This is a genomic window from Bacillota bacterium (assembly GCA_013178415.1).
Taxonomy (GTDB): domain Bacteria; phylum Bacillota; class SHA-98; order Ch115; family Ch115; genus Ch115.
Genome location: JABLXA010000003.1, coordinates 1 through 57,671, shown reverse-complemented (window position 1 = coordinate 57,671; position 57,671 = coordinate 1). Strand labels below are relative to the sequence as shown.

Below are 57,671 nucleotides of genomic sequence, written 5' to 3'. Positions count from 1 at the left end.
ATCCCTTACGCCGGACGCAGCCTTGCTGCGAGGCTGCTCGGTGGTCCTCGGCCCTCAAGGTATAGGTCCTCGGATCACAGAGCGACCTGCTGCAAGGTCGCGTCCGATGGGACGATACCACCATCACCTAGCCATGCCGCGTCCGATGGGACGGTATCACCATCCCCGTTCTCCCCGTTAGACTATGGCGCAGCCCCAGTTGAGACCGTTGTTATTATCCCAGTTATCTGCCCCGTCCTTGAAGCAGAAATTCAGTTTTGTCTCGCCCTCGATGGGGATCTCTGCCGTCCACGTATCCTGGTCTACTTTCGTCATGGGAATTGTTTTTACGTTTGACCAGTTGTCGTACCCATATCCAACGTGAGCATAGACTGCATCGGCTCCGGATTTTGCCAGCAGCCCTTTATACATTATGACAGCCTTTTTCCCGGTGGAAGGTGGAAATGGATCAACCGCAACTCTACCATCAAGGAACAGGTCTCCTATCATCCTTCTTGCCATTCTGTCGCCTCCTCATAGAAATTACTTGACCTGCGTCAACATTTAGTATTAGATCTTTTTGATGTTTTCTATGCGCGAGAAGAAGCCATAGAGCGAGAGGCATCAGGCATAAGGCATAAGGCATAAGACGAGAAGAATTCGTGTACAGTAGTCAATGGTACCATAGTGTTGCCTAAGTTTGCCTTTTGCAGCTTCGTCCTGAGGCAGGAAAAGTGGAACGGAGCAAGAATTAGGCTTAAGATAAGGGGGAGATATGTATGTCTCAGGTTGATCCGTCAGATCTCAGGCGTGCCGCAAGGACCGCGCTTCGTCAATGCATGGGGCTGGAATCTAAAGAGACCTGTCTTATTGTAACAGATGCTCCGCTTCGCTCCATAGGTAAGATATTTTGGGCTGAAGCATCAGAGTTGGGGGCAGAAGCGATGATCCTGGAGATGGCGCCACGGCAGAGGAATGGCGAGGAACCGCCCAGGGTCGTCGCAGAGGCTATGAAATCGGCACGGGTTGTTTTGATTCCCACATCGAAATCTCTCTCCCATACCGAGGCTCGCAAGGAGGCATGTAAAGCGGGAGCGAGGATTGCGAGTCTGCCGGGAATAACAGAAGAATGTATGGCCAGGACGCTTGTGGCAGATTATGATGCTATCGCCGAGAGAAGCATCGACCTTGCCGAGGTGCTTAGTTCAGGCGTCAGGGTTCATCTAACCAGCGCTCGCGGGACAGATCTCGTAATGTCCATTGAGGGACGAATCGGCTATCCCGATACGGGCCAGTATCTCACCCCTGGAGATTTTGGAAATCTCCCGGCGGGTGAAGCGTATATAGCGCCTGTAGAGGGAACGGCCAGCGGAGTGCTTGTGGTGGATGGGGCAATGGCCGGCGTTGGCCTCTTGGCTGAACCTCTCGTATTGCATGTTGAAGATGGATATGTGTCAAGAATAGAGGGAGGAGAAGGCAAGGTCCTTCTCGAAAAAGTAATAAATGGGCTTGGACGAGATGCTTTGAATGTCGCTGAATTGGGCATAGGCACAAATGACCTCGCTGTGGTCACAGGGAAAGTCCTCGAGGATGAGAAAGCGATGGGGACTGTCCATGTGGCCATCGGGAACAACAGCGGCTTTGGCGGAAAGATCAAGGTGCAAAGCCACCTTGATGGTATTTTGCTTTCGCCCACTCTGGAGATCGATGGAAAGGTTGTCATTCAAGATGGTAGGTATTTGTTATAGATTTTCACCTCTTATCAGGGTAATATAAAAGGATGGCCTATAATGCCAGCAATAGCGGGATAACTTGGAGGTCTTAGCCATGATCAAGAGGCGTTCAGGCAAGAAGATGGCTCACAAGCCCATTGATGTCGATGATAAGGATTTCCTCGATATGATGATGACGGAAGCGAATGAAGAGGAAGAGGCCGATATATTGGGGGAGAAAAATAAGAACCTCCTATGGAAAGATAGAGAGCGAGAAGAAGAGGCCCCTGATGAGAAAGAATAAACTGGAGGGTCTTGCGGCCTATGGGGGGTGATCTTGGATGGGAGACTTTGTGCACCTTCACCTGCACACACAGTACTCTCTTCTTTGACTAGACGGCGCTTGTAAACTGGACAAGCTTATGGAGAAGGCTCTTGCCATGGGCTATGATGCAGTCGCTATGACTGATCATGGCGTTCTTTTTGGAGCAGTTGAGTTCTACAAGGTTGCGAAAAAGGCCGGCATAAAGCCTATCATAGGATGCGAGGTCTATGTCGCTCCCAGGTCGCGGCATGACCGCACGCCCAAAGTGGATGATGATCCTCACCATCTAGTTTTACTGGCTGAGAACGAGACCGGGTATCGTAATCTAGTGAGGCTTTCCTCCATTGCTTTCACGGAAGGTTTCTATTACAAGCCCCGCGTAGATCTTGAGGTCTTGCGCCAGTATAGCGAGGGACTCATCGCCACGTCGGCGTGCCTATCGGGGGAAATCCCCAAGCTTTTATTGGCAGGCCGCCAGGAGGAGGCATACAACAAGGCCAGAGAATACCGGGAGATCTTCGGGCCGGATGACTTTTTCCTGGAGGTACAGGATATCGGCATCGCTGATCAGGATGAGGTAAACAAAAAGATAGTGGCTATGTCTCGGGAACTAGGGATTCCTCTTGTAGCTACCAATGATGTCCATTACCTGGACATGGGGGATGCCTCGCTCCATGATGTGTTGCTGTGCATTCAAACAGGGAAATCAGTAGAGGACACCGGCAGATTGAAATTTCCTACCAACCAGTTCTATTTCAAGACTCCTCAAGAAATGAAAAGGTCATTTGCGGGGGAGCTCGATGAAGCGCTCAAGAACACCGTCGCAATAGCCGATCGGTGCAATTTCGATTTCACTTTTGGCCGTTCAAGGGTTCCCAGATATCCTGTGCCCGAGGGCCATACAGAAGAGAGTTACCTCCGGGAGCTCTGTTTTGACGGGGTTAAGAAACGCTATTCCAAGGTGACTCAGGAGATACAAGATAGGCTGAATTACGAATTAGATGTCATTCAGAAAATGGGGTATTGCGGGTACTTCCTCATAGTCTGGGATTTTATACACTTCGCCCGGCAGTCTGGCATTTACGTGGGGCCTGGCCGAGGCTCGGCCCCCGGGAGCCTTGTGGCATATTCTCTAGGGATCACAAGTTTGGATCCCCTCAAATACGGGCTCATCTTTGAGCGCTTTCTAAACCCCGAAAGGGTAAGCATGCCAGACATCGATGTGGACTTTTGCTATGAAAGACGCCAGGATGTCATTGATTATGTAACGAGAAAATATGGCGAAGATAGAGTGGCGCAGATCATAACCTTCGGGACCATGGCAGCGAGGGCGGCAGTCCGTGATGTAGGGAGGGCACTTGCTCTCCCATATGCTGAAGTCGACCGTATAGCCAAATTGGTGCCTGCGGAGTTGAACATCACGATAGATAAAGCCCTTGAGACCGCTCCTGACCTGAAGGTTCTATATGATTCCAATGAACGGGTGAGGACCCTCATAGATATGGCGAGGGGCGTGGAAGGAATGCCAAGGCATGCTTCCGTCCATGCCGCCGGAGTAGTCATTTCTGATATACCCTTGATGGAGCATGTACCGCTTTATAGGGGTTCTGATGGTGTCATAACAACCCAGTATCCTATGTCAGACCTGGAGAGCCTGGGCGTCCTCAAGATGGATTTCCTGGGTCTCAGGACTCTTACGATGATAGGGAATGCCGTGAAGATAGTAGAAGCTACTACTCATGAGAAACTTGACATGTCCAACCTGCCGCTCAACGATAGCAAGGTCTATGAGATGCTATGCAAAGGAGACTCAATGGGCGTATTTCAACTGGAGAGCAGCCTCTTCAGAAATCTGCTGAGGGAGGTAAAGCCGCAATCTTTTGAGGATCTCATAGCCATCTTGGCCCTAGGCAGGCCCGGCCCGATGAACTGCATTTCTGACTTTGTCAAGCAAAAACATGGGGAAATTGAGATAAAATATCCTCACCCCAAGGTTGAGCCCATCCTTAAGGAAACTTATGGCATCATGCTTTATCAAGAGCAAGTTATGATGGTGGCGAACTACCTTGCCGGTTTCTCCATGGGCGAGGCCGACCTTATGAGGCGGGCCATGGGCAAGAAAAAGCCTGAAGTCCTGGCCGGACTGCGTACAAGGTTTGTGGAAGGATCGGTAAAAGGAGGGGTGCCCGAAAAGACGGCGAATGAGATATTCGATCTCATGGAGTATTTCGCCGGGTATGGTTTCAATAAATCCCATAGCGCAGCCTATGCTTTGATATCCTATCAGACGGCTTATCTAAAGGCCCATTATCCAGTGGAATTCATGGCGGCTCTGCTCACAAGCGTATCAGGCAATACAGACAAGGTAGCCTTCTATATCGATGAATGCAGACGTAAAGGCATTGAGGTATTGCCCCCTGATGTGAATGAAAGCCTCACTGATTTTACTGTCGTCGGGGGTGGTATAAGATTCGGCCTTGCTGCGGTAAAGAATGTAGGGCGTTCAGCTGTCGAAGCCATCATAAAAGCTAGAAAAGAGCATAAAAGATTTACGAATCTGATGGATTTTTGCGAGAAAGTGGATACTTCAGTTGTGACCAAAAAGGTTACTGAGAGTCTGATTCGTTGTGGCGCGTTCGATTCTCTGGGGCATCGCAGGTCGCAGTTACTGGCTATTCTTGATACTGCATATGATATGGCGCAGTCCGGCAGGAGAAAGAAAAATGGCGGCCAGGCTTCTTTCTTCGACTTGTTCGAGGAAAAGTCGGAGTTCGCGTCGTATGACATACCCTTGCCCGATATAGACGAATTCCCAGAGAGGGAACGGCTGGCCATGGAAAAGGAACTCCTGGGCCTTTACATCACGGGGCACCCGCTTATGCCTGTAGCGGATCAGATAAGGGAACTGGCTACGGTAACATGCGCTACCTTGCCCCATCTCCCGGACGGAACCGATGTCACAATTGGGGGCATGGTCACCGCTATAAAGAAAATCACCACCAAGAACGGGCAGCAGATGGCTTTCGTTGAGGTTGAGGATCTCTATGGCTCAGTTGAGGTCATCGTATTCCCGAAAACCTATGAGAAATACTCATCTTTTCTTTCCGAGGACCGGGTAGTTATAATACAGGGTAAGACAGACAGCAAGGAAGAAGAGGGGGCCAAACTCATAGCCAATGAGATCATCCCCTTGACCAGAGAAGATGTGAATATTATGCTTGATTCGACAGAACTGAAACAAGAGCTCCTTTCCAGGGTTAGAAATGTGTTGGAGCAAAACAAGGGCGACAGACCTGTATTTGTGACGGTAAAGACCGCCGAAGGAAAGGCTATAATATCAACGCCGCCGGATCTGTGGGTTCGGGGAAGTGCCGATCTCCTCAATATGATACACGGTCTATTAGGCTCCAGGATGAGGACGGCAGGGTGATTCGCCTGGCGATCGCGAGAGGAGGCATGAGTTGCCGATGTGGACTGTTGTATATATTGCTCCAAGTCGCTCTGTTGCAGATTCTATGAAAGAATTCCTGGAGAAGCAGGGGTACCTTGCAACAATACGTCCGGTTGGGATTTCTCATGGATCAGCGTGCAACTTCGAGATCCTGGTTCCTGAATCGGAGGCAGAAGACGCCCAGGCAGCTCTCAGCGAGGAATTCGATAAGTAGTCGAATGATATGTTTGGAGGGGATCATATGTCCTCCATGCTAAAGGATCTTTTCCGCAGTAAACCGCGCTATGTGACTGTCAGGCCGGTCGCGTCGAAGCGTGAGATCCCGGATGGCCTTTGGGTAAAATGTGAGAAATGTGATCAGATGATATACACAAAAGAACTCTCCGGCACTTTCAAGGTATGTCCGAAATGCGGGTTCCATTTCAGGCTATCCTGCAGAGAACGGGTCGAGATGATCTTTGATCAAGGGACTTTTGTTGAATATGATAAGGATTTGATACCGGATGATCCGCTAGTTTTCCCCGACTATCAGGAGAAGATCAAGAAATCTGTCTCTGCGACCGGCCTCCCTGAGGCCATCATCACCGGGGAAGGGTTCATAGAAGGTTACCCCGTGGCTGCTGGCATAATGGACTTCGGTTTTATCGGGGCGAGCATGGGTTCTGTTGTGGGAGAGAAAGTGACCCGCACTTTTGAAAGGGCTATTTCTAGGCATCTGCCTGTAGTGATGATATGCACGTCAGGCGGGGCCAGGATGCAAGAGGGCATCCTATCTTTGATGCAAATGGCCAAGACGAGCGGCGCAGTGAGGAAACATAGCGAGGCCGGGCTCTTGTATATCTCAGTTCTCACCGATCCGACCACTGCCGGCGTATTCGCTAGTTTTGCCTCTCTTGGCGATATTGTCCTCGCTGAACCCGGGGCGCATATAGGGTTTGCCGGTCCGAGAGTCATCGAGGAGACCATAAAGCAAAAATTGCCGCCGGGATTTCAGACGGCCGAATTTGTTTTGGAGCACGGGATGATAGATAAAATAGTGGAGAGGAGCCAGCTGAAACCTACACTCGCTTACCTCCTTTCTCTCCATGCCAGGAGGGTGGTCGAAGCAAGATGACAGGAGCCCTTGACTTTGAGAAGCCCCTTGTGGAACTCGAGGGACGAATTCAGGAGCTGAAGTCTTTCAGTAAAGAGCGCCAGATCGACCTGTCAGGGGAAATCGCTACGCTGGAAAGAAAGGCAGAGGCCTTGCGCCAGGAGATCTATAATAATCTCTCCCCATGGCAAAGAGTGCAGCTTGCCCGTCATCCTGGTCGGCCTACCACTCTTGATTACATCTCCCGCATACTTGACGACTTCATCGAGCTTCATGGGGATAGATGCTTTCGAGATGATAAGTCCATCGTTGCCGGCATTGGCAGACTTGCCGGCCGTCCTATCACAGTCATTGGCACTCAGAAGGGGCGCGATACAAAGGAGAATCTGGCCAGGAACTTCGGCAGCCCGCACCCTGAGGGTTACCGGAAGGCCCTCCGGTTCATGAAACAGGCTGAGAAATTTGGCCGCCCCATTGTGTGTTTCATCGACGTGGTAGGCGCCTATCCCGGCATAGAGGCGGAAGAGAGAGGCCAGGGAGTGATCATTGCAGCCAACCTCTATGAGATGATGGGGCTCGAGGTGCCAATCATCGCTGTCGTCACCGGTGAAGGCGGAAGCGGCGGGGCCCTCGCTATAGGCGTTGCTGATAGATTGATAATGTTGCAAAACGCTTACTTTTCCGTAATCTCCCCGGAAGGATGCGCTGCTATCCTATGGAAAGATGCATCGCGCGCTAAAGATGCGGCAGAGGCCCTCAAACTTACAGCTGCTGACCTAAAGAATCTAGGCATCGCGGATGAGGTCCTGCCGGAGCCTCTTGGCGCGGCTCATAAAGACCCAGGCGCGATGGCAGGGTCGATAAAGGCCTGCCTGATCCGTCACCTGTCCGATCTTGTCTCGATCCCGCCAAAGCGGCTGGTAGAGAAGAGATACCAAAAATACAGGATGATTGGTGTCTACAGGGTGAGTCAGGAAAACCCTGGGCGCGAGAACGCGGCAGCAGCTGAGCATTTTTCGTGAGCATATTTACTGGATATACTTGGATATTCGGTGAAGTCACGCGATTGTGGTTGGAGGGAGGAAGTTTGAAGCGAATAGCTGTACTCACAAGTGGCGGCGACGCGCCGGGGATGAATGCTGCGATAAGGTCTGTGGTAAGGTCAGGATTATATTATGGCCTCAGCGTCGTAGGGATATCGAGAGGTTATGCCGGTCTCATCAACGGTGAGATGGCTGAGATGGATACGCGTTCCGTGGGAGATATCGTTCAGAGGGCGGGTACCATCCTTCGCTCGGCGAGATCTGAGGAATTCAAGACAGAGGAAGGCCGGAAAAAGGCAGTCGCCCAACTACAGAAACATGGAATTGAAGGACTGGTTGTCATAGGTGGCGATGGATCCTTCAGGGGAGCGAAATGCCTGGCGGATTTGGGAGTTCCGACCATGGGAATCCCTGCAAGTATCGATAATGATGTATCCTGTACAGATTATACCATAGGATTTGACACTGCTCTGAACTCTGCCCTTGATGCTATCACGAAGATAAGGGATACTGCAAGCTCCCATGGCCGGGTCAATATCATCGAGGTCATGGGCAGGACAACAGGCTTTCTAGCCCTTTCTGCCGGCCTCGCAGGGGGAGCCGAACATATCCTGATCCCTGAGGTCCCGTTCAATTTGGACGAAATCTGTCAGAAGATCGTGAAGGGCTATCAACGCGGCAAGACTCATAGTATCATAGTAGTCGCCGAGGGAGTCGGCGGATATCATGATCCTGACCTGGAATTCGGCCATAGCGCGGGGTTTAAGATAGGGAGAGCGATAAGGGACAAGATAGACCTCGAGACCCGGGTCACTGTGCTTGGTTACATACAGCGTGGCGGCAATCCCACGGCTCAGGACCGGATCCTCGCTTCCAGATTCGGCGAGCGAGCCGTAAAACTTCTCATGTCCGGCTCCGCAGGAAGAATGGTGGGAATCATCGGCGGCCAGCTTCAGGATTTTGATATCACCTACGCGATAAGTCAGAAGAAATCCATAAACCTGGACGATTACCGGTTGGCGCAGATGCTTACTTGACCTGAGATTTGGAAGGAAGAAAGTCGTATGAAACGGACAAAGATTATCTGCACCCTCGGCCCGGCGACTGATTCACCCGAGCTTTTGCGCAAGCTCATCCAGTCTGGCATGGATGTAGCGAGAATCAACATGTCCCATGGAACCCATGAGGAGCATATACGACGGATGGCCGCCGTCCGGGATATAGCCTCGCAGCTCGGCCGGCATGTGAGCCTGATGATTGACATCGCAGGGCCAAAGATCCGGACCGGGCCGGTGGAAGGCGGCAAGATAGAGCTGACGACTGGATCGTTTGTTTCCTTGACTACAAGGCCCCTCGAAGGCAATGCCGAGATCCTGAGCATCGGGTATCCAAAGCTCACCCAATCAGTCAGGCCGGGATCCAGGATATTATTGAGCGATGGGCTCATTGAGCTTCAGGTGGAAGAAGTGGATCTGGCTCGTGATCATATCTTATGTCAGGTAATCTCCGGCGGAATTCTTGGTTCAAGAAAAGGAGTAACCCTTCCCGGGGTCAGCATAGACCTTCCTGCTGTCACCGATAAGGATATCGAGGACCTGCGCATCGGGCTCTCCCAGGGAGCAGATTTCGTTGCCGCTTCCTTTATCCGCAAGGCTCGGGATGTTGCTGAAGTCAAGACAATGGTCAGGCAATGTGGTAGCAATGCTGATGTGATCGCGAAGATCGAATCCGGTGAAGGGGTCAATAATATCAGCGAAATCGTGGAAGCGGCAGACGGAGTGATGGTGGCTCGCGGGGATCTTGGGGTTGAAACGCCTCCTGAAAGGGTCCCTCTGGTGCAAAAGATGATCGTGACGGAGTGCAATCGAAAAGGCAAACCGGTTATCATCGCTACTGAAATGCTTGAGTCAATGATTCATAACCCGCGTCCGACAAGGGCGGAAGTCACCGATGTGGCAAATGCCATTCTCGATGGCACTGACGCCATCATGCTTTCAGGGGAGACCGCTGTGGGATGCTATCCGGTCCAGGCAGTGAAAATGATGTCAAAAATAGCTGAGGCTATCGAATCAAGTTCGAGATATGAGGAGATCTTCTTTGAAAGGCAGATGACCCCAACGCCGACGGTGGCCGACGCAATAAGTCATGCTGCCAGCCAGATAGCTCACGATCTACATATAAAGGCAATCCTGACATCCACTCAGTCAGGAGCTACCGCGAGGATGGCTTCCAAGTACCGTCCGAGGGTGCCTATCGTGGCCGTCACTCCGAATCCCGATGTTGCACGAAAGCTTTCGCTTGTGTGGGGAGTCTGCCCCATAGTATCGCGCTCTGCTAGAAATATCGATGATATGCTCGATATTGCCGTAGAATCAGGCCTTGCTACCGGGATCATCGGACGCGGCGACTTAGTGGCCATTACAGCCGGCGTGCGCACGGGAGTTCCCGGGACCACGAACCTGATCAAGATACATCAAGTCGAGTGAGGATAATGCCTGCGAGGATTCCAATCAGGGCGCCCATTCCTGCGTGAACCTGCGCCATGTTTATGGCGTCGGGGAGAAGATCGATAGCAGCCACGGCTGTCATAGCGCCTGCTGCTATGGCAAGGCTCACCCCAAGAAAGGCCGCGGATATATCCCCGGCGAGGACACCTGCCAGGGCCCCCAATCCTGTGGGACTGCTGGCCAGGAGAGTGACGAGGAGCGCTTTCCAGGGGCGGACTGTAGCCAGCCTGAGCGGACCCGCTATGGCGATACCTTCAGGGATATTATGGAGCGCCATCATCACAGCTACCCTGAGGCCCAGGTCCTGCTGGAGCGCATATCCCGCCCCGATGGCAAGCCCTTCGGTCAGATCATGAAGAGCTATTCCCAGGGCTACCATCAGGCCGGTCCGCAAGTATCCATTTCTGCCCGGGCGTTTGGAAGCATGCGATATGATGCGAATTGGCTTGCCGTGTTCGGAGAAAAATGCCTTTTCAAGCCTTGAGATGGCAATGACGCCAAGCCCGAAGGAACATGCACCTGCAATGCCACCCGACGTGTTGATGGAGGCCGGCAACAGGTCAAAGATAACCATTGACAGCATTATGCCACCCGCGAATGCGAGGAGTGATGCCAAGAGCTGCCTGCCAGGCCTCGGGTGTAGGAATGTTATGAGTCCGCCGAGTCCGGTGCCTATAAGGCCGGAGACTATTCCGAGAACAGCGGCGGCTACCATAGATTTTCAGCACTCCTTTCATTATTCGATACACTTTATGCAATTTCCATTTCTTCATTCAGCAGGAATCCGGCGATACTTGCCGAATAGAAGGCGGGAAGAGGCAAATGCTATTTCTGAGCAATTAGCCTAGCACTGGCCGCGGCGGTGCTTTTCCATAGGACCATCGTGGCTATATTTTAGCATAAGGAGGTTTTATAAGATGCCGCTAGTGACAAGCAAGGAGGTACTTAAAGCTGCTCAGGCCGGAGGTTATGCCGTTGGCGCATTCAACGCAAATAACCTCGAATATGTCCAAGCCATAATCGAGGCCGCCGAGGAGGAACAGGCTCCTGTTATCCTGCAGGCCAGCCAGGGCGCCATCAAATATGCAGGTCTTGAGCAGATCGTGGGGATGGTGAAGGTGGCCGCCGAAGCCGTATCCGTGCCTGTAGTCCTTCACCTGGATCATGGAACAGACTATGCGCAAAACGTGAGGTGCCTGAGGGCTGGTTTTACATCATTGATGTTCGATGGATCAGCCCTGCCATTTGAGGAAAACGTCAAGATAACCAGCAAGATCACGGAGATGGCCCATGCATGTGGGATTCCGGTGGAAGCTGAGCTCGGCAAGGTGCCTCAGGCGGGGGATGTGAGCTTTGAGGAGCTCAAGGCATTGATGACAGACCCAGAAGAAGCTAAGAAATTCGTGGAACTGACCGGCGTGGATTCGCTAGCAGTCTCTGTCGGGAGCATTCACAGGATGAAGATCCAGGAGGCCAGGCTGGATATCGACAGGATTAAGAAGATCAAGGAGCTCACAGGTATTCCTTTGGTCCTGCATGGCGCTTCAGGTGTGACTGATGAAGGTTATAGGCTAGGGATCCCTGCAGGTATCTGCAAGATCAATATCGCTACTGAATTGAACAAGGCATTTACCCGTGGCGTCAAAGAAGCAATGGAGAAAAATCCGAATGAAGTCGACCCCAGGAAGGCTTTGACCCGAGCCAAAGATCTCGTCAAAGAAGTCGTGAAGGCCAAGATGCGCCTCTTTGGATGCTCTGGAAAGGCCGGAGATACGATGGGTCGCGGAGCGGCCCCTATGGGTAAAGCAGAGAAGCTGACCGAGAAAGAGCTTTCAAGGGAGTGAATGAGAGAATGGCTACCATCAAGAGAATTGGAGTCTTGACAGGTGGAGGGGACTGCCCGGGTTTGAACCCCGCCATACGCGCAGTCGTATATCGTGCAGCTGATTATGGGTACGAGGTGTACGGTATTCGTGAAGGCTGGGCCGGGCTCATTAAGGCAGATGCAGGCCCCATTGGAGTGAATGATGTGCGGGATATAATCTCCGTGGGCGGCACAATGCTCGGTACATCCCGCACCAATCCGTACAAGAATGAAGCGGACAAGCAGAAGGCCATAGAGAATATCGGAAAACTTGGACTTGACGCAGTAGTCGCGATCGGCGGAGATGATACTCTGGGAGTCGCGAACAAGCTCAGCAAAGAGGGAGCCCCGTGCGTGGGAGTTCCCAAGACCATGGACAACGATGTATCAGGGACGGATTATTGCATCGGTTTCGATACGGCGGTGTCTGTAGCGGTGGATGCTCTGGAAAGGCTCAAGGACACGGCAAAATCTCACCAGCGGGTCATGGTCCTGGAGGTCATGGGACGAGAAGCTGGCTGGGTCGCGTTGATGACTGGCATGGCCGGAGGGGCAGATTGGATAATGCTGCCTGAATTTGAGACGGATCTCGACGAGATGTGCAACCATCTGGTTGAGATAAAGAACAAAGGCCGCCGATTCGGGACAGTAGTCGTCTCTGAGGCCATCAGGCTTTCTGAGGCAGCCGGAGCGGAGGCGGGGGCTGAAGTTGAGGTAGATGCATTTGGCCATACCAGGCTTGGACTCCGCGGCGTAGGGCCGGCTGTGGCAGATATAATTCAGAAGAAGACTGGCATCTCCACCAGATCAGCAGTCATCGGGCACATCCAGAGGGGCGGACCCCCGGTGCTCCGGGACAGATATCTTCCAACCAGGCTCGGTCTTGCTGCCGTAGATATGGTGAAGGCCGGGCAGTTTGGAATGATGCCCGCGGTGGTGGGAGATTCCATAAAGCCTGTGGCGCTTGAAGTCGCAGTTGGCAAGACAAAGACCGTACCGGCGGAGCTTTGGGAAGTGGCCAAATCCCTTTTCCGGTAGTCTGAGACTGCCTGGGCGGTTTCCTGATAGAGCAGGATCGTCCGGTTCAAAGAAATGGCTGCTATTATTGCATCTCTTCGTATCTAGTGCGACATACGCAGCCTGACGAGGCAAACAAGGGGTGTAGCAAGTTCTACGCCCCTTGTTTCTGTATGAAAATTGAGGTATTATTTACTGAGGCTGGATCTGGACATGAGTGTCACCGCCCTGATGGGGTTGTGCTGCAGGGGGCATGCCAGTGTCAGTAAATGCAGTAGTCGGGCCGGGGGTGATGTGAGTTTCCATGTGAAGCGCGGCCGGACTGTGGCATTTGTGGGCGCGACGGGAGCCGGCAAGACATCCATCAATGGGAGAGTGTGGATTTTGAACCATCCAGAGCAAGATCCTAGGCGGGAGGCTCTCCTCACATATTTATCCACTCCAGATAAGGAACCATGGTCTGCTCGGAGGATCCCAGTGGTCGACCAAGATCCTAGGGATCCGTATAATCGGGATCGAGACCGTGTGCTTCATAGTGTCGCTTTTCATAAACTCCAGTATAAAACTCAGGTATATCTCATCCATGAGGGCGATTTTTACCGCACCAGGCTCACTCACACCCTGGAGGTGGCTCAGATAAGCCGGACCATGGCGCGTTTGCTGGGATTGAGCGAGCCTTTAGCTGAGGCTATTGCCCTGGCTCATGATCTTGGACATTCGCCTTTTGGCCATGCAGGGGAAGAGGCGCTGGACCAATGTCTCCGGAGGTATGGGGATGAAAGGGGATGGGATTCCAACAGGCATTCGCTTCTTGTGGTTGACGAACTGGAGCTTGTCTATCCTGACGCCCCGGGACTCAATTTGACATATGCGACGCGCCAGGGCATTGCACGCCATGAGACCCCCTTTGACAGGCCCGCAAGGGATTTCGACGAGTGCCTGCAGCCTATCCCAGAGGCGCAAGTAGTGAATCTGGCAGATATTATAGCCTATGCCGGACATGATATTCAGGATGCCATTGAAGTCGGCCTCTTAAGCCCCGAGACTATAGCCGGAGAAGATAGCTTGAGTCTATGGCATGAGTGCTGGGAGATGGCTGTCCTAGAGTTTGACAGGAGTCATCGCGCCGAATCCCTATCCCGCGAGGACAAACGTCGCCTCCTCATCACCCGTGCCAGGCGTCACCTCATAGATAAGACCATAAAAGAAGCCGTAAGATATAGTACCGACCTTGCCAGATCTCATAACCTAAAGGTCCATGAAGATGTGATCAATTGGGGGATCCCGGTCATCTCGTTACCAGCGACATTGCAGGATGGCATTCTAAAGATGGTGAAGTATCTATTTGAAAATGTATATAGCAGCCCCTTGGTTGAACGACAGAATGAGAAGGAAAGGTGGATCATGACCAGCCTCTTTGATCGTCTCATGGAGAATCACCGGCTTTTGTCCGAGGGGGCTCAGCTCAGACTGAAAGGTCTTTCGAATCCAAAAGACATAGCACGTGAAGTTGCCATTTATCTTGCCTCATTGACTGATCGGGGGGCCCTCGATCTTTATGCGGAACTTTTCGATCCCAGGGATCGAATGCTAGGGCATCATTTTGCATAATTCATCAAATCCCGCAGCATTTCCTCCCAACGCTTGAAGGCTGGGCTCTCTGACATCGCAGGATTCGATGAGATCTGGCTATAAGATTCAGCGTATGATTTGGCCCCTCGGAGGGCCGGAAGGAGGGATTTGAATCCATGAAGAGCAGACCGCTTTATTCATTTCTGGCCATAGTGATGAGTATCATCACCATCGGTATTGCCGCGGTATTTGTCCTTTTTTTGCTGACTAATGCCAGAAATCAATTGGTGTTTGTGGGAATGGCGGAGGGTATTCACCAAGGGGCTGAGGGAAATGTGAAGCCTTTTGCGAAGGTGCTCCTCGGTTACGGTCTCATGTTTGTCTCTGCCATAGGACTGATCGCACTTAGCATCTATATTCCTGAATACTATATGAGGGGTATAAATGCTGGCTTGCTCACCTCACGCTTCTTTAAGACGCTATCATATGAGGCCCTATTCTTTCCGGCGGCGGTGGCAACGGTTCACATCATCATCCCGCGGGCGCCCATCCTACCTATTGAATGGCTCATGGCATTAGGCGGCATAGGATGCAGCATCCTGCTCCGCTGGCTGAGCGTCCGCCTTACGCCGCGTCAGATGGGATGAGGAAGAGGTATCGCGTCAATTCAGCATCCGCAGGGATCGTAATATAGCGTTAGCTCTGATCCGGTCACAAACCAGATTTTATCTTCCATGTGCAAACTGGGCCGGATTGGATTCCATAATAGATACATGAGCAATGATGCGGCTGAAAGAGTATCGATCTTAAGACAGCTACTATGTAACGGGACGTGGGAGCGTCCCAGCGATAAAATGGCGGTCTATACCGAGATAAAAGCGGGCGATAAGTGGGGTATCCGCGTCACGCTACTCGGCCATTCTGCTATTGTCGAGGCAATAGACGGTCCGCCTTGCCACCGATCTTTCCTGCCTCGCGTACGCTCAATTCATCGGCATCTTGCAGATCATCTGCCAGGCCGAGTTGTTCAGCCGTTTCCCATTTGAGCCGGTCGAGGGCCCGCTCTTCACGAAGCTGATCGTTGTCTTTCTTGCGTCCAATAGTTTCTACACCCCGCATCATGGATTTCCCATCTGATATTATCCCCAATGAGCAATTTTCTATCTCTCAGGAACTTAATTATGCTCATATGCGTTATGTACTCTTGGTAGGAGCTTTTCCAGTTTAGGGGAGGGTACCCTGTTCAGGGGAAGGTGCCCTGACTTCCCGAAATCGGTGTATATCATCCCATAATCGCGCATCGCATGGCCTTTGCGGGATGATATAACTCTTACACATGGCCTTTGCCCCTCCAATACTGAAAGGTGGTGATCAGCCGGTGCATAGATCCAGTCGCCTGGCGATTACATTCGTCATAACTGCAATATCATTGATGCCGTGGGCGGGCACACGATCCGCCATTGCCAGCCAAAATGAGGATATTGAGCTGCATAGATCTACAGGTGATACGCTTTCGCTGAAGGAAGCCATAGACCTTGCCCTCGCCGCCAGCCCGGCCGTCGCTAATGCTAAGGACGCCCTAGATATCGCCCGCTCGAACCTGGCATTGGTATCACGAGATGTTCTTATCAATCCCACGGTCAAAGTTGGTGCCAGGGCAGACGCATTTTGGAGCAATGGCACGGATTCAAGGACGGACTCGAGGGAGATCACGATGACTATTCAGGATTCGCTCCCAACGGGCAAGTACTTGACCGGCCCATCCGAGGCGGAAAAGCTTGCAATGCTTCGGATAAGAGATGCGGAAAGGAATCTCGCTCTTTCAAAGGAAGAAGTGATCTACAAGACCATGTCCACATACATCGGGTTTCTCAAGGCTCAGAAATCCTTGGCCCTAGCACAGAAATCGCTTGATCTTTCGGAGATTCTCTTCCAAGATGCAAGGACAAAACTGAATCTAGGGATTGCCTCTACTTCGGATTTGCTCAAGGCGCAGCAGACTCTAGACGAGGCCAGGGATAATGTAACTAAAGCCCGAGCTTCTCTGGAACTAGCATCTCTGCAGTTTAACCAGCTGACCGGGCTCCCGCTGGATGCTTCCGTGTCCCTTTCAGAGGAGTTTGATTACAGTCCATCATCATATGATATTGGCCAGCTCCTTGAAAGTGCTCTTGAGAATCACCTTGAGATGCAGAAGGCGAAGGATAATCTTATGGAGGCTACCATAAACCTAGATGAGATCCTTAAGTCCCGGAAACCCACCATAACGGTTTCAGGTGGCTATGCGGGAAAGGAATTATCTTTTGATCTCTCAACCAGCAATCCAACATGGGATTTGAACTGGCAGATAAGCGGCCAATACAACATGGGCCAGTATAATGCGGGCTTATCTGGGGAGCAAAAGGGAGACGATGGCTGGCATGCAGGGATCAGCCTTTCGTGGACCCCATTTGACGGTGGTGTAAGCCTGGAAAAGGAAAAAGAGGCTCGAATACAGGTGGCGCAGGCAACAAGACAGGTCCGCGACCAGGAATCGCAGATAGTCCTCTCAATACACCAAGCCTACAATGACTTTATAGCGGCCCAAGGCGCTGTGCAAAATGCTGAGAGCGCAGTGAAGCTCGCCCAAGAGAGTCTCAGGATCATTCAATTGCGTCGTGATAAAGGATATGCCACAGATCGTGATGTAAGCCAGGCGGAGCTTGCTCTTCAGCAGGCCATCACCAACCGCGATTTTGCGGTATATGACTATATGTTGGCGGAAGCCAGGTTAAAGAGAGCAGCAGGCAAGTCACTCGGCGAATAGAAAGGATGAGTCTCATGGCATCCATCCCCCGCAGAAGGGTGGTAATGGTCGTTTCCTTGATAGCGTTGGTGGGCATAGTCTCCGGAATCTTCGGATGGCAGAGAGTCCGTGGCGCCCGTGACAATCAGGCGTTGCAGGCCAGATTTCAGGAGGTCAACCCTCATATAGGTGAAATAACCGAGTCAATTTCCGCCCTTGGCAATCTCGAACCATACCTCCGGGTCGAAGTCAAGCCCGAAGTTGATGGAAAGGTGGAGAGAATATTTGTAAAACAAGGGGAACTGGTAAAGAAGGGTCAGCGAATAGTGAAGATCGATCCTGGGGACCTCCCTGTCATACTCAAGCAGGCAGAGGCCGGAGTCCTTTCTGCCCGGGCCAAGCTCAATAAGCTCCTTGCGGGCCCCGATGCATCCGATGTCGCGCAAATGGAGACTTCCTATGAGCAGGCTCGCATATCCCTCGATGATGCCAAGAAACAGCTGGCCCGCGATGAGGCGCTATTTCATAATGGCGCTATCTCAGAGCAGCAATTCCAGGATAGCCGGTCTAGGGTGAAACTGGCCGAACAACAGTTCATCGCTGCGAAGGAAAAACTTGATTCTGCGCGCAGCGGGCCGAAGAAAGAAGATGTCGAGGTGGCGAGAGCAGAATTAGCTCAGGCCGAAGCAAATCTCGCTTCCATAAAAAGACAGATGGATTCTCTGACAGTCGTTGCTCCCATAGACGGGACTATAACGGATGTAGCGGTGCAAGAGGGCGATGTTGTCAAACAGGGCGCCACCCTGGTGACACTCGCGGATCTCACCAAAATGAAGGCTGTGATTCCGGTGAACGAGATCGATATGCCCAAGATAGTCCCTGGACAGCAGGTGGCGATAACCCTTGATGCTCTGCCCGGACAGAGATTCCATGGAAAGGTCAGCTCAGTCGGATATGAAGGACAAATCAGAGATAATATAGTCACCTATGAAGTGACTGCTGACATTCCTAACCCTGATGGAAAACTCAGAGGAGGGATGACAGCCGATGTCACAGTTATCCTGCAATCTAAGAAGGATGTCCTGGTCCTTCCCGTTGACGCTCTCCAGGAAAGGTATGGCCGGACTATTGTCCTGGTGGCCGGTCAAGATGGGCCAGTTCCCAGGAATGTCAAGGTGGGTCTGAGGAATGATTCATTTGTCGAAATAGTGGATGGGCTTTCTGAAGAAGATCGCGTCTTGATCAGGGAGACAGCTCAACAAATGACACCTTCAGGATATTCAGATACCAGAGCCCCATTCAGATCATTTTCCGGCACCAGGGTGCCATCCGGAAATCAATTTAGGATAAATATGGGAGTGCCACGCCATTGAGTATAAGGTGGTGGGATATAAGTTGGAGGAAAAGGTAAAGCAGATTCCTGTCATCGAGGTCAAGAATCTGATCAAGAAATACAAGATGGATGGAGTCGAGGTCAACGCGCTGCGGGGTGTATCGTTTTCCATACATCAAGGCGAGTTTGTCGCCATAATGGGGCCATCTGGATCCGGCAAATCAACATTGATGAACATCCTGGGGTGTCTTGATGTGCCGACCAGCGGCAGCTACCAGCTTGATGGGCAGGAGGTTTCGTGCCTCAATGAAAACCAGTTAGCAGTCATAAGGACCCATAAGATAGGGTTTGTCTTTCAAACATTCAACTTGTTGCCCAGGCTGACGGCTCTGCAGAATGTTGAGCTACCTCTTGTTTATTCAGGGGTGCCCCGCGCCAGGCGCAGGATGATTGCCACTACGGCCCTTAAGAGGGTGGGTCTGGAAGGGAGGATGCACCACCGGCCAAACCAGCTTTCTGGAGGGCAAGCTCAGAGGGTGGCTATTGCCAGGGCCCTGGTCAATGAACCGTCAATAATTCTTGCTGACGAGCCTACGGGCAACCTTGATACAAGCTCGGGGGAGGAGATCATGCAGATATTTCAAGACCTCAACCGGCAGGGAAAAACCATCATATTGGTCACCCATGAGCGAGACATAGCCCTCCATGCGCGAAGAATACTTCACTTTAGAGATGGTCTTCTATTATCGAACGAATACGTAGAATCACCCCTTGATGCGGCCAGGTATTTGCTCGAACATAAGAAAAATGAAAATACCGGACAAGGCGTCATAGATTCTGAAGCGGCGTCGAGGGGTGCAGGCAAGGAGATGGCAGTGCTGTGAACCTTGCGGAAAGTTTCATGACCGCCATATCAAGCTTAAATAGCAATAAACTCCGATCCTTTCTTACGATGCTTGGAGTGATCATCGGCGTGGCGTCAGTCGTAGCCATGGTATCAGTCGGGGAAGGCGCCCGCACTCAGGTGACATCACAAATCGGTAACCTTGGATCGAACCTTGTGACCGTCACGCCGGGCCGTATGAGGGCCCTCCCAGGTATGGCTTTTGGCGCCCGCGGCGGTTTCAATATCCTGACTTATTCGCATTTTCTGGAGCTGAAGCAGGAGACGCTGTTCGGCGCCACAGCCATTCTGGCGGAATCTTCAACTAGAAAAGTCATAAGGTACGGCAAAAACAGCACTACAACTATGGTGATCGGGACGACCCCCGAATACTGCGATGCCCATAATTTCCATGTTCAGCTCGGCCGATTCTTTTCTCAATATGACCTGGATCAGGTGACAAGCGTTGCTGTCCTGGGGAGCACAGCTGCCGAGGATCTCTTTGGGGCGGTTGGGGCGGCACTCAACAATATCATCCGCATAGGAAACGTGAATTTCAGGGTCATTGGAGTGATGGAAAGCAAGACTATGGGAGGTAGGGACCTCGGAGATCAGGTCTTTGTGCCAATCACAACCGCCCAGACGCGGCTTATTGGAAACCGCTACTTGCAGAGTATCACTGTTCAGGCTTCATCGAACAGGAACACCAATATCGTGTACGATCAGCTCTATAGATTTTTCCTTCGTAAGTTGAAAGACCCAGAGAAATTTACGATCACAAATCAACAGGATATTCTCAATACCATTGAGAGTGTAACCGGCACATTCACTTTGCTCTTGGGAGCCATAACTGGCATTTCGCTGCTTGTCGGCGGCATAGGCATAATGAACATAATGCTTGTTTCCGTGGCCGAACGAACACGGGAGATAGGCCTCCGAAAAGCCGTCGGAGCCAGACCCAGGGATATTCTCATCCAGTTTATGATCGAATCCTCGACGCTGAGCGGGGTAGGGGGGATTGTCGGGATTCTTGCCGGGGCGGGACTAGCCAGGCTGATCGCGCGGTTCTCTAGTTGGACGACGACAGTATCTCTATCCTCTATAGCCATAGCATTGGGCGTTTCTATAGGGGTAGGGCTATTCTTCGGCATCTACCCAGCTCGGCGCGCAAGTCATCTTAGCCCAATAACAGCATTGCGTTATGAATAACTAGTGACCTATAACCGGAGGTGTTAAGATAATGTCAAAATCATGGTTTCGCGTGCCACGTAACTTCAAGTTGATCTATGCTCTTTTTCTAGTATCAATAAGCCTTAGCATATTCATGACCCCTTGTCTCGCCCAAGACAAGCCGCAAAATCCTAGACAACAGGAGAAGACTTTAACCTTGCAGGATGCCGTGAATCTCGCTCTCCAACAGGCTGGCAGCATGAAGTCCGCCTCCCTTGAACTCAAAGACGCAGAGATATCTTACAAGCAATCCATGGCCGACCAGCTCCTGAAGCCTTCAGTCCTCACTTCTTTGTCGATAGAGAATGCATGGCTTGTCGCTCAAAGAAATTTTGAAATCGCGAAAGCAGATATAGCCATGCAGGTGGAACAGTCATATTATGACGTGCTAAAGGCCGAACGGGCGCTGACCCTTGCCCAAGAGAATCTGGATCGGGCAAAAGACCAGCTCAAGACTGCGCAGAGCAAGCTCAAGTTGGGCATGGTGGCTCAGATCGATGTGATCTCGGCAGAGACCGAGGTTGCCAGCGCAGAGGCTGATCTAAGTAAGGCTCAAGCGAATCTTGCGCTTGCCAAAATGAAATTCAACAATGGCTTAGGACTTGCACTTGATATTCCGATAAAGCTCACAAGTCAATTTTCATACAAACCTATGCCAATAGCTCTAGATAAGGCCATCCAATATGGACTCTCTCATAGACTTGAGATCAAGAGGGCCGAAGATGCGATAACTCAAAGGCAGAAGGAAATTGAGGTATACAATAACGATTTCACTCCGCCTCTTGTCCTCGAGAAGTCCAGAATCGGTCTGGAATCTGCGCAGGTGGATCTAGAGAATGTGAAGGCGAATATTATCCTCGAGATTAGACAAAACTTCGAAAGTCTCAAGGATGCTGAAAGGCAGGTTCCACTGCAAGAGAAGTCCCTGGAGAAAGCTAGGGAGAGCCTTCGTATTGCCAAGGCGCGCTATGATGCTGGCGTTATAACAGCGATGGATCTTGCAGACGCCCAGAGAGGGGTCTACCAGGCAGAAACAGCCTATCTCCAGGCGATGTTTGATTACAACGTAGCCGTAGCGAAATTTTACAAATCCCTTGGCATGTCCCTGGAGGAAAGAGCAGAAGCAGCCAATCTCCTGGGCGCTTGATCCGAAAGAAGGGCATGACACAGGATTGGAGAGCGGCGTTCCTGGAGGTTCTGGAGATCATTTGCGATTATAGCGTCCCGCATGATGATTTAGCCAAAGAACTCGAGCAAACGGGCAGCTGCCGGTTGTTCGCCGGCAGCCTAGATGGAGTAGGTACATGAGATTCAGGATTGTTGCCGTACCGTCGGCCTCAGCATATCAAGGGCGCCCAGGACAACATGGGCAAGCCCGAAACCCAGCACTCCGGCTCCGAATTCGCTGGGTCTCATAGCTTGACCGATAGCTGAAACAACGGCCCCAAGGCCGATGGTAATCCAACTTGTGGTTTTAGCATTCATATGGTACACCCCTCTACTATAGTGTCCACGAATCGGCGTGATGATGAGAGGAAACAAAACGTTATGATTGCTTATCAAAAGAAAATATGGAGATTTTTGAAAGATTTCAAAAATCCAGGTGAGGTCCTGACCGCCCGTCAGCTCGCCGGGCTGACAGGTATAAGCGAGCGCGAGGTGCGGGCCACCATCGCGAAACTAAGGCGCCAAGGTTATCCGATCGCATCGCATCCGCCATATGGTTTCTTCATACCCAGGAGTGCCAATGACGCCGGGGAGTGCCAGGCTTACCTGAGTTCCCGGCTGAAGGACATCAGTGTTACAGAAAGCGTGCTGGGTCAGGCCTTCGGAAGGCGCACGCTGATATCCGGGAAACAGATGGCACTCTCTCTGTTTCCTGAACCGGGGGTTCAAAATATGCTGATTGAGGCCAGGAACCTGTCGCGTCCGGAGGTTGCTGCAGTGTTACAGCATATCAAGGGCTGAGCAAGTGTTATCACCCATGAGCAATGGTAAATGTGAAGATTTCGAGATGGCCTGGAAAGAGGAATCGATGCTGGATTTTCAACTACCGCAGGCACGTCACCTTCAATCGGAAATGCCGCATATATCAATGTCATTTTACGCCGGTATCGACAATGGGCACGCCAAAGACCGGCAGGGGCAGGGCGATTGCCATATCACCAGCACTAGCGAGGCTCCTGGCACGCCATAAGGCTGAACAGAATCAGCAGCGCCTCAAGCTAGGTGTAGTGTACCGTAACCTTGGATTCGTGTTTGCTAAGGAGACGGGGGAACCCCTCCAGATGAACAACTTTGGGCAGAGGGAGTTCGCCCAGCTAATAGAGGCTTCTGGAGTCAAGAAGATCCGCTTCCATAACCTGCGTCATACATGCGCCACGCTCTTACTTGCCCGCGGGATGCACCCGAAAATCGTACAGGAAAGATTGGGCCATTCCAACATCAGCATGACGCTTGATCGGTATTCGCATGTGACGCCTACCATGCAAAGAGAAGCCGCCCAAGTCATGGGCGACATCCTCAATATACACTGATTAGCAAATGATTAGCAGGTGCCCTCTTGGAATCCTTCAAACCCGCACCAAATAAGCCTTTGTACATATTTGGTGCCGAAGGGGGGAATCGAACCCCCATGGAGGGTCACTCCGCGCGATTTTGAGTCGCGTGCGTCTGCCAGTTCCGCCACTTCGGCACATTCTTATTCTGTCGGACACTCATATTTTAACTGAAACTTCGTTTTCTGTAAACCCCCCGAATTGCCCCGATCGTACAACGCCGGTCTGATCTAGTTCAGGTAATAACGATGGGAGGTGCTCGTTGTGGCCATTTTGAGTGCTTTCGTTTCAGTGGCGATGCATGAGGCTCGGTATAGGTTTCCGGAAGATGGGAGTATCTATGGCGAGATCCCATCCTGTGCCGGGGTATGGGCCAATGAAGGCTCTCTCGAAAAGAAGTCGCCAAGACGTACTTGCTGAATAGAGGCGAGGTTAAGGAAATCAAGCCGCTGGCCTTCCGTCACCCCAAAGACGACTGCATTTCTCACAAAGATCGCGAATATGATTACGGTTACAGCTATAACTGCCCGATCCCTCTTTCCGATGTAGGAAGTAGATTCTCCAGATGGGTAAGGCCGGGCGTCACGAAGGATAATATGATAAGTAGGATGATGATTATCACAAGCGATGGGAGGAGAATCTCCGATAATCTCGCCATAGGTTCAACGCCTTGAAGGGCGAGATATGACAAAAGAGATTATCCATTTGTATGGCGTTGAAGCCAATGTTGTGCAATAATAAATTAACAAGCTCGAATCCAAATCATGCGTCGTATTGCGATGCGTCCGGCGGTCGGGGGCGAGTATGGTTATCGGGCTTTGGGCTTGATTACTCCATGTAATGAGATCCCAATTCTTGAACTATGGGAGGGAGACAAGGTGGAAAGAAGAATTTTCGGCAGGACGGGTGAGAGTGTTTCCATTATTGGCTTTGGCGGCATAGTAGTCATGAATCTCGAGCAGAATGAGGCGAACAATATTGTAGCTGAGGCCATTGATCGTGGCATCAACTACTTTGATGTTGCTCCATCCTATGGAGATGCTGAGGACCGGCTAGGGCCCGCGATAGAGCATAAGAGGGATCAGATATTCCTTGCCTGCAAGACGGGCGAGAGAACGAAGAAGGGGGCGGAAGCCCAGCTTCATGAATCTCTGCGGAAACTCAAGACAGACCATTTTGATCTTTATCAGCTTCACGGAATGACCACCGAACAGGATTTTGAAACCGCCATGGGCCCGGGCGGTGCGATTGAGGCGTTCATCGAGGCGCGAGAGAAAGGCCTGGTGAGATTCCTGGGGTTTTCAGCGCATTCAGCTGAGATCGCGCTGAAACTGATTGATGCGTTCGACTTTGATTCAGTTCTCTTTCCAATAAATTGGGTGAACTATTTCAACGCCAACTTCGGGCCTCAGGTATTGGAACGCGCTCAGGCCAAGAATATGGGGCGGCCCGCCATCAAAGCTTTAGCGAAAACGCTCATACCTGAGGGACACCCGCGTGTTCGCGAAAAATGCTGGTATGAGCCCGTTACTGATCCGGCTCTTGCGGCGTTAGCTTTGCGGTTTACCCTATCCCAGCCTGTGACCCTGGCTATTCCCCCCGGAGATATGGGCCTATTCAGGCTTGCCCTTGATGTAGGGGAGAAATTCAAACCACTTAGTGAGGTGGAAGTTGAATTTCTGAGGGAAAAGGCGAAGGGACTCAAGCCGATTTTCCGGCTATCGGCATAGGATGGCATATGGGTCAAATTGCCGGCGTTACATAGCATATGGCTCCGATTACCGGGCATGGCATATAGCTCCGGTTACCGGCATAGAATGGCGCGTGAGTCTGGCTATTAGAGTAGGGATGACGTGGGGCGCTAGTTTTCGGGGTAGCCCTCCATGCCGCCGGGGCGGTACCAACGAAAAATGAAAATGGCGCTCAGCTATTTTCGAAGTAGCCCTCTATGCCGCTGCAGCGATACCATCAGAAGGATGAAAATTCCTGGGCTGCCATCCCGGTATTTTCGGGTTAGAAGGGCGCGCCCGGCTATCGGTAGGTAATGTATGCCTCCGGTGCGGGGTCTATTAGGAGAGAGATGTTCAGGTGGATCGAGATCTAGCTTTTGCCGGTCTGACAGCGCTATATTCGGAAAACAAGAGGGGTTTCTATGAGGAGCTCATTAAGGTCGCAAGAGCCCTCATAGATGGGGAAACAAGCTGGCTAGCCAATATGGCCAATCTATCGGCACTTCTTTATGCAGTTCTTCCCAGGATAAACTGGACCGGGTTTTACCTTGCGGTTAGCACTGAGGATCAAGGTAAATATGGTAGGATTAAATCGGACGAATGCAGGGGGATAGAGCTGGTATTGGGACCGTTTCAGGGTAGGCCTGCCTGCACTAGAATTCCACTGGGGAAAGGAGTCTGCGGAGCTGCGGCTAGAGATCGGAAGGTCTATATCGTCCCCGATGTTCACAAATTCCCGGGGCACATCGCATGCGATCCACGGTCCCGTTCTGAAATTGTGATTCCTATCATCTCAGAAGGGAAGCTAGTAGGAGTTCTGGATATAGACAGCCCATATCAAGATAGGTTCGATGAGACAGATGGCGAAGGGTTGAGTCGGTTTACGGCCATTATCCAATATCCTTTGCTGGGCGTTTTCTCGCCGTCACCAGACAGCTCAACATAATATCGAGACTGCGGGCTCTGATCAAGCTTCAAGTATGCCAAATAATATCGCCGCCTGTCGCCGATGCCGGTTTGGCTGGGGAATTATATTGGAAGGGGGGTTTAGAATTGCCCCCCCTTTTTGAATATTCGTTAGAGCTGATTTACAGATCTGATCTACGCAGTATCAATGCAGGATATATAAGGATCTACGGATTTTGCTATTGCGCATTCCCTGTGGCATAGGCTCCGCAGGGTCCGAGGCCCATTCCTGTGCCCCTCATTCCGCCGCCCATCATGCCGCGACCGACTCCTCTGCCACCCCTGCCGCGGAATCCAGGCCCATACTGCTGGGCGTTAGCCTGCGCCTCGTCCAGCTTCTTCTGCTGCTCAGGCGTCAGGACGTTTCTCACTGCCGCTGCCTGTGATTGCGCTTCCTCAGCCAGCTTTACTTTTAGCGAGGTGACCTCTGCAGTCTTGTTAGCGATCGCTTGCTGATCTAGAGGCTGTTTTGCCCACAACTGGCGAAGCTCGAGCATCTTCCGCTGAAGCTCAAACCTGAGAGCCTGGGTCCTGTTGATGAAATCCTGGCGGAGCTGGAGGAGCTTTTGCTGTTGCTCGTCAGAAAGCCCCAGATACGAAGCCATCCTGCAGATTCCGGCGCTAATTCCGGCTCCGAGCTGGCCGCCGATTCCGGCGCCAAAGCCGCCTCGCCCGCCATAACCCGGCCCTCCCGCCGCTGCTGCGATGCCGACTGTTCCGGCAATAAGTACCAGAGCTAGCCCAATACCTATGAGTCTCTTCATTGATACCTGACTCCTTTCTTGAAATGCTTTGCGCGTTCACTTGGCCACACCAATCAGCCATAGTGTGTCTCGCGCCAATTTCATTGTATCAGGAGATTATGAAGAAAGCTTGAAGAAAAGAAGAAAGAAGGATGAATCTTACAGGGAGTTTAAAGGAAAGATGTAAGATGAAGCCTTTATCTATGCGCCTTGCAGGCGGGCGGCCCGGGACCGCTTGATTAGCGTCAGATGAGGCATTCTGCATCGGATTAGCGAGCATTGGCGTACCCTTGGGGTCTCCGGCGGATTTGAGAGGTCCCCGGTGCCTTCCATGAGTTTTGATATCGTGGATGTCCAACGGAAAACTGCCCTGGGAATAGACGGCTACCATTTTCATCCCTCGTTGGCGCCGCCCCGGCGTCATGGACGACTAGCCAAAAGACAGCGGCGCCCGCCTTGGGGGGTTTCACCTTTCCGATGGCGCTACCGCGGTGGTACGGGGGTCTATCCAAAAGTATGGGCTGGCGAAAATCCCATCACTTTCTGGACAGACATGGCTAATTCCTCGCCACCTCAAATCGGGGGTGACGTGTTTTTAGGCAGGTCCTGTGTGAAGATGGCGAGAATTCCGGCAATCTCCTCTCAGAAATGGCGAAATGGTCGTCAGGTCAAGTCGATTTTGGGAGATCCTGGGTCTGCGTTATCTACAGGTGGCTGAAATTTCGTCAGGTTTCGTTGAGAAGTGGCGGCAATGCCGCCAGTCTTCGTTCCCGGATGGCGAAATCTTCGCCACCTCATGTCCAAATTGGAAAATTCAAGGATATAATTATCCAGTATAATACACTTTATGGTATATATTGGGTCAAGGTGACGATATTTCGATCAGGCTGAAGGCAAAGCTGGCGATATTCTGGCCAGGCTGAAGGCAAAGCTGGCGATATTCTGGCCAGGATGAGGGCAGGGCCGGCGATGGTTTCGCCATTCGCCAGTCTGCGTTCAGCGGTGACGCCATATTCGTCACCTATCTTAATGTCTCAAAACTAGCTCTTTCGATCTCGCCTTTGCTCTGTCTCTCAATAAATCAGACCGGCGTCGTCGGCGCTGTGGATATGTGGTCAACGCGAAGTGTTGTCCAATCAGCTGGGGACCCTGTGGATAACCCCAAGGCATTATCCATAAGTCCACAGCTGCGCCATATCCATAGCCTTCCTTATTCCCTCAAATTCAAGGCCTCCTATGACAGCCTTGTCTCACCAGGTCACTGGCATGGCGCGAGCAAATACGTTACCAATAAATTCATCTTCAAGGTAACAAAGAGCTTATACACCCTTCTCCTCATGCGTGCTTGTCAGAATCTTTCTGGTGCGATACTATCAAATTAGATGTTGGCATAGGCTGTGCCAATTTAGGTATAGAGATCGATGCGTGCATAGCAGCGGCGGTGAGCATTCAATTCCTCCTGTAAATGGGGTGCGGTCAGAATAGTGAATACGATCGATGTAGGAACCCCGCGAGAGGCGGGAATTCCGCAGATTTTGCTGGTTGATGATGATGAAAATGTGCTGGAGCTCCTCAGACTCTATCTGGAAAAGGAGGGGCTTTCCACCACGAGTGCTAAGAATGGCCAAGAGGCTATTCAGAAAGCGCGAGATCAGGTTCCGGTGCTTGTCATACTCGATGTGATGTTGCCGGATCTTGATGGGTGGCAGGTATTGAAGCGTCTCAGGGAAGATGAACCTGGGCTTCCGATAATCATGCTCACGGCAAAGTCCGAGGATCATGACAAGATCCTGGGGCTCGAATTGGGCGCTGATGATTATGTGGCCAAGCCTTTCAACCCAATTGAACTTGTCGCGAGGGTCAAGGCTGTTTTGAGGCGAGCGCGCCAGTCTGACTGGCCTTCCGCGCAGACCCGCCCCGATGATAAGGTCATCAATTACCCATCCCTTTCTGTGAGTCTTTCTGAATACGAAGTGAGGGTTGAAGGCGAGGTAGTTCCTTTCACCAGAAAAGAGATCGAGTTGTTATGGGTTCTTGCCGGCAATCCTGGGAAAGCTTTTACCAGAGAACAGCTGATCCAGCATGTGTGGGGCCAAGATTTTTATGGGGATGACCGCACCGTGGATGTTCATATAAAGAGGATCAGGGAAAAGCTGGCGCCGAAACCGGGTGAGCAGCGCCCCTGGCGGATAAAGACTGTCTGGGGTGTGGGATATAAGTTTGAGTTGTTGGAGTAGACCTGGCGAGGAGGCGCATATCGGATGGCCATTGGTCCGCGGGGGCGAGCCGATTATCCGGGGGTCCCCTGCGATACTACCCTGAACATGCGCGCCGCGGTTTTCATTACTCTGATGGTGCCGCAGCAGCAGCATGGGCGTCGACCCAGAAGATAGCGGTGGCCACTTCGGGGAATTTTCATCCCCATGATGGTGCTGCCATGGCGGCATGAGGGACCACCCCGAGAGCGAGCAAATCACCCGGGGGCCTTCTGTCACATATGAGGTGAGCTAATTGCCTAAGAGTTTTTTCGCAAGGCTTCTTATCACATATATCGTAGTCATCGTCGTTGCATTGAGTATTCCCGCTATAACCCTTTCTCGCCTTATTCAAGGCTATTTCATCACTTCTAAGGAACGTGAGCTCGTAACTAAGGGACAGGAGATTGCCAATATCGCAAGCGATTTCCTTGAGGGCAGGGAAAGTGAAGCCACCACACTGCGGATACTGGATGCCCTTGATACCTTTGTGAATGCGCGGGCCTGGATTGTGGATAGGACCGGATTAGTTGTGGCCACATCTCGCCCTGGCAGGGGGAGATTTCGCGGGATGAGGCTGAGTTCCGATGAGGTGGAACGCATCTTGGCCGGCGAGACTGTCGTGCGGCGCGCTCAGCTGCCGCTCCCCGAGGAGGGCCGCATGGGCCCGTATGGTCGTGGCCCCGGCCCCAGTCCTGGACCACATCGCATGGGGCCTCCTGTTCCCGGCCCGGGCCGCATGGGCCCACCAGACGGGGTGGCGCCGTCCCCGTCCCCGCCAATCACGCGTCAAGTGATTTCAGTGGGCATTCCAATCAAACGCGATGGTGAAGTGGTGGGCGCCCTGATCCTTCATTCACCGGTTACCGGCATAATCGCCACCTCGAACCAACTCATGCGATTTATTGCCTATGCGGGCCTGCTGGCTCTAATCGTCGCCCTGGGGTTGGGCTATTCCATCTCCCGCCATGTCTCCCGGCCTATTCGCCAGATGAGTAAAATCGCGGTGCGAATGGCTCGAGGCGATTTCGCGAGCCGGGAGGAATTACCCTATATAGGAAATCCATCAAATCCTGTGGGCGACGAAATTCGCGAGCTCGCCCATTCATTCAATCACATGGCGGAGGAACTCGGCCGCATCGAAGAAAATCGTCGTGAATTCATCGCAAATGTCTCACATGAATTAAGGGCGCCGCTCACTGCCATACGCGGCTTTGCTCAGGCGCTCACCGATGGTACGGTTCAAAGCGACGAACAGCGGCAGAAATATCTTAGACTCATTCGGGATGAATCGATCCGTACAGACCGGCTCCTCGAGGATTTGCTTGACCTATCGCGTATCGAGGCGGGAAAGGCAAAGATGGAATTCAGCCCGCTCAATATTAAAGAAGTGGTTGAAAGTGTTCTGGAAAAGCTGGCGCTCAAGGTCTCTGAATCTGGCATCTCCATGGTCGATGATGTGCCCCCGGATCTGCCTCCCGTGATGGCTGACGGCGACAGGATAGAGCAGGTTCTGTCTAACTTGATCAATAACGCGATTCACGCTACTCCACGGGGTGGAAGCATAACATTGTCAGCAAGAATTGCTGAGGGGAGTGAATCAGCGCGCGGATTCGTCCGCGTGAGCGTAACGGACACTGGTCGGGGAATTCCACGCGAGGACCTTCCATATATCTGGGACAGGTTTTACAAGGTGAATAAAGCCAGGAGCCGCGAAGAGGGAGTCGGGACTGGTATTGGCCTTTCTATCGTGAAAAGGATCATCGAATCTCATGGAGGTGAGGTTGGCGCCTCAAGCGAAGCAGGGCATGGGACGGAATTTTGGTTTACGTTGAGAATGGCATAGGCAGTCCTGGGGGTATGCTATAATGATCAGGAGGTGATAGCTGCTTGCTTGAGGTCCATGTGCATCCATATGATTTGATAAAGATCCGCCTGGATGTCACATTGTTAGCGCGCGATATGCTGCATGTGGACAAGGATGTCAAGGAGATCCTTCCACATAAGCGGGATGTGGAATTTCTTACTTTGGGCGGTCTAACCCATAACATATCCATTACCGCTGAATTCCACCGCAGGCATAGTGTTATCTTCGCGCCCGGCCTATGGGAGTTCTTTGTCGAGATTATGGGGGACAACCTCAAAGATGAAAATCCATATCTATATATTGGAAAAACAAATAATGTTAAGAGAGTCTATATGTTCGTTACTGCCGCTGAGATCGCTGATATTGAAGGAATAGATATTAGTCTTGTTGACGCGTTTCTGATAAAGCAGCAAATAGCGGCGGGACGCATGAGCATTGCAAAGTTACTTGAGAGCAGGGCAAGGAAAGGGGTCCGAGGGAATATCGCTAGTGACAAAGGTCTTTCCGGACCCAGGGCTACTGGCGCTGGCAAAAGCTCTGACCCCAACAAAAGAATTGACTATAGTAAGCAGCGCGCTGAAGTCGATGCCACTGGCGGGTCTCACCAGCGGAAGGGTATTGCCGGTGAGTCCGATGACCGGAAAGCTGCCGGTGGTGGTGAATCCGGCCGCGAGAAGGCTATCAGTGTCGAATCTGATCGCCAGAAGGTCATCGATTTCGAAAAAATGGCCCGAGATATTATCAAGGCCCAGCTTTTCTCCGTGCCGGGGGATATCATAATCCCTGTGGACCAGGAGTCTATAGAAGGGATGCTCAAGAGGCTCCAGGCGGGGCAATTCGACAGCCGCGAAAGCGCGGAAGTCCACAGAAAGGCCCTTGTTCTTTCTACGAGTCCGGGTTTTGACAGGCTGATATCGCTCGATGTTGTTCGAAATATCCTGCCATTCACATATCAGGTCGGCGCAGTGAAAGAAGTGCTCCGGAGAATGCGCGGTCGCGCTATCCTCGCTGATGAGGTGGGACTTGGCAAGACAATTGAAGCCGGCCTCGTGATGATGGAATATATTCTCAGGGGACTCGCCAAGCGAGTATTGATTTTATGCCCGCCGCCACTCATGTCTCAGTGGATGGATGAAATGCGGTCCAAATTCAACATAGATTTTGTCACATCCGATGATCCATCTTTTCTTGCGCGCAAGAATCCCTGGCTCGAGGTGGACAGGATCATCGCGTCTATCGACACTGCGAAGCGCGAACCACATAGCAGACTGGTTCAATCTGCACCATTCGATCTTGTGATCGTCGATGAGGCGCACCGGTGCCGCAACAAGAATACCCTCAACTGGAAGCTCGTAAATGGACTCAAAAAGAAATACATTCTCCTTCTCACCGCGACTCCAGTGCAGAATGATCTTCATGAACTTTTCAACCTCATAACCCTTCTCCGCCCAGGCCAGCTTGAGACGGCATCTGATTTCTCCCGGAGGTTCATCACCAGGGGGGACAAGCTCAAGCCGAGGAATGTCTCAGAATTGCGTGGGCTAATGAAGGAGGTTATGGTGCGGAACCGCCGCGAAACATGCGGCATTCAGCTTCCCAGGAGAAGGGCGGAAACCGTGCGAGTCGCGCTCAGTCCACAAGAGGCGGAATTCTATTCAAAGGTGAGTGAATTCGTCAGGGCACAATATGGCGCAGGGCTTGATGGGCGGGCTAATGGGAAAGCGGTTAACAGGTTCACCTTGAAAACACTCCAGAAAGAAGCTGGCTCTAGCGCCTTCGCCGCGGTGCCGACCCTCCGCAAGATGCTTGATTCGGGGAATTTCAACGGCGCCAGGAAAGATCTAAGGTTTCTTATCGATATAGGGGAGGCTATTGAAGACTCGGCGAAGGCCCAGGCTCTCCTGAAACTCCTTCAGAATACCGGAGAAAAGGTCCTGGTCTTTACTGGCTATACTGCTACACTGGAATTCCTCGCTCAATTTCTGAAAAAGTCGGGGATACAGTTTGCAACTTTTTCAGGGGAAATGCCGCGCCTAGATAAGGAACGAGCTGTCGAGGCCTTCAGAGGGGATAAGCAGGTGCTTCTTTCAACTGAGTCAGGCGGGGAAGGGCGGAACCTTCAATTCTGTCATGTCATGGCGAATTTCGACCTCCCATGGAACCCCATGAAGATAGAGCAGCGGATTGGCCGAATTCATAGAATCGGCCAGGAGAATGATGTCTTTGTTTTCAACCTGTCAGCCGCCGAGACCCTTGAGGCGCATATACTCGACATTCTTGATGCGAAGATCAACATGTTCGAGCTGGTGATAGGCGAACTGGACATGATCCTGGGCAATGTGGAGGAAGAAGAGGACTTTGAGGATACTATCATGGACCTCTGGGCGGGCGCCAAGACTGAGGAAGAACTTCGACAGGGATTCGATTCCCTTGGGGAGAAATTGGCTCAGGCTAAGGCCCGGTATGAACAGACGAAGGAATATGATGACAAGATATTTGGTTCTGAATTGAGTTCAGCGGAGCAGGAGTCGAAAGCGGAAGGGAAGGCCGTGAGCGGATAGCCGCGTTTGATTCGGGAGGGGAAAGCGCGAATGGGCCAGTCTGATTCGGGATAGGAAGGCGCAAATAGACTTGTCTGGTTTGGGAGCGGAATGTCCGAATGAATCTGTGTTTGATGCGGGAGAGGAAAACGCGAATGAACCAGTCTGACTCGAGAAAGTAAAGTGCGAATGGATCTGTCTTATTTGGGAGAGGGGATCGTAAATGGTGAGGTCCAACCTAGCGCGATCGACAGGACAAGCGGATGCCAAGACCGCCGAGAAACCGCGCGCTGAGGATAGAAGCGGAAATAGGGACAGAGGTGGAAAGAGGAATACGGAGCAGGTTGAGCATCGAGGGCGCGCGGGGAATAACGGTCGCGCGGGGAATAACGGTCGCGCGGGGAATAGAAATAATGGTCAGGCGGGAGATAGCGATCATGTGGGAAACAACAATCATGCGGAAAACAACGATCGCAGGGCGGATTCCTGTGTTGCGGAGGGCAGGCAATTTGCGACTGGTGGAGTGGAGAGTGGACGACCGCAGGACCAAGAGCGCCGTGGCGACCTCCAGAGATTTATTCTTGACCTTGTGACAATCACGGGAGGGATCGTCGAGGTCCCGAGCTATGCCCTCGTTAATGTGGCCCTGCCCGGGGATATTGCAGCCAGGTTTTCTCTTCCGGAATTCGCGACCCTCGCCTTCGACTATGATGTGGCGAAAGAGACTCCTGGGGCCGAGTTTGTGACCTTCGGCAGCCCTGCGCTTGACAAGTTCATTTCGCTCGGGAGCGAAGTCGGGCGTGTGATAAGGGAGTCTGCCATGGTTTCAGCTATCAGGGTTCCCCAAAACCTCATGGGCAGGATCGAGAGTAAGGTCGGTTTCAATCGCTGCAGACGGCCCACGCTCAAGACAACCACCATCCAGGCGTATGAAAGGGTGGTGTTCCGATTCATAGTGTCATATATCTCGGACGAGAAATTCAGCGATTCTATAGCTATTGCCATTGATGCCAGCACCCTTGCGGATGACACTGATCTCCTCGATGAATCCAGGACGGTGTTCTGGAGCGATGACCTGGACATGCTGTCTGGAAGCGCGGGGTCACGTCCTATGGCTCAAGTAGCGCACAAAGGCGGTGACGGTGGTGAGGCGCCTTATGTCCGAGACGCATCCGGGCGCGCGAGAAATCCTGTTTCTTCCGATGGCGCGACTAGCACGGCCGACAGGGCCAATGGAGCAGATAGTGCCAATAGGGCAGGCAGTGCTAATAGGGCACCTTACCCGGGAATCCCTTTGGCAGAGAGGCGCCCCTATAAAGAGGTTCTTGACGCCGCGCTGGCCCGCCTCCAGGAGATGTCCAGGGCCAGGCTGGCCACATATCAGGTAGAGGTAAGCGGCTTTTGCCAGAGAGAACTTGTGAAGGTGCTGGGATTCTATGAAAAGACTCTGGAGGATCTTAAGGCCAGGGCAGAGACGGCCGGCGATCCTGAGAAAAAGTCGCGGATAGAGGCCAAGATACAGGCAACCCAATTGGATCGACAACGGCGAATATCGGATGTCATCGGAAAGTATAAGATGACGGCTGAGGCGCGTCTTGATAGCGTGACAATCCAGGTGATGCCGAAGGTCAAGGCCATTCTCGAAGTGCAGCATAAAGATTCGGTCTATACACAGGAAGTCTTCTACAACCTGGCCACGAATTCAGTCGAACCCCTCACCTGCCCCAAATGCGGCAGGAGGTTCTTCTCCGCATATCCGACGAAAGACGGCTCTTTTGTGTGCAGGGCGGAGGAGGCGGAGTAGAGCGGATCATATGACTCATACATTGCAGAGCAAATCATACATTAGGGTAAATAATGCAATAGTGCGGATGATGCGTGATGCGGATGATGCGGAGTAGAGTGAACCAAATTAGCACGGATGGTTCTCCGGCTATCTTGAGCGCTTCCTTCGCTCCGCGATACCTAACTAGTCCTTTCATGTTATAGATGATCAAGCTCGAATCTAGAAATATGAGCTAACAGTGTGCGGTGCGCCTGGCAACCGCGTGGTGACATAGCTGGGTTATCTTTCAGTTCTGATTCGGCAATCTATATGCACAACCGCAGGATCAGTCTGATTCTCACCCTCGACGGCATTCGGTAAATTCGGTTTTGTGATCACTCCCCTAAAGTCCTTCCCCGACATACCGATAAACATAGTGGACGTAAGATTTCGAGAGATTTAGCGCTGCGATGGTTGGATGATTCCATCCCTCGCTCGCAGCAGCCAGACAACGTTCAATGTGTCTAACGCAGGGAGGTGAAAAGGCATCCGGTAAGCTAAGAGAGTCTTGACCTAAAGGTCAGCCCCTGAAAAATGAAGAATTACCAAGGACTGCGCATCCGGGTCCCGCAGTCCTTCGGCCAATACCGGAACCCAGGACCCGCTGCCAAGTAAACGTTATATGATCTCAGAATTGTGGAAATACAGGATTTCCAGAGAGCACAGGATCGTAGAGGCCCCTAAGCTTTCAGAGGAAATGCGATCCTGGAAGAGCGCACGATCGCGGAAGCAGTGCGGGATCCCAGAGCGAAAAAGATTACGCCGGGCGAAGAAACGCCGAATTCAGAATTGCACGGCCCGGCGACAAAAAGTATAGGGAGGTAGGTCAAAATGGCACAAAGCGATCTTACAAGAATCGCTAGTAACATAGCAGGACTCAACGCCTTGAACGCCCTGAAAGACATCAACACCAAACTCGGCATCCACCAGCTCCGACTGTCGACTGGTAAGAGGATCAACCAGGCGTCGGATGATCCGGCGGGGTTGACAATCGGGATTAAGTTCAATGCGAGGACGAGAGGACTAGGGGTAGCACTTGATAATATTGGGGACGCGAAGAATCTCTTGGCCGTGGCGGAAGGTGGACTATCGAAGATCAACGATATTCTTCTCGCTGTCCGTGATAAGGTAGCACAAGCGGCTAATGACACTTTGGGAGCGAGTGAGAGAGAGGCAATAGCCGCGCAAATAAAGTCACTGCTCGAAGAGGTAGATACCATAGCTAGGGAGACGCAGTGGAATAAGCAAGATCTTCTACTTGGCAAATTGACCAAGACAAATCCTATGAAATTCCAGACTGGCCCCGAAGTAGATCAAAAGACAGAGTTCGTTCTGGCAAATGACCACACAACTGTGGGCCTGAATGCCCTCAGCAGTTACGCTACCGAAACGGGCGACGGGAATGACATCTTGACATCTGTTTTAGCAACGGCCCCTGGAACGGGCATGGACGAACTGGCATATGGGGATTATACACTAGATGTTAAGTATGACAGCAGCGGGAATATCACTGGGACCGTTTCGCTCAAGAAAGACACAACAGAACTAGCTAGTATATCGGCAGCGAGTATCAGCGGCGGCTTATGGGATACGGGGCTTGGCGTGCAATTGAACCTTGTTACCACGGGTGTAACAGCGGACCTGAATGCAACGGCAAGTATCAATTATTCGTCCCACGTTAGTTCATATGATAAGGCACAAATATACCTCGGGGAAATCGATAATGCCATAGCTATTGTATCCCAGAGTATGACAGAAATCGGTGCCCTCGTCTCACGGCTTACCTCAAAAGAAGAGAATCTGACAATCGCAAAGGCCAATACAGAAGCAGCATACAGCCGTATCATGAATGCTGATATGGCATCTGAACAGCTCGAGGCGATGAAGCTGTCCATACTGCAGCAAACTGCTACGGCAATGCTGGCGCAGGCTAATGTGGCTCCTCAGGCAGTTCTCAGTCTGTTCCGGTAAGTTATATTCAGCTCAGCTAAATAGGAAACAGGGGAGGCGTAGAGATTCCTGCCTCCCTCAAATTATCTAGGTTCACCGCGGATTATTACGAAATTGAATCAGGACATTCATGATTTTGGCGACAGGAATTAGCTATACCGTAGAAAACTAAGCAATGTAAGAATAATATGCATAGACCAGAGTAAATGTTCATACATCGGCATTCAAGAGGATTGACCTGTTTTTATGTAGCCAGCCTTACACAAATCCGCGATGAACCATTGTCTATGGGGAAAGGCCTCTTCGCATTTTGCCAACTAACCTCAATAAAGCATCTACTATCATCTGATTTGTGGGCTCCAGTCTCAGGGCATCTCGGTAAACTCTGAAGGCATCGGTGAGGAGTCCGGCTTCCTCAAGTAAGACCGCAAGGGTGTGAAACTCATTTGCACGGGTAAGCTTACCAGCTCTGTATGCCTTAAGGTATGCGTCAAGTCTGCCCAGGTCGTCCTGGTGTCTATTGGTACTGTCATCTTCTTGTAGATACGATTTGCCTCCACCATACGCGGCGTCAAGGCTCCAGGAGGCTGACCTAGCAGTGTGGTCAATGAATTCGTCCACCCATGATTTTAATGATCTGGATAGTATGTCATCATGAAGAGAGGCTAGATGATTCCTCACATGCACCAGCGGACCCAGTAATTCAGCGGGACTGGGGCAGAGGCTGGCTGCCCTCTCAAATGATTGATGCGCATGTTCGAAATCGCCTAAGGCCGTTTGGCACACTCCTAGACCGAGCCAGGCCTTCCACGCGGCAGTTGCTGGATCGTGTGTTAGACCCCAAAATTGGCTGTTCCCATGGTTTATCGCTTTGATATAGAGGTCTTTCGCCGTATTCCATTCGGTCTTCATCCTGGCGATTTCCGCAAGGGAGTAGAGTACATCTGTATTAGTAGGACTTATGTCAAGTGCTTCACGAAGATAGTGCTCTGCTAGATCCCGACCTCCAAATGAGTAGACGATTCTACTAAGAACGCATAGGCTGGAAACGGCTATTGCCTTTGACATTCCGTCATCTGGGCGTTCCTTACACAACCTATAGGCTTCTGAGAGCTCATCGATAGCTAGGTTTACCTTGCCGATGGCATGGTATGTTCCTCCAAGAGAATAATGGTAATATGGGTCTGACGGGTTATTGCGGACACATTGCTCGAGGATTGCCAAGTTACGAGCATGTTTTCTTCGGCCTGCCAGAATTTCCCTTTGATATCCTATATGGAAGATCACAAAGTCAAGGATGCTACGGACGGGCAGGGGTTCGTTTGAAAGGGAGATAATTCTCTCATGTACCGAACCGACAAATCTGATGTCTGGGTCTGAAGGGAATAGTCTATTCATAAAGTGATCGAAGAGGGACTGGTCATCCTCAATGCTTTTCCGATTTGAAATCCTTGCGCAATAGATGGCACGTATTCCTGTATCAATTAAACGATGAATTACGGTATACATGCCGGGGGCAAGTACCTCATCCGCATCCATCACCAATATCCAATCCCCCGTCGCCTTCTCCAGCGACGCGTTGCGCGCTTCGGCGAAGTCGTTTTTCCACTCATGGAAATAGACTTTGGCTCCGTAGCTTTTGGCGATCTCGACGGTGCGGTCGGTGGAGCCTGTGTCCACGATGATCATTTCGTCTACGACGTCCTTGACGCTGTCGAGGCAGCGGGCGAGGAAGCGCTCCTCGTTCTTGACGATCATACAAAGACTGAGGGTGGGACGGCGCCGAGGCCGGCCGCCACTTGCACCCGCCCCTCCAGCAGGGAAAACTCCGAGAGCTGCTGCTGAGGGATAAGCTAGTTGGACGTCGGTTGTCGAAGCGCGGAAGAGCCCTTCAAGCTGGTCAATAACCCGCTCCCAGGTATACACCTTTGCGAACTCTCGACCTTTTGACCCGATTTCTCTCCGGAGCTCCTCATCATCGATCAGGGTTTCGATAGCTCTGACTATTGCTTCCGCATCATTCAATGGTGCCATCAAGTAAGGAGCCGGTACGGCATGTCCTTCCGGTGCGTTATCCTTAAACGGAGGGACGTCAACGCGGATTCCCTCGACGCTATCTGTGTGAGAAGTGAGCTTTTCCTCGCCTGCACATAGGATAATAGGAAGACCATATGCCATGGCTGTCACCGCAGCCTGAGAGGAAATGCCCTCCAGAGAACCTGTAAGGAGAATATCACATTCAGAAAAGACGTTGGCGAGCTGGCTGCTGTCTGGGTTCTCCACCCATTTTGTCACGTGGAAAGAAAAGTCCAGCCGCCGGGATGGGGAAATCCGGACGACTTCCACTTTATCCTGCCGCCGCTCGATGACGAGCCTCAGTGCGGCATAGATACTTTCAGTCCACTCGTCTTTATCGGAACCTACCACCAGGAGTCTGGTGGGACGGTCTTTCACAGTTTGGATCTTATCGGCTTCCTGAATGCCGGGGTCCGGAACCATGGCGAGAGGTCCGCCCGTCCGACCTTCGGCACCGGGCTCCACATTAGAGTCCACCCCATAAGGGACCACTTCAGCCCTCCGGTTATATCTTGTCTTTAGAACGTCGCGCACGTGGTCGCTGGAGGCAATGAGCTTTAGGGGAAGCCTGAATGAGGCTTCAAGGTTCTTTGATGACTGGTCGGCGCTTTCTGCCGCGCTTCCTGTCATGCTTCCCGCCCCGCCTCCGGCCCCTGGGTTCCCATTTGGTTCAAAGCCAGGTGAAGGCAGTACAAAATAGAAAGGCACGGCCCCGTGGACCCGCGCCGCATCGAATGCGGTCCTCCATGATGTCGCCACGACTATATCAGAATCAGGCGTCCTTTCATAGAGTTCTTCTCTCGCCGGCACCCGAATGATCTCTGCCAAGAGCCCATCCAGCTTGTCCACACGTGCAATTGCATAGACCTTGTGACCTCGCGCCATAAGCCGGTTCATGTGTTCGCATACCAACCGAAGTGCGTCAGGGCCGAGGTTTGGATCCAGGAAATATGAAATCCTGAGCTGAGCCTGCACATGCTGACGTCGAGACTCGTTCTGGCCTTCCTTATCTTCCTCCAGGCCCTCGTGGCCCGATAGCCTTTTCCTCACCCGTTCTATGGCATGGTCGATCCAGAGCCGTCGCCTACCCGTAGAGCAAATGGCAGATTTGGCTTCTTCATAAAGATTCAGCGCACCTTCATGATCTCCGATCCTTTCCCGGACGAATCCTATTGCAGCCAGGATGTCGGGACGGGCGGGAACTGATCCTCCGGAGGATACATTGCCTAAGGAAGTATCGCTCAAAAGCTCCTCGCCTGGCGGTGTAGCGTCGTTCCCGGAGACCACGAGCGCCCGAGCTTTTTCCGCTGCATTGCGGGCTTCGGCAATTTCCCCCTGTTGTAGATATACAAGCGCCAGGTCGGCATAAAACGCGCCACAGTCAGGATGCTCAGCGATCAGCTTGCGCAAAATCTCCCTTGCCCGGCCCAACCTGCCGTCGAGATAACATGTCTTATATTCAATTTCCGGTATCACTTTCATCCCCCCTTGGGCAATTTATAGCAATATTTATGCCTACAGGCGTTTATGGACAGCAGGCCCCACAGCGCCTGGAGAAGATGGGAGCACACGCGGGGAATACATGGCAAAGCCATGGCCAGTTATATGTGCTGTATTATGGGGTTTCACACGTGCGATGGCCAGGGCGATCTATACGCTGTGGGCAGGAGAGACCTGTGCGCTGTGGCCAGGAGAGACCTATACGCCCTGCGCCCAGAAGCCCGCTCCAAAGCAGGCTGTGTTCATAGCGATAGCCTTGGGGGCATATGCATGCTGCGCTCAGGGGGAACTATGCCCGAAACGGGGGTCGTGGGAAAATATTTCATAGCATGGTGTGTGGTGCAATACACTATTAACTATTAACACTGTCGGCGGGAGATAGTGCTAGCTATTAGCATTATCTTCTGCGGACGATGCTAGCCTTTAACACTACCCCGGCAGATGATGCGAGCTGCTAACACTGTCCTTGGCAGACGATGCTAGCCATTAGCATTGTTCCCGGCGGACAGTGTTAGCCACTAACATCGTCCCCGCCGGATAGTGCTAGCCAGTAATATTGTTCCTGACGAACAGTGCTAGCCATTAGCATTGTCCCCGCCGGACGATGCTAACCACTAACATTATCTCCGCTGGACGATGCTGGCTACTAACATTGTTCCCGGCGGATAGTGCTGGCCACTAACACTATTTCCGCCAAATAACGTCTGTTACGGCTCCAGCTAGAGGTGTTGGCGCCATTGTTTAGCCGGATCTCTGATTACCGCGTCCGGCCATGGCTTCCACGTTCGCCCACGGCTTCCAATTACACCCAAAATGTGATACAATAGTAGTGTAGTTGCGGTTATGCGATTCCAGTTCCAGTTAGATACTTAGATGCGGTCAAAGCCCGGGAGGGGGGAGTTAGACCATTGTGGATACCCAAGTGTGTTCTGGATGGACTGTGTAGTGCGGCGGACCTCGGCTTTGAGGAGCGGGCGCTCTATATTCTCATCCAACACCTGAAACCAACCAGCATGAAGGAACTCATCGCAAAGTCCTCGCTTGGCCGCTACAGGGCCATGCGGGCCTGTGAGGGGCTTGCATCTGCAGGGTGGCTCAAACTGGTTAAGCAAGGCAAGAGTCTGCGACCGGTAGCCCTGATCCCTGCGGACTATCAGGAAAAGATGGCCGCCGACCTAAACTCCAGGTTTGCTATGGCCCGATATAAGGGCGAATTCCTGATGAAGTGTATCGTGCTATTCTGGGTATGCTGCGATGTTTGGGTGGAAAACGCCCGTCCGGGCTTTTTAGCCAACCCGCTGACCAGTAAACCCCTGGAATATGACCTCTACCTGCCAGACGAGGCTGTCGCCTTTGAATACAATGGAGACCAGCATTACACCATAACTGTGGTCTACAGGAGCGAAACCGGCGTCAAGCAGGCACAGTCACATGATCTGATGAAACTCGCCCTAAGCCACAACAATGGGATCACGCTTGTGACCGTGACCCGCGGCGACCTGAGCTTGGAGGGAATCAGGCGACACCTTCCGGCACACCTGCGGCTCAACGACGTCGACCTCGGCGGGCCATATGCAAAAACCCTTGACCAGTTGTGTGTTATGTATAGGAAGAAGGCGGAGAGACAGGTGAAGGCGGAGCCGGGCTAAGAGCAGATCGCTGTCGGCTTCAGATTAGGCATCTTCAATCTTAAGATGACTACGCATTGATTCTTTTTTTGGTTTTGTCCGGGGAAGATCCTTCGGGATGTTTCGCGCGGCTTCACCAATAATTTCGAGATTCCGGATTACGGCGTCTACGGTCCGCTCGTCTTCGAAGAATGCATCATAAACCATACCCTGAGTATAGTGTTCGATCTTGCTTATAGCGCCAGGGATATCTTCGACAAAGATTTTGGCGGACTTTTGCTTCATTGGTAGACGACCTCCTGCAGGATGCGATCCTTCATTTGGGGTTTAAGGGCCCCTCCGGTTACTAAGTCTACTTTAAGCCCCAAGAGTGATTCCAAAAAATCCTTGAGGTCAATAAATTCCCACCCGATGGGCGCGCTGAATTCCACAAGAATATCCACGTCACTGCCTTCGGTTTGCTCCCCCCGGATACAGGAGCCGAAAAGGCCGATCTCTTTTACTTTAAATCGCCCGGCCAAAAAGGGTTTATACTTCTTTGACCTTGCTTCAATTTCTTCTCTTCCAGGCACTTTTGATACCCCCTGAAAATCCGGTCATTTTAGCATTGTTTTCATTATACATAATTAAGAGCCCATGGATCGTCTCTGCTATGACACTATAAGCCTAAACGCACCTAATGTCCCGAATCCTGACGGCTGGGGATGAGCTCTTCTGGTGTTTGTACAATGATACCGCTGTACTTTTGGAAATCTCTGGTATTATAGGTGCAGATGACGGAGATGCCACAAGCTCTCATCTGGGCAACCAGATAGGCATTGAAAATGTCACTGCCCTTTACCTTTCCTTCTGTTACTGCATCTTTGAGGTACTCCAGGGACTTGAGTCCTGCATCCAGCACCGGGAAGATGACCTTCAAGAGCTTCACCTGCTCCCATGCTTCCTTCGCTCCAAGAGGCCTTGCAACGCGGCGTCCATCTGTGATTATGGCGAAAAACTCCAGGAGAATCTGAGGCAATAATGCGCCATCGAGCCGCCTTGTTTGGACGGCCTTTACTAGAGCCCTGCTCATTTCATGCTGCGGAGCATCGGTGTTGATGGCATGGACCAGGACATTTGTGTCCACGAGAATCAAGGCTTTAACCTTCCCTCATAGAGATCTGCGCGGCTGACTTTGCTTATCTTTCCCAGACTGTATTCTCCGAGCATGGTTGGAGCTACGGCAGGCAAATAACGTTCAAGCGCTTCAAGGACTATTTCGTTCTTGGGACGTTTGGTCGTTTCCGCGATCCGGTCCAGGGCAGCTAATACGCTGCTTTTCTCTTTAGGAATGTAGATATTGAGTTGCATAAAATCACCCCTGACAAACAGGATAGCATAATCAATAGAGATATTCAATAGGCATGCGGTTCAGTCTTTTCGCCTTACCCGTGATGTGCGTCGTTGGTCCCGCCTCATTCGTTCCCCGGCTCAATCGTTCCTCCTGGGATCATTTCCCATCGCGTGCCAACCTATTTGAGGGGGCGCCGGCGCCCTATTTGTTGCAGACTACTCACCCATTTATATTATGAATATGGCGGACATATTAACCAAGAGTCGAGGGCATGGGGGCAACATGGACTATCGACTCAACTTGACCCGTTCCCGTCACCGGCAACATCTTTGAAAGCCAAGGCCAGGGCCTGACTGCTGACCTTACGGTAATATCGTTCCATGATACCCATGAAATCTTTACCTTTCAAACCGGGATCTGCATTCCAAAACCATGGTTCCCCAAGGCGCTTGATAATTGCCATGCGCACGGGGGGAGGGACCATTGAGATCTCTATTGCATCGAGCCTCTTGGGGTCTCCGGTCCAGAAGCTCTCTGCTGAATCCTGAAGAGTCTTGGCAGGGCAGACTCCAAAAGCCTGTGTCCCGACCTGCACCTCGCCTTGTGCCTCGGCCTGCGTCTCGCTCTGCACCCCGGCTTGCCTTCCACTTTGCGCCGCGGTACGCGTGTCCGCCTGTGCTCCCGCCTTGCCGACTCCCTCCCTCTTCATTTTTCAGAGACCTCCGCAGCGCGTCTCTGCCGCAGGGCCTCCGTGAGCTCCTCGCGGCTCCGGCCGCGAAGGCGGAAGAGCAAGAATGGGTCTCCGTCGAATCTCTCGCCCAGCAAATAATACACCGCAGCCACATGCTTGCAGGGGTTAGCCCAATCAGGACATGAGCAGCTCGTGGTGATGTCGCTCGAGGATTTGGGGAAAAGGCTTACCCGTGAGCTGGCAAAAGCCTCCTCGATGTTCTCCGGCATTTCCCCGGCCAGCAGGCGCGCAGCGAAGATCGCCTTACCTGCCATGGCTGAGATCACGCGGTCCCACTCTTTGTCCGACAATGGTTGCATTTTTATTGTGACCCGGTAGGGTCTCGGTCGCGAACCTTGCACCTCAGCCTTGACCATGCCCGGCTGGATATCGATATCGAGGACGTTCCCGCCGCGGGCGTAAGAACGTTCCCTCTGCAGCCGGTTTGCCCACCCAAAGGATTCCAGCACAGAGAGCCATCGTTTTGCCCACCAGTTTTCGCCGAACTCATTCTTCTTGCCCATGGTGCGCGCCTAATCCTCCTCCACTACCGCGCTGCCGCGTAGAGCAAAGATCTCTCGTAGCTCATCGGTGGACATCTCGGTCAGCCATTCCTCTCCGGTCCCGATCACATTTTCGGCCAGGTACTTTTTGCCTTCTATCATCTCGTCGATCCTCTCCTCCAGCGTGCCAGCGCATATGAATTTGTGCACCAGCACATCGCGGGTCTGACCGATCCGAAATGCCCGGTCCGTAGCCTGATTTTCCACGGCGGGATTCCACCACCGGTCGAAATGGAACACATGATTGGCCCGGGTAAGATTCAGTCCCAGGCCACCAGCCTTTAGGGAGAGAATGAATATGGGCGGACCGTCGGGATCTTCCTGGAATCTTGTCACCATTTTATCCCTCACCTTTTGCGGCACTGCTCCATGCAGAAATAGAACTTCTCGATGCAGGACGCGTTCGAGGTAAGTCTTTAGCATTTCGCCCATCGTGGCGAATTGCGTGAAAATCAGTGCCCGGTCTCCAGCAGCAAGCGCTTCCTCCAGCATCTCGGTAAGCCGCGATAGCTTTCCCGAGCGTCCCGCAAGCGGGCTGCCATCTCCAAGGAATTGCGCAGGGTGGTTGCAGACCTGCTTTAGCTTCAGGAGCGTGGCGAGGACAGCCCCCCTACGTTCTATGCCCTCCGCGCCCTCGATCTTTTCCATCATATCCCTTACGACAGCCTCATACAGTGTGGCCTGCTCCCTGGTGAGGGTGCAAAACACCTTCATCTCCTGCTTTTCGGGCAAATCCTGAATGATTCGCCTATCGGTCTTGAGACGCCGCAGGACAAAAGGCTGGACCAGACGCTGCAATTGCTTCATCTTATGCTGGTTCCGGTATCGTTCTATCGGAATGGCAAACTGCGCCCGGAAGCTCTTCTGAGTCCCAAAGAAACCGGGGTTCAGGAATTCCATGATCGACCATAGCTCGGAGAGGCGGTTTTCAATGGGAGTTCCGGTGAGCGCGATCCTGACACCGGATTTCAGCCTGCGTACGCTCTGACTCTGTTTGGCGGCTGAATTCTTTATGTTTTGCGCCTCATCGAGGATAATGGCGCCCCATTCCACCTTGGAGAGGTCCTTCTCGTCGCGATGAGCAAGCGTATAGGTGCTGAGAACTATATCGTTTGCCATGGCTTCTTTCACGAATTCTGATCCTGTAAGCCTTCCTCCTCCATGATGAATCATCACCCGGAGAGAAGGCCCGAAGCGGGCAAGCTCATGCCTCCAGTTGCCCACGAGAGACGTGGGGCAGATGAGCAGAGCCGGACCCTGGGCGCGACCTTCCTCTTTTGCGCGGAGCAGCATTGCGATCACCTGTATGGTCTTGCCGAGTCCCATGTCATCGGCAAGGCATGCTCCGAGCCCCCAACGAGACATGGACGAAAGCCATGAATAGCCCCTTATCTGATAAGGCCTGAGTTGACCCGACAAATCTGAAGGCTGAGGGAGCTCGCTAACCTTTTCCCCGTCCTTGAGCTGCTGGATGAGATCTGCGATACGGCCCTCAGCATCCACCCCAACCACGGGCAAGCCGTGGCTGCCGTTATCACCGGCAAGGGCCAGCGCAAGAGCCTCACGGACCCTCATCTGCCCGGCCTTCCCGCGGTTTTCCCAAAAGCATATGGCGGCCTCGATGTCCTCAGTCCTCAGCTCGATCCATTCGCCCCTGATGCGGACAAGGGGCACCTTCAGCGCCGCAAGCCTCTCAAATTCCTCCCGGCTCATCACCTGCCCGCCGAGGGCAACCTGCCAGTCATAGTTGATGAGGCTGTCGAGACCGAGGTTGCCCTGGCTGGCGATCACAGTATCTTTCCGGCTGCTGGTCTTTCTTTTCTCTTTACTGACGAGCCGCAGCCTGATGCCCAGGCGCGCCGGCCCGTTACCGTTGGGATTCCACCAGGCGGGGACCAGTACCCCAAACCCGCTCTCTTCCAGGACCGGGACCACGTCCCGCAGGAAGGAGTATGCCTCATGGACCGTAAGTTGGCACGCTTCAGGGCAGGCTGTCTTGAGGCTCTCTTCTATCTTTGGAAAGAGCCGCGAAGCCCGGCCCAGGTCGTGAAGGAGTCTTTCCTGCGGATTCTCAAACCGGCGGTTCATGAATTCCAGAGTTCGCTTTTGCTCCTGCCATACCCTCTCCGCAGGGATCAGGAGGCTCGGGTCATCCACGGCCTGGAGGAGAAACCGCAGGTGCCAGAGCCCTCCATCAAGCTCTACGGGAGCCTTCGACGACCGCGGGGACGACCGCGATGATGCACGCGATGATGGCTGCGACGAATCGCTTCCCCCCACTTTCGCGGGCGTTTCCCCCATCTCAGCATCCGCCTCCGCCGGCGGTTCCAGGCGGAAGCAGGTCCGAAATGCCGCTCTGGCTCCGGTCCCGCGTATCTCCTGCGACCAGTCCGAAATCGCACGGCAGAATTCCTTGATTTCCCGGGTCGGCCCCTTGAGGAGCACTTCATCAGAGGTGAGACCCGAGAGCCAGTTGCCAGCTACTGTGCCGCCCTTCCTTGCTTTCGGTTTATCCAGGAAATGCCTGCGCAGCTCCCTATTCAGGAAATAGTCATCCTTATAGGTCTCGCGGGTCCCGATCCTGCGAGCATTGGTTTCGTGATCCCTGCGCCATTCCTCATGACCCTTGCGCGACTCTGTCGAAATCCACTCCCGGACCATCTCATCCACACATGTGTCCAGGAAGCTCATCAACAAGGAGCGAGCTTCGGGGACAGATGACTCGAGGACCGGTATCGCCCTGCATATGGCTGGCATGGACTCCTGAAGTGATTGAAGACGCTCCACATCGCCAGCGGTATTTAAGACAGGAAGCCAGGTGGCTCTAAATCTCGTCTCGTCCTCTGCGGCAGTAGCATCCTTCTTGTTGCTCCTGATATTGCCCCTGCGATGCTTCGATCTTTTGCCGGCGCTGCGGCCGGGGATGCCACGGACGCCGGAGACGTCAGGGGCCGGAGCGTCGTCGTGGCAGGCCGCCGCCATGCTGTCACCAGAACCGGCACCATGTTTAAGGATGGTTGACTGCGCGCTGACCACTGTGGGGGAAAACCTTTCCCGCGCCATGAGCTCAAGGGCGAGCTTGGCCACCTTGCTCCAAAACCTTATATCCTGGCCGGTTGAAACCTGAGACTTATCGAGGTCGCCGGCGGCGTCATCCCAGCCATCACCAGGCCAGCCGTCGCTAGGCCCACCGTCACCAGGCCCAGTACTCATGCCATCACTCTGTGATAAGATAACCAGGAATCTCAGCGCACTGGAAGCGGGGAGTGCGATTCCGCTGACCTCCCAGGGAGCGAGGGTCGCCTTTTCGGCGGCCGTCCGGCCCATGGCAACTTCACCTGAAGGAACCCCTCCCGCGGTAGCTTGTCCCGCGCGAGATTCCTCTCCGGAATCATCCTGACCTGCGGGATCATCCCGGTCCCCAGGATCGTTCTGGCCCGCGGGATCGTGCTGGCCCGCGCTCATGGAATCCTGCGGCGATTCCAAGATAAAAGAATTGGAAGGTTCGGGACGTTCGCCCCTTGACGGCAGGAACATCACTACGCGCGCCCTCCGCGCGGCGCCGTCCAGGTCACGGAGCCTGAGTCCGGCAAGGTGCCGGAGCGCGTCGACCAAATCATTCCGTGAGGCCTGGAAAGGATGGCACCGAAGGGGCTGATACCGCGATGAATCCTTATCCCCACCCCTTGTGTCCGTCCCAGCCCTTGTGTCCCACTTCTCTGCCTGGCCATGTAACACATAAGAGTTAGTGGAAGCCCCGGCCACGCCCTGGCTATCGACAGTCGCAGCTGGAGAGCGCTCTCCCCAGACAAAAAAACATCCTTCTATGTCTGAATAGTTTATGTTGTGCGACGTGAGGGCCGCCACGTTGCTGTCGCCGCCTGCACCGCCTCTTCCCAGCAGAGGAATCCATGTCCCGTGCAAAATCACGAATTCTCACCATCCATAAGGTGAAGATAACACATCGGAATGAGAGCGGCAAGATGTGTAAAATCCCGAATTATGTACCAGGTGGTCTACTGACGAGCGACCCAGAGGATACAAAAGGAGATTTGGCGGAAGTGCAGAGTTCGTCAATAGATTGTCCATCCTGTAAATGGTACTCCCGGCATCTCTTGCCTGTCGAATTCGGCCGGCGGAGTGGGCATCGCTGAACAGGGCGAACCGCACCTCGTCAAATCCATCTTCAGCGGCCATGTTTATTCCATACCTGAACAGCTGAATCATGGATCGACATCCAGGACTATTACTTGGAGGGCCGGTTGCACCCTGGACATACCCCTGTCAAAAGTCACAAGAGCATCTGCTCCCGCCACGAGTGCTGCGGCACACTGCAAAGCATCCGGCGTCTTGAGATTATAAACTCCCCGCAAAAACGCCGCACGGTCTGCTACCTCAGCAGTGATGTCCTGGATCTCGAGATTGGGGAAATTCATCAGGAGCAGTTTATACTGATATGCGACATCTTCCAATCCCAGTCGGCGCGGAAGGGTCATAATCTCGGTAATTGTTATTGGCGAAGTGATTGCCTTTATCCTGCCGGATTGTACCAGTTCGAACAGCTCCTGAGCGAGAGGAGCTTGCTGGGGATAATGGTCACTATCGAACTGAAAAATAAAGCAATTAGTATCGATTCCGATGTACCTGCAGTTCTCGAGTAAGCCGGCTACTTTTCCCATGAAGCCCGTTCCTCTCTCACATACTGAATAGGGTCTATTCCCTCCCATATGTCCTTGTGCAAGTTACGGAGCGCGGCTGCAAAATCCTTGGGCTTTTTCATCATGTGAAGGGTCCCCCGCTCATCCATTTCGACAAGCATTTCATCCCCCTGTCGGATATCCATTTTATGGCGAATGCCGGCAGGCAGTATCATGGTCCCACGTTTGCCAATTCGGACCACGGGCATATTCCATCACCTCTCAGATATATTATGAACATAGCGGACATATCAGTCAATGTTTGGGGGAGCGCAGGCCAGAAGCCTGTCAAAGCTCCTGTCCGCCGACTCACTCGAATTTTAATGGCTGGCGGGACGGGTGTAGTTGGCGCGGCAGATGTAGCTGGCGGGGCGGGTGTAAGGCACATCCCGTTGCCCCGGTCCTATTCCGCGGTTGCCGTTTCTTCATAAACCCTTAAATCTGCATCGCTGAACAGGACGAATCGCACTTCGTCGAACCCGTCTTCAGCGGCCAGGAATTCCCTTACGGTGGTGAGAGCTATCCTGGCGGCCCGTTCTATTGGAAAACGGTAGGCCCCTGTGCTGATTGAAGGAAATGAGATGGTGCGTATCCCATGGCCCTTTGCCAGCTTCAGGCTATTCCGGTATGCACTGGCGAGAATTTGATCCTCTCCGCGATCCCCGCCCTGCCAGATCGGGCCGACAGTATGAATCACATACCGGGCTTTGAGCATTCCTCCTGTTGTTATGACCGCCTCTCCAGGCGGGCAAGGCCCCTTCTCCCGGCGGATCTTTTTGCATTCCTCAAGGATCTGCGGCCCACCAGCTCTATGTATCGCCCCATCCACCCCGCCGCCACCCATAAGGCTTGAATTGGCGGCATTGACTATGGCGTCGGTCTCCTGTGCGGTTATGTCTCCTCGAATGAAGCGGAGTAGAGTCCCGTTAACCACGAGTTCCATGGTAATTCCCCCCGTTCGCAGAAGAGTTCAAGGAGATTCTATCATATTAGGAGCGGATGGTGAAATGATGAAGTGATGAACTTCCTGCTTGTGCCAGTACGCGAATCTAATATATAATGAGTGTAGGTCCTCTGGTGCGGGGCGTGATGCGTGGTTGTGGATGATTCTGCCATACTGTAAAAATAGGCTGCTGCCCCTCTTGCCCCTCAATAGGCCATCAGAAGTCGGCATGACAGATTTGGCTTGTGATAGCCTGGGATCCATGCGGAATCACCTTGAAGGAGAAGGGGTGAACTGGGAGTGAGGCTACTACGCGCACATATAGAACGGTTTAAAGGTCTGCGAGAGCTGGATCTGGATTTTCGCGATGCACAGGGATCGGTCCGCGACAGGCTTCTAATCCTGGGCGATAACGGGTCCGGGAAAACAACCCTGCTTCAGGCAATTGCGCTTACTCTGGGGATAGCAACGCGGCATGTTAAAGACCCTGAGAGCTTCCCCTGGTATGGTTTTATCCCTGAGCGAATGAATTCGCTTGGGCCGACTCGCATCGAGCTAGAGGTGGGCTTTGACGATGATGAGATCCTTGTGACTCGCAGACTCTACGAGGAATGTAAAAGTGCGATTCCGAAAGAAGAAACCCGCGGTTGGATTCCCCCGGGGGAATCGAAGACTGTCACTTTGCAGTATAGCCGGGGCGAAGTAACGGCACGGCAAGGGCCGGCGGCAAAAATGCAGTTCCTCGGCCGGTACTATCTAAAGCGTGTTCAGCGTATCAAGCCCGACCTCCGCAGCGACTTTGCACGAGTTGGGGATGTCTTCTGGTTTGATCAGTTCAGGAATCTGGGCACTCTTTCGACCGACCCTGATCTTAATGGAATAGCCAAACCAGGCGCATGGTCGGCGGGGGTGGAGCAACTCCGTTCGTATCTCGTTGTATGGTGGAGTTATCACCTTACGAGGAAGGCGTGGCCAGGATCAGATCCTGGCGGACGAGACTACATCCATTTGCTTCAGCAGCGCATGGAGCGGGTTTTTCCAGGCTTCCGATTCGTAGGAACGGAACCCAGAAAAGGAATTGAGGCTCCAGGCCCTTCTGACTTCCTGGTGCTGGTTGAGCGCGAAGGTTGTAGCATCCCATACGACATTGCCGAGATGTCGTCAGGGGAACAGGCGGTTTTTCCATTAGCCTATGAGATGACACGGCTTGAGATCGTGAAATCCATAGTTCTTTTAGATGAATTAGAGCTTCATCTACATCCCCCAGAACAGCAGGCGTTGTATGGCAATCTCCCTAGACTGGCGCCTGATTGCCAGTTTATCGTGACGACCCATTCGAAATATCTGGACGATATTGTCCCGGAGACTTCGAAGATGCGCCTTAAGGGGGGACGACTATGCCTGTAAACCTCCTTCTGGTTGAGGGTAATCTTGATGCTAATATCCTTGGCGCTATCCTGAAAGGCACCCCTCCGGTAGAGGCGCGGGGTTCGAAATACTCCCTCAAGCCCATTGCCGTTCAAGAATGGAAACGAACTGGACAGCGTGTAGCATTTGTCCGCGATCGCGATTTCGACTTTGACCCTGCTCCTAACCAGGATCATATGCCCGGCGAGATCAGGGACGGTCGTTTTCCCGAGCCTCTGGGATGGTACTGGAGTCGGCATGAAATCGAGAACTATCTCCTGGACCCTGCCCTCATCGCTCTCATTTGGCCATCAGGTGCGCGTCAGGATTATGAAGCAGCCCTTATTGAGGCAGCTCTCAGGATCCGGTTCTATGAGGCAGCGCGTTGGACTATTGGAATGGCAAGGCGTACTTTGCCTCCCCACTATGAGCTCAAGACCCGCCCTATTGAACTGGAGGGTCGCGAGTTAGGAATACCGTCCTGGTTAAATCAGATTCAATGTGGTGAATGGGCGTTGGGGTGCATAGCAGAATACATGAACCGTGTGAGCGAGTCCTTATCGCCACATACATCAGCATGCTCACTCGAAAGTAAAATAGCTGAGTTTACCGAGGATTTCTGTGCCAACTGGGAGAATATCCTGGTCTGGTTCTCTGGGAAGGACATCCTTTATGCTCTGGGACCGGCGCTTAATCGGATTTATGGTGTAGATGCTGGTCGATTCCGGGAGCGTATCAGGGACTGGATTATTAGTAATCCAGAGAGCGCCCTGGATGTTCTTCCGGAGTGGAAGGTGCTCGTTAACTTCCTCAGGCAATGATGGCCTGCCGCCGACTATTCCGGTACGTAGCCCGGCCCTTTCAATTTGAAGGACCGCCGGTTTTAGGGGTGGCCGGTCTTAAGGGCTGCCGGCGCCGGCGCTTGCGTGACGGGCCTTTGAAAGCTGGTGAATCCCTCGCGCCAAACTTCAATGGAGGCGCCCATGCCGCCATGGCAGCACCATCAGAGGGATGAGAATCCCCCGAAGCGGGTGCCGCTATTTTCAGAGTAGGTGCGGCGTCCCCGGGGCAGAGCATCAGCAACCCCCGAAACGCGCTAGTGAATTGGCGTGAATTAAGGAACCTGCATTTAAAAGGCGAATTTTACATGAATTCCGCACCTGGCTGCCGCCTCATGCGCGCTGGCCCTGATGTCTATCCTCCAGGCCTCTTGATCACGCATAGCCTTATTCAAATAAGCGATTGCGCATGCGTGCTCTCCGCCTGTATGGTTCCCATTTTGGGAAATGCGGGAGAACAGGCGGTTCAGACGGTATTTCACAGATGGGTAGAAATTCATGCTGTCTATGGATATTTCCCGGGTGCCAGCAGCCGCGACAGCCTTGAATAATAGCTCCATTTCCTCAGGTCGGTCTGAGAAGAATGGCAATACCGGCGCCACAAAGACCCAAGTCCTGATCCCGGCTTTATTGAGCTTCTCAAGGGCAGCAAAACGCCTGGATGGCGGAGGCGCGCCAGGCTCAAAGATTCTTGCCACATCATCGCGGGCCGTCGTTATGGTGAGGCCGACGGTGCAATCTCGGAAATCTCTCAGGATGTCTATATCTCGCGTCACGAGGTCGGACTTGGTGAGGATGGAAATTGTCCTGGGCTGGCCGCCGGCCTTGGGCCCTGTGGCCTCAGACCGTGACTCTTTTGCGGTCTCCTTTGCCTGATCCATCGGCCTGGTGACGTCCGGCTGAATCATCACCCTATCCAGCTCCGGCCAAGCCGTCGTCCCAGCGCCATCCGGCTGAGCCACCACCCCGGCGACTCCCGGCTGCGGCTTTGCCTCTGCCCAAGCCAATCCCGCCGTAAGCTCAATAGACTCCGCCTCCAGAAGCACCTCAAGGCAGCCTCTAGTGAGCTTCCATTTGGCCTCCAAGGGCTGGTAGGGATCGGTTACGCTGGAGAACATAACTTCGCCGGTATAGCGCATGGCCCGGGCTTGGCGGAGCGCCATCTTATGCAGTGAGAGACGTGGCAGCGGGAGGCATTGCAACGAAAGACTTTGCCGCTCTTCCGGTTCCCGGCCTTCCCTCCCCATAAGCTCCCTTCTCAGCCGCTCGACGATGTTAGCCTTCACATCTACAAAAGTCCCCCACACATCGCCCTCGTGCCCGGTAAATCGCCGCATGAAATCAGCATAACAGTAAACGCAGGCATGGGCGCAACCTGTGTAAGGATTTATGACGTAGTCCACGCCGCTGATGCCGGATTTGGTGAGGGCAGATTTGCAGAGGATAGTTTTGACTTTCATTCTGTCGATCATTTCCTTCGTAGCTACTGGTATCTGGGTCTACGGGTATCCAGGACCTAAAGCTTTTAGCTCTACTGAATATGCTAGCATATTAGGCAGATATAGCCAATAGGCGCTGATTTCCGCGCTAATGCCGTGAAGATGTGAAGAAATTGCTCACTGTGCCATGCGCTATGTTGTTCTGAGGGTTACGACGCCGGCGAATGGGATGTTCAGTCCCTATATAATGCCCGTCAATGTATAGCCGCAATCGACTTTGGCCGACTGCTGCTCTTTTCAATCCGTAAACGCATTCTCGACAAATTACTGGCACGGAATGTGCTAGATCATAAATAGGGGCTCATGCAGGTGGAGGCGCAGATACACTCCTTTTGAGCATCTGAAATCCCGAGTGTGATCAGCATTTGGGCAGGAGGGCAGTGTGGGCAAATTGGATCAGACGACTGGTAAGGAGATTCCTCGTCCTTCTAGAAATGGCGCAAACTTAGATCCGGGCCTCACCAGCATAATAATCCTTTGCCATAATCAGCTTGAATATACGGCTCAGTGCGTCGATACCATCCTGCGGCATACTCCCGAGAGCTTTGAGCTTATTTTCATAGACAATGGCTCTACAGATGGCACATTAGATTATCTAAATAGCCTTGCCGCAAACCACGATAACATAAACATCATAGCCAATGAAAAAAACCTCGGTTTCGCAGCTGCTGTAAATCAGGGGATCAAGGCTGCGCGCGGCGATTATATTCTTCTTCTCAATAATGACGTTCTTGTGACCCCTGGATGGCTCAAACGAATGCTAGAATGTATGAATCGAGACGAAAGGGTCGGCCTTGTCGGTCCGGTAAGCAATTTCGTGGCAGGCATCCAGCGGATAATAGATCCCGAGTATAACGTAGCCAAGCTAGACGAATATGCACAGGCCCATTCATTCAGGTATTCCGGTTTAGCTCAGCGGACTGCACGGATCATAGGGTTTTGCATGCTCATAAGACGTGAAGTGATAGATAGAATTGGAGGCTTCGATATCACCTTCGGAACAGGGAATTTCGAGGATGATGATTTCTGTCTTCGTGCAGGGATAGCAGGATTCCAGATTATTATCGCCCGAGATGTATTTATTCATCATTATGGAAGCGCAACATTCAAAGGTATGGGGATTGACTACGGGAACCTCATGCGGGAAAATGCCTGGATATTCAGGAAGAAATGGGACATTGAGATGGGCCCAAATGGGTATAACCCGCTGCCAGTCTTGATGCGGCCTTTTGATCCTATGAAACATTACTTTCCGCTAGTTTCTGAATGGACAAGCCAGTCATTGCTCCAGGAATCTGTAAGGCTGTTCAGCCTTTCCAGGATTGAAGAATCTTACGTGACCGTAGTCAGAGCTCTTGATCTTGAGCCTACCAATAGAAATGCATGGCATAATATGGCACTTATAGCTATGTCTCAGGGAGACTTCGAAGGAGCCCTTGAGTGGTGGGGTAAGTTTTCTGAAACAGAAATGGATGCCGAAAGGCTAAATTTGACAGGGATCTGCAAATTCCAATTGGGAAGACAAAATGAGGCATTGGAATACTTTAAGCGGGCCTTACAGCTTGATCCCCAGTGCCCCGGGGTCCGAGAGAATCTTGACATTGCTATGAAGAGCGCAAATGGCCTTAATGGAGCGACTACTGGAGGGTAATTTTGGCGTGATACAGGCTGGCAGGTGCGGTGTGCAGGAAATGTGGGGCGCGAGGGGATGGCATAATCATGGGAAAGGGAGATAAGATGAAAGCCCTTATTCTCTCAGGCGGCAAGGGAACCAGGCTTCGCCCCCTCACTTACACAACAGCTAAGCAATTGATCCCTGTCGCAAACAGGCCTATCATCCACTTTGTGGTGGAGCAGGTAGTTGCCGCAGGCCTTAGCGACATTGGCATCATCATCTCGCCTGAGACCGGGGACTCTGTGCGGGAGGCAGTGGGAGATGGCTCCAGATGGGGAGCCAGCATCACCTACATTCTTCAGGACAAACCGGGGGGCCTGGCTCATGCGGTTAAAACGGCCAGGAGATTCCTGGGCGATTCAAGTTTTCTCATGTTTTTGGGGGACAACCTGATACAGGGCGGGGTTACATCTCTCCTGGAGGAATTCCTCAGATGGCAGTGTGCCGCAATGATATTATTGAAGGAAGTCCCTGATCCGCGGCAATTTGGGGTTGCTGTTGTCAATGGAGGCGGGGAAGTCGTCCGGCTGGTTGAAAAGCCGAAGGAGCCTCCAAGTAACCTCGCACTTGTGGGGACATATGTATTCTCCTCTGCTATTCACAAGGCTATTGATGCAATAAAGCCGTCCTGGCGCGGTGAACTCGAGATCACTGATGCTATCGAATACTTATTGCAGAATGGGGATCCGGTCCGGGCCAGGGTGCTCGATGGTTGGTGGCTTGATACGGGGAAAAAGGATGATATCCTTGAGGCAAATCGTATTGTCCTGGATGAATATGCGCGACGAACCATAAGGGGCACAGTCGATGAAGCCAGCCAGGTCGTAGGCCGCGTCGAAATAGATGAAGGTGCTATTGTATCGGGAAGCACTGTTCGTGGGCCTGCTGTCATCGGCCGTGGGGCCATAATCAAGGATTGCTTCGTTGGGCCATTCACAGCTATCGGGTGCGGCAGTCGGCTCGAAGGGGTGGCAATAGAGCATTCGGTCGTGCTCGAGGGATGCCATCTCAAGAATGTATCGCGGGTTGAGGATAGCCTTATTGGGCGCAACGTCAAGGTATCGCGTTTTGAAAATGGTCGCCAGCAATTGAGGCTTTTCCTCGGGGATGATTCAGAGATTGTTGTATAGGTCTTTTTCGGGTTGCCGCGACAACCCCCATGTGCACAATTAAGCTGAAAGAGTGAGATCGTCAGACCGGTCTCGGGTTAGTTTTGAAGGGCGATTCGGTGGGGATAGGGGATGTTGAGATGCAGGTTTCAAAAGAGCTGATACATGGGGTAAAAGTGCGCCAGCTTAGATTGATCCCTGATGAGCGCGGATTTCTCATGGAGATGCTGCGTTCGGACTGGCCGGAATATGAGCAGTTTGGGCAGTCGTACGTCACCGCATGTTATCCTGGCATAATCAAGGCATGGCATTATCATACTGCACTTTTGATATAACCTTCCAGATCTTTGCCAGCCACCAATTGTACCCTCGTGCATCATTAAAGCCTTCTTAAAGCATAAAATTTTATTATCGATTTACAATAATTAACAGAGGTACTCCCTC

General features: G+C 52.5%; 51 protein-coding genes, 1 tRNA gene and 2 pseudogenes. 35 read left to right on the top strand and 19 right to left on the bottom strand.

The window, feature by feature from the left end:
* Positions 1-177 precede the first annotated feature (177 nt).
* Positions 178-489: a carbohydrate-binding protein gene (locus tag HPY52_03285; GenBank protein ID NPV79288.1), complete on the bottom strand. Its 312-nt coding sequence runs from the start codon at positions 487-489 to the stop codon at positions 178-180.
* A 269-nt stretch (positions 490-758) separates the two neighbouring features.
* Here HPY52_03285 and HPY52_03280 point away from each other — a divergent pair, with 269 nt between their 5' ends.
* The 8 genes and pseudogenes from HPY52_03280 (at position 759) to pyk (ending at position 10,089) form a co-directional block, all read left to right on the top strand.
* The gene (locus HPY52_03280; GenBank protein NPV79287.1) at positions 759-1,727 is read left to right on the top strand and encodes an aminopeptidase; all 969 of its coding nucleotides are present in this window, start codon (positions 759-761) and stop codon (positions 1,725-1,727) included.
* 79 nt (positions 1,728-1,806) lie between these two features.
* The gene (locus HPY52_03275; protein NPV79286.1) at positions 1,807-1,995 is read left to right on the top strand and encodes a hypothetical protein; all 189 of its coding nucleotides are present in this window, start codon (positions 1,807-1,809) and stop codon (positions 1,993-1,995) included.
* 37 nt (positions 1,996-2,032) lie between these two features.
* Positions 2,033-5,446 (top strand): annotated as a pseudogene (locus tag HPY52_03270) (DNA polymerase III subunit alpha).
* A 37-nt stretch (positions 5,447-5,483) separates the two neighbouring features.
* Positions 5,484-5,681 carry a glutamate decarboxylase gene (locus tag HPY52_03265; protein NPV79285.1) on the top strand — a complete coding sequence of 66 codons (198 nt, stop codon included), beginning with the start codon at positions 5,484-5,486 and terminating at the stop codon, positions 5,679-5,681.
* 36 nt (positions 5,682-5,717) lie between these two features.
* The gene (locus tag HPY52_03260; GenBank protein ID NPV79284.1) at positions 5,718-6,581 is read left to right on the top strand and encodes an acetyl-CoA carboxylase carboxyltransferase subunit beta; all 864 of its coding nucleotides are present in this window, start codon (positions 5,718-5,720) and stop codon (positions 6,579-6,581) included.
* A complete protein-coding gene (locus tag HPY52_03255) occupies positions 6,578-7,582 on the top strand; it encodes an acetyl-CoA carboxylase carboxyltransferase subunit alpha (protein NPV79283.1) in 1,005 nt (334 codons plus the stop codon). The genes HPY52_03260 and HPY52_03255 overlap by 4 nt, the downstream gene beginning before the upstream one ends.
* A 65-nt stretch (positions 7,583-7,647) precedes the next feature.
* On the top strand, positions 7,648-8,640 hold the full coding sequence (pfkA, locus tag HPY52_03250) for a 6-phosphofructokinase (protein ID NPV79282.1): 993 nt from the start codon (positions 7,648-7,650) through the stop codon (positions 8,638-8,640).
* Positions 8,641-8,667: 27 nt separating this feature from the next.
* On the top strand, positions 8,668-10,089 hold the full coding sequence (gene pyk, locus HPY52_03245; protein ID NPV79281.1) for a pyruvate kinase: 1,422 nt from the start codon (positions 8,668-8,670) through the stop codon (positions 10,087-10,089).
* Here the strand turns inward: pyk and HPY52_03240 are convergent.
* The gene (locus tag HPY52_03240) at positions 10,067-10,825 is read right to left on the bottom strand and encodes a ZIP family metal transporter (protein ID NPV79280.1); all 759 of its coding nucleotides are present in this window, start codon (positions 10,823-10,825) and stop codon (positions 10,067-10,069) included. The genes pyk and HPY52_03240 overlap by 23 nt on opposite strands.
* Positions 10,826-11,027: 202 nt before the next feature.
* On the opposite strand from HPY52_03240, the gene HPY52_03235 reads away from it, so the two are divergent.
* The 4 genes from HPY52_03235 to HPY52_03220 all read left to right on the top strand — a co-directional run bounded on the left by HPY52_03235 (position 11,028) and on the right by HPY52_03220 (position 15,210).
* On the top strand, positions 11,028-11,954 hold the full coding sequence (locus HPY52_03235) for a ketose-bisphosphate aldolase (GenBank protein NPV79279.1): 927 nt from the start codon (positions 11,028-11,030) through the stop codon (positions 11,952-11,954).
* Positions 11,955-11,962: 8 nt separating this feature from the next.
* Positions 11,963-13,012: a 6-phosphofructokinase gene (locus HPY52_03230; protein ID NPV79278.1), complete on the top strand. Its 1,050-nt coding sequence runs from the start codon at positions 11,963-11,965 to the stop codon at positions 13,010-13,012.
* Positions 13,013-13,171: 159 nt separating this feature from the next.
* On the top strand, positions 13,172-14,602 hold the full coding sequence (gene dgt, locus HPY52_03225) for a dNTP triphosphohydrolase (GenBank protein ID NPV79277.1): 1,431 nt from the start codon (positions 13,172-13,174) through the stop codon (positions 14,600-14,602).
* A gap of 137 nt (positions 14,603-14,739) precedes the next feature.
* Positions 14,740-15,210 (top strand): hypothetical protein, encoded by a 471-nt coding sequence (locus HPY52_03220; GenBank protein ID NPV79276.1) that lies wholly within the window; start codon positions 14,740-14,742, stop codon positions 15,208-15,210.
* A gap of 277 nt (positions 15,211-15,487) precedes the next feature.
* On the opposite strand, the gene HPY52_03215 is transcribed toward HPY52_03220, so the two are convergent.
* Complete coding sequence (locus HPY52_03215) at positions 15,488-15,664, bottom strand: small, acid-soluble spore protein, alpha/beta type (GenBank protein NPV79275.1); 177 nt, start codon at positions 15,662-15,664, stop codon at positions 15,488-15,490.
* 277 nt (positions 15,665-15,941) lie between these two features.
* Here HPY52_03215 and HPY52_03210 point away from each other — a divergent pair, with 277 nt between their 5' ends.
* From HPY52_03210 to HPY52_03185, 6 genes are all read left to right on the top strand, one after another.
* On the top strand, positions 15,942-17,369 hold the full coding sequence (locus HPY52_03210; GenBank protein NPV79274.1) for a TolC family protein: 1,428 nt from the start codon (positions 15,942-15,944) through the stop codon (positions 17,367-17,369).
* A 38-nt stretch (positions 17,370-17,407) separates the two neighbouring features.
* On the top strand, positions 17,408-18,721 hold the full coding sequence (locus HPY52_03205; GenBank protein ID NPV79273.1) for an efflux RND transporter periplasmic adaptor subunit: 1,314 nt from the start codon (positions 17,408-17,410) through the stop codon (positions 18,719-18,721).
* 85 nt (positions 18,722-18,806) lie between these two features.
* A complete protein-coding gene (locus tag HPY52_03200; GenBank protein ID NPV79272.1) occupies positions 18,807-19,565 on the top strand; it encodes an ABC transporter ATP-binding protein in 759 nt (252 codons plus the stop codon).
* Positions 19,562-20,773, top strand: coding sequence for an FtsX-like permease family protein (locus HPY52_03195; protein ID NPV79271.1), 1,212 nt, complete (start codon positions 19,562-19,564; stop codon positions 20,771-20,773). Before HPY52_03200 ends, HPY52_03195 begins: the two co-directional genes overlap by 4 nt.
* 31 nt (positions 20,774-20,804) lie before the next feature.
* Positions 20,805-21,941: a TolC family protein gene (locus HPY52_03190; protein ID NPV79270.1), complete on the top strand. Its 1,137-nt coding sequence runs from the start codon at positions 20,805-20,807 to the stop codon at positions 21,939-21,941.
* Complete coding sequence (locus HPY52_03185; GenBank protein ID NPV79269.1) at positions 21,938-22,102, top strand: hypothetical protein; 165 nt, start codon at positions 21,938-21,940, stop codon at positions 22,100-22,102. The genes HPY52_03190 and HPY52_03185 overlap by 4 nt, the downstream gene beginning before the upstream one ends.
* A 3-nt stretch (positions 22,103-22,105) precedes the next feature.
* Here the strand turns inward: HPY52_03185 and HPY52_03180 are convergent, their stop codons facing one another.
* Positions 22,106-22,279 (bottom strand): hypothetical protein, encoded by a 174-nt coding sequence (locus HPY52_03180; GenBank protein NPV79268.1) that lies wholly within the window; start codon positions 22,277-22,279, stop codon positions 22,106-22,108.
* Positions 22,280-22,342: 63 nt separating this feature from the next.
* Between HPY52_03180 and HPY52_03175 the strand changes: the two genes are divergently transcribed.
* Both HPY52_03175 and HPY52_03170 read left to right on the top strand, forming a co-directional pair.
* Positions 22,343-22,762 (top strand): HTH domain-containing protein, encoded by a 420-nt coding sequence (locus HPY52_03175; GenBank protein ID NPV79267.1) that lies wholly within the window; start codon positions 22,343-22,345, stop codon positions 22,760-22,762.
* 152 nt (positions 22,763-22,914) lie between these two features.
* Entirely contained in the window at positions 22,915-23,331 is a 417-nt protein-coding gene (locus HPY52_03170) for a site-specific integrase (protein ID NPV79266.1), read from the top strand.
* A gap of 70 nt (positions 23,332-23,401) precedes the next feature.
* Here the strand turns inward: HPY52_03170 and HPY52_03165 are convergent.
* Positions 23,402-23,489 (bottom strand) — tRNA-Leu (locus tag HPY52_03165).
* Positions 23,490-23,616: 127 nt separating this feature from the next.
* Between HPY52_03165 and HPY52_03160 the strand changes: the two genes are divergently transcribed.
* Complete coding sequence (locus tag HPY52_03160) at positions 23,617-23,772, top strand: hypothetical protein (GenBank protein ID NPV79265.1); 156 nt, start codon at positions 23,617-23,619, stop codon at positions 23,770-23,772.
* A 97-nt stretch (positions 23,773-23,869) separates the two neighbouring features.
* Here the strand turns inward: HPY52_03160 and HPY52_03155 are convergent, their stop codons facing one another.
* Positions 23,870-24,010: a hypothetical protein gene (locus HPY52_03155; protein NPV79264.1), complete on the bottom strand. Its 141-nt coding sequence runs from the start codon at positions 24,008-24,010 to the stop codon at positions 23,870-23,872.
* A gap of 220 nt (positions 24,011-24,230) precedes the next feature.
* Here HPY52_03155 and HPY52_03150 point away from each other — a divergent pair, with 220 nt between their 5' ends.
* Both HPY52_03150 and HPY52_03145 read left to right on the top strand, forming a co-directional pair.
* Entirely contained in the window at positions 24,231-25,082 is an 852-nt protein-coding gene (locus HPY52_03150) for an aldo/keto reductase (protein NPV79263.1), read from the top strand.
* Between the two features lie 484 nt (positions 25,083-25,566).
* Positions 25,567-26,028: a GAF domain-containing protein gene (locus HPY52_03145; protein NPV79262.1), complete on the top strand. Its 462-nt coding sequence runs from the start codon at positions 25,567-25,569 to the stop codon at positions 26,026-26,028.
* A 199-nt stretch (positions 26,029-26,227) separates the two neighbouring features.
* On the opposite strand, the gene HPY52_03140 is transcribed toward HPY52_03145, so the two are convergent.
* Positions 26,228-26,812: a periplasmic heavy metal sensor gene (locus HPY52_03140; GenBank protein ID NPV79261.1), complete on the bottom strand. Its 585-nt coding sequence runs from the start codon at positions 26,810-26,812 to the stop codon at positions 26,228-26,230.
* 1,502 nt (positions 26,813-28,314) lie between these two features.
* Here HPY52_03140 and HPY52_03135 point away from each other — a divergent pair.
* From HPY52_03135 to HPY52_03110, 6 genes are all read left to right on the top strand, one after another.
* A complete protein-coding gene (locus HPY52_03135; GenBank protein NPV79260.1) occupies positions 28,315-29,028 on the top strand; it encodes a response regulator transcription factor in 714 nt (237 codons plus the stop codon).
* A 274-nt stretch (positions 29,029-29,302) separates the two neighbouring features.
* Complete coding sequence (locus HPY52_03130; protein NPV79259.1) at positions 29,303-30,892, top strand: HAMP domain-containing protein; 1,590 nt, start codon at positions 29,303-29,305, stop codon at positions 30,890-30,892.
* Positions 30,893-31,638: 746 nt separating this feature from the next.
* Entirely contained in the window at positions 31,639-33,474 is a 1,836-nt protein-coding gene (locus HPY52_03125) for a DEAD/DEAH box helicase family protein (GenBank protein ID NPV79258.1), read from the top strand.
* A gap of 242 nt (positions 33,475-33,716) precedes the next feature.
* The gene (locus HPY52_03120) at positions 33,717-34,046 is read left to right on the top strand and encodes a hypothetical protein (GenBank protein ID NPV79257.1); all 330 of its coding nucleotides are present in this window, start codon (positions 33,717-33,719) and stop codon (positions 34,044-34,046) included.
* The gene (locus tag HPY52_03115; protein ID NPV79256.1) at positions 34,043-35,257 is read left to right on the top strand and encodes a hypothetical protein; all 1,215 of its coding nucleotides are present in this window, start codon (positions 34,043-34,045) and stop codon (positions 35,255-35,257) included. Before HPY52_03120 ends, HPY52_03115 begins: the two co-directional genes overlap by 4 nt.
* 852 nt (positions 35,258-36,109) lie before the next feature.
* Complete coding sequence (locus tag HPY52_03110) at positions 36,110-37,249, top strand: flagellin (protein ID NPV79255.1); 1,140 nt, start codon at positions 36,110-36,112, stop codon at positions 37,247-37,249.
* 264 nt (positions 37,250-37,513) lie between these two features.
* Here the strand turns inward: HPY52_03110 and HPY52_03105 are convergent, their stop codons facing one another.
* A complete protein-coding gene (locus tag HPY52_03105) occupies positions 37,514-40,780 on the bottom strand; it encodes a glycosyltransferase (GenBank protein NPV79254.1) in 3,267 nt (1,088 codons plus the stop codon).
* A 932-nt stretch (positions 40,781-41,712) separates the two neighbouring features.
* Here HPY52_03105 and HPY52_03100 point away from each other — a divergent pair.
* Positions 41,713-42,453 carry a hypothetical protein gene (locus HPY52_03100; protein NPV79253.1) on the top strand — a complete coding sequence of 247 codons (741 nt, stop codon included), beginning with the start codon at positions 41,713-41,715 and terminating at the stop codon, positions 42,451-42,453.
* A gap of 24 nt (positions 42,454-42,477) precedes the next feature.
* On the opposite strand, the gene HPY52_03095 is transcribed toward HPY52_03100, so the two are convergent.
* From HPY52_03095 to HPY52_03050, 10 genes are all read right to left on the bottom strand, one after another.
* Complete coding sequence (locus HPY52_03095) at positions 42,478-42,717, bottom strand: DUF86 domain-containing protein (protein NPV79252.1); 240 nt, start codon at positions 42,715-42,717, stop codon at positions 42,478-42,480.
* Complete coding sequence (locus HPY52_03090; protein NPV79251.1) at positions 42,714-43,004, bottom strand: nucleotidyltransferase family protein; 291 nt, start codon at positions 43,002-43,004, stop codon at positions 42,714-42,716. Before HPY52_03090 ends, HPY52_03095 begins: the two co-directional genes overlap by 4 nt.
* Positions 43,005-43,108: 104 nt before the next feature.
* The gene (locus tag HPY52_03085; GenBank protein ID NPV79250.1) at positions 43,109-43,567 is read right to left on the bottom strand and encodes a PIN domain-containing protein; all 459 of its coding nucleotides are present in this window, start codon (positions 43,565-43,567) and stop codon (positions 43,109-43,111) included.
* Positions 43,564-43,830, bottom strand: coding sequence for a hypothetical protein (locus HPY52_03080; protein ID NPV79249.1), 267 nt, complete (start codon positions 43,828-43,830; stop codon positions 43,564-43,566). The genes HPY52_03085 and HPY52_03080 overlap by 4 nt, the downstream gene beginning before the upstream one ends.
* A 230-nt stretch (positions 43,831-44,060) precedes the next feature.
* Positions 44,061-44,474, bottom strand: a complete 414-nt coding sequence (locus HPY52_03075; GenBank protein ID NPV79248.1) for a hypothetical protein — start codon at positions 44,472-44,474, stop codon at positions 44,061-44,063.
* On the bottom strand, positions 44,471-45,019 hold the full coding sequence (locus HPY52_03070; protein NPV79247.1) for a hypothetical protein: 549 nt from the start codon (positions 45,017-45,019) through the stop codon (positions 44,471-44,473). The genes HPY52_03075 and HPY52_03070 overlap by 4 nt, the downstream gene beginning before the upstream one ends.
* Positions 45,020-45,028: 9 nt before the next feature.
* Entirely contained in the window at positions 45,029-48,988 is a 3,960-nt protein-coding gene (locus tag HPY52_03065) for a DEAD/DEAH box helicase (protein ID NPV79246.1), read from the bottom strand.
* 293 nt (positions 48,989-49,281) lie between these two features.
* The gene (locus HPY52_03060) at positions 49,282-49,737 is read right to left on the bottom strand and encodes a type II toxin-antitoxin system VapC family toxin (GenBank protein NPV79245.1); all 456 of its coding nucleotides are present in this window, start codon (positions 49,735-49,737) and stop codon (positions 49,282-49,284) included.
* Positions 49,725-49,964: an AbrB/MazE/SpoVT family DNA-binding domain-containing protein gene (locus HPY52_03055; GenBank protein ID NPV79244.1), complete on the bottom strand. Its 240-nt coding sequence runs from the start codon at positions 49,962-49,964 to the stop codon at positions 49,725-49,727. The genes HPY52_03060 and HPY52_03055 overlap by 13 nt, the downstream gene beginning before the upstream one ends.
* A gap of 194 nt (positions 49,965-50,158) precedes the next feature.
* Positions 50,159-50,698: an O-acetyl-ADP-ribose deacetylase gene (locus tag HPY52_03050; GenBank protein ID NPV79243.1), complete on the bottom strand. Its 540-nt coding sequence runs from the start codon at positions 50,696-50,698 to the stop codon at positions 50,159-50,161.
* Positions 50,699-50,998: 300 nt separating this feature from the next.
* On the opposite strand from HPY52_03050, the gene HPY52_03045 reads away from it, so the two are divergent.
* On the top strand, positions 50,999-52,105 hold the full coding sequence (locus HPY52_03045; GenBank protein NPV79242.1) for an AAA family ATPase: 1,107 nt from the start codon (positions 50,999-51,001) through the stop codon (positions 52,103-52,105).
* Positions 52,096-52,926: a hypothetical protein gene (locus HPY52_03040; GenBank protein ID NPV79241.1), complete on the top strand. Its 831-nt coding sequence runs from the start codon at positions 52,096-52,098 to the stop codon at positions 52,924-52,926. The genes HPY52_03045 and HPY52_03040 overlap by 10 nt, the downstream gene beginning before the upstream one ends.
* Before the next feature lie 308 nt (positions 52,927-53,234).
* On the opposite strand, the gene HPY52_03035 is transcribed toward HPY52_03040, so the two are convergent.
* Entirely contained in the window at positions 53,235-54,404 is a 1,170-nt protein-coding gene (locus tag HPY52_03035; GenBank protein NPV79240.1) for a radical SAM protein, read from the bottom strand.
* A gap of 421 nt (positions 54,405-54,825) precedes the next feature.
* Between HPY52_03035 and HPY52_03030 the strand changes: the two genes are divergently transcribed.
* From HPY52_03030 to HPY52_03020, 3 genes and pseudogenes are all read left to right on the top strand, one after another.
* Positions 54,826-56,094: a glycosyltransferase gene (locus HPY52_03030; GenBank protein ID NPV79239.1), complete on the top strand. Its 1,269-nt coding sequence runs from the start codon at positions 54,826-54,828 to the stop codon at positions 56,092-56,094.
* A gap of 86 nt (positions 56,095-56,180) precedes the next feature.
* Complete coding sequence (locus HPY52_03025) at positions 56,181-57,248, top strand: glucose-1-phosphate thymidylyltransferase (GenBank protein ID NPV79238.1); 1,068 nt, start codon at positions 56,181-56,183, stop codon at positions 57,246-57,248.
* Between the two features lie 119 nt (positions 57,249-57,367).
* A pseudogene (locus HPY52_03020) lies at positions 57,368-57,544 on the top strand (dTDP-4-dehydrorhamnose 3,5-epimerase).
* The last annotated feature ends 127 nt before the right edge of the window (positions 57,545-57,671 follow it).

Coding starts and splice junctions, on each gene's coding strand:
- HPY52_03285 (NPV79288.1), bottom strand. CDS start 489: ATGATAGGAGACCTGTTCCTTGATGGTAGAGTTGCGGTTGATCCATTT.
- HPY52_03280 (NPV79287.1), top strand. CDS start 759: ATGTCTCAGGTTGATCCGTCAGATCTCAGGCGTGCCGCAAGGACCGCG.
- HPY52_03275 (NPV79286.1), top strand. CDS start 1,807: ATGATCAAGAGGCGTTCAGGCAAGAAGATGGCTCACAAGCCCATTGAT.
- HPY52_03265 (NPV79285.1), top strand. CDS start 5,484: ATGTGGACTGTTGTATATATTGCTCCAAGTCGCTCTGTTGCAGATTCT.
- HPY52_03260 (NPV79284.1), top strand. CDS start 5,718: ATGCTAAAGGATCTTTTCCGCAGTAAACCGCGCTATGTGACTGTCAGG.
- HPY52_03255 (NPV79283.1), top strand. CDS start 6,578: ATGACAGGAGCCCTTGACTTTGAGAAGCCCCTTGTGGAACTCGAGGGA.
- pyk (NPV79281.1), top strand. CDS start 8,668: ATGAAACGGACAAAGATTATCTGCACCCTCGGCCCGGCGACTGATTCA.
- HPY52_03240 (NPV79280.1), bottom strand. CDS start 10,825: ATGGTAGCCGCCGCTGTTCTCGGAATAGTCTCCGGCCTTATAGGCACC.
- HPY52_03235 (NPV79279.1), top strand. CDS start 11,028: ATGCCGCTAGTGACAAGCAAGGAGGTACTTAAAGCTGCTCAGGCCGGA.
- HPY52_03230 (NPV79278.1), top strand. CDS start 11,963: ATGGCTACCATCAAGAGAATTGGAGTCTTGACAGGTGGAGGGGACTGC.
- HPY52_03220 (NPV79276.1), top strand. CDS start 14,740: ATGAAGAGCAGACCGCTTTATTCATTTCTGGCCATAGTGATGAGTATC.
- HPY52_03200 (NPV79272.1), top strand. CDS start 18,807: ATGGATGGAGTCGAGGTCAACGCGCTGCGGGGTGTATCGTTTTCCATA.
- HPY52_03190 (NPV79270.1), top strand. CDS start 20,805: ATGTCAAAATCATGGTTTCGCGTGCCACGTAACTTCAAGTTGATCTAT.
- HPY52_03180 (NPV79268.1), bottom strand. CDS start 22,279: ATGAATGCTAAAACCACAAGTTGGATTACCATCGGCCTTGGGGCCGTT.
- HPY52_03175 (NPV79267.1), top strand. CDS start 22,343: ATGATTGCTTATCAAAAGAAAATATGGAGATTTTTGAAAGATTTCAAA.
- HPY52_03170 (NPV79266.1), top strand. CDS start 22,915: ATGGGCACGCCAAAGACCGGCAGGGGCAGGGCGATTGCCATATCACCA.
- HPY52_03155 (NPV79264.1), bottom strand. CDS start 24,010: ATGGCGAGATTATCGGAGATTCTCCTCCCATCGCTTGTGATAATCATC.
- HPY52_03145 (NPV79262.1), top strand. CDS start 25,567: ATGGCCAATCTATCGGCACTTCTTTATGCAGTTCTTCCCAGGATAAAC.
- HPY52_03140 (NPV79261.1), bottom strand. CDS start 26,812: ATGAAGAGACTCATAGGTATTGGGCTAGCTCTGGTACTTATTGCCGGA.
- HPY52_03125 (NPV79258.1), top strand. CDS start 31,639: ATGGCCCGAGATATTATCAAGGCCCAGCTTTTCTCCGTGCCGGGGGAT.
- HPY52_03120 (NPV79257.1), top strand. CDS start 33,717: ATGCCAAGACCGCCGAGAAACCGCGCGCTGAGGATAGAAGCGGAAATA.
- HPY52_03110 (NPV79255.1), top strand. CDS start 36,110: ATGGCACAAAGCGATCTTACAAGAATCGCTAGTAACATAGCAGGACTC.
- HPY52_03095 (NPV79252.1), bottom strand. CDS start 42,717: ATGAAGCAAAAGTCCGCCAAAATCTTTGTCGAAGATATCCCTGGCGCT.
- HPY52_03075 (NPV79248.1), bottom strand. CDS start 44,474: ATGAAGAGGGAGGGAGTCGGCAAGGCGGGAGCACAGGCGGACACGCGT.
- HPY52_03070 (NPV79247.1), bottom strand. CDS start 45,019: ATGGGCAAGAAGAATGAGTTCGGCGAAAACTGGTGGGCAAAACGATGG.
- HPY52_03060 (NPV79245.1), bottom strand. CDS start 49,737: ATGGGAAAAGTAGCCGGCTTACTCGAGAACTGCAGGTACATCGGAATC.
- HPY52_03055 (NPV79244.1), bottom strand. CDS start 49,964: ATGCCCGTGGTCCGAATTGGCAAACGTGGGACCATGATACTGCCTGCC.
- HPY52_03050 (NPV79243.1), bottom strand. CDS start 50,698: ATGGAACTCGTGGTTAACGGGACTCTACTCCGCTTCATTCGAGGAGAC.
- HPY52_03040 (NPV79241.1), top strand. CDS start 52,096: ATGCCTGTAAACCTCCTTCTGGTTGAGGGTAATCTTGATGCTAATATC.
- HPY52_03035 (NPV79240.1), bottom strand. CDS start 54,404: ATGAAAGTCAAAACTATCCTCTGCAAATCTGCCCTCACCAAATCCGGC.
- HPY52_03025 (NPV79238.1), top strand. CDS start 56,181: ATGAAAGCCCTTATTCTCTCAGGCGGCAAGGGAACCAGGCTTCGCCCC.